This window comes from Nonomuraea antri, assembly GCF_013283785.1.
Lineage (GTDB): Bacteria > Actinomycetota > Actinomycetes > Streptosporangiales > Streptosporangiaceae > Nonomuraea > Nonomuraea antri.
Genome location: NZ_JABCPZ010000022.1, coordinates 1 through 55,756, shown reverse-complemented (window position 1 = coordinate 55,756; position 55,756 = coordinate 1). Strand labels below are relative to the sequence as shown.

The 55,756-nt window shown below is 71.8% G+C and carries 51 protein-coding genes; 29 read left to right on the top strand and 22 right to left on the bottom strand.

Annotated features, from left to right (window positions below):
• The first annotated feature begins 48 nt into the window (after window positions 1-48).
• Complete coding sequence (locus HII36_RS10495) at window positions 49-1,134, top strand: D-alanyl-D-alanine carboxypeptidase family protein (RefSeq protein ID WP_328807675.1); 1,086 nt, start codon at window positions 49-51, stop codon at window positions 1,132-1,134.
• Here the strand turns inward: HII36_RS10495 and HII36_RS10490 are convergent.
• Window positions 1,123-2,115, bottom strand: coding sequence for a YihY/virulence factor BrkB family protein (locus tag HII36_RS10490; RefSeq protein WP_173522910.1), 993 nt, complete (start codon window positions 2,113-2,115; stop codon window positions 1,123-1,125). The genes HII36_RS10495 and HII36_RS10490 overlap by 12 nt on opposite strands.
• A gap of 144 nt (window positions 2,116-2,259) precedes the next feature.
• Between HII36_RS10490 and HII36_RS10485 the strand changes: the two genes are divergently transcribed.
• The 3 genes from HII36_RS10485 to HII36_RS10475 are packed head-to-tail and all read left to right on the top strand — an operon-like array spanning window position 2,260 to window position 4,582.
• Window positions 2,260-3,585 carry an FAD-binding oxidoreductase gene (locus HII36_RS10485; protein ID WP_173522909.1) on the top strand — a complete coding sequence of 442 codons (1,326 nt, stop codon included), beginning with the start codon at window positions 2,260-2,262 and terminating at the stop codon, window positions 3,583-3,585.
• Window positions 3,586-3,587: 2 nt separating this feature from the next.
• Window positions 3,588-3,980 (top strand): VOC family protein, encoded by a 393-nt coding sequence (locus tag HII36_RS10480; protein ID WP_173522908.1) that lies wholly within the window; start codon window positions 3,588-3,590, stop codon window positions 3,978-3,980.
• Window positions 3,981-4,018: 38 nt separating this feature from the next.
• Entirely contained in the window at window positions 4,019-4,582 is a 564-nt protein-coding gene (locus tag HII36_RS10475) for a DUF1707 SHOCT-like domain-containing protein (protein ID WP_173522907.1), read from the top strand.
• Between the two features lie 75 nt (window positions 4,583-4,657).
• Here the strand turns inward: HII36_RS10475 and trpS are convergent, their stop codons facing one another.
• Together trpS and HII36_RS10465 are read right to left on the bottom strand one after the other, a co-directional pair.
• A complete protein-coding gene (trpS, locus tag HII36_RS10470) occupies window positions 4,658-5,662 on the bottom strand; it encodes a tryptophan--tRNA ligase (RefSeq protein ID WP_173522906.1) in 1,005 nt (334 codons plus the stop codon).
• A 14-nt stretch (window positions 5,663-5,676) separates the two neighbouring features.
• Complete coding sequence (locus HII36_RS10465) at window positions 5,677-6,990, bottom strand: hemolysin family protein (RefSeq protein ID WP_173522905.1); 1,314 nt, start codon at window positions 6,988-6,990, stop codon at window positions 5,677-5,679.
• A gap of 86 nt (window positions 6,991-7,076) precedes the next feature.
• Between HII36_RS10465 and galE the strand changes: the two genes are divergently transcribed.
• Together galE and HII36_RS57805 are read left to right on the top strand one after the other, a co-directional pair.
• Window positions 7,077-8,027: a UDP-glucose 4-epimerase GalE gene (gene galE / locus HII36_RS10460; RefSeq protein WP_173522904.1), complete on the top strand. Its 951-nt coding sequence runs from the start codon at window positions 7,077-7,079 to the stop codon at window positions 8,025-8,027.
• Window positions 8,028-8,091: 64 nt separating this feature from the next.
• Window positions 8,092-8,214: a hypothetical protein gene (locus HII36_RS57805; protein WP_268959484.1), complete on the top strand. Its 123-nt coding sequence runs from the start codon at window positions 8,092-8,094 to the stop codon at window positions 8,212-8,214.
• A gap of 59 nt (window positions 8,215-8,273) precedes the next feature.
• Here the strand turns inward: HII36_RS57805 and HII36_RS10455 are convergent, their stop codons facing one another.
• The 3 genes from HII36_RS10455 to HII36_RS10445 form a co-directional block, all read right to left on the bottom strand.
• A complete protein-coding gene (locus HII36_RS10455; protein WP_173522903.1) occupies window positions 8,274-9,260 on the bottom strand; it encodes a malate dehydrogenase in 987 nt (328 codons plus the stop codon).
• 54 nt (window positions 9,261-9,314) lie between these two features.
• On the bottom strand, window positions 9,315-11,291 hold the full coding sequence (locus HII36_RS10450) for a protein kinase domain-containing protein (protein WP_173522902.1): 1,977 nt from the start codon (window positions 11,289-11,291) through the stop codon (window positions 9,315-9,317).
• 146 nt (window positions 11,292-11,437) lie between these two features.
• Complete coding sequence (locus tag HII36_RS10445; protein WP_173522901.1) at window positions 11,438-11,902, bottom strand: hypothetical protein; 465 nt, start codon at window positions 11,900-11,902, stop codon at window positions 11,438-11,440.
• Between the two features lie 85 nt (window positions 11,903-11,987).
• On the opposite strand from HII36_RS10445, the gene HII36_RS10440 reads away from it, so the two are divergent.
• Genes HII36_RS10440 through HII36_RS10430 form a run of 3 tightly spaced genes read left to right on the top strand, consistent with a single transcriptional unit; the run spans window position 11,988 to window position 15,703 of the window.
• Window positions 11,988-13,622, top strand: a complete 1,635-nt coding sequence (locus HII36_RS10440) for a hypothetical protein (protein ID WP_173522900.1) — start codon at window positions 11,988-11,990, stop codon at window positions 13,620-13,622.
• On the top strand, window positions 13,619-14,560 hold the full coding sequence (locus tag HII36_RS10435) for a hypothetical protein (RefSeq protein ID WP_173522899.1): 942 nt from the start codon (window positions 13,619-13,621) through the stop codon (window positions 14,558-14,560). Before HII36_RS10440 ends, HII36_RS10435 begins: the two co-directional genes overlap by 4 nt.
• 9 nt (window positions 14,561-14,569) lie before the next feature.
• Window positions 14,570-15,703 (top strand): saccharopine dehydrogenase family protein, encoded by a 1,134-nt coding sequence (locus HII36_RS10430; RefSeq protein ID WP_173522898.1) that lies wholly within the window; start codon window positions 14,570-14,572, stop codon window positions 15,701-15,703.
• A gap of 2 nt (window positions 15,704-15,705) precedes the next feature.
• Here the strand turns inward: HII36_RS10430 and HII36_RS10425 are convergent, their stop codons facing one another.
• Window positions 15,706-16,161 carry a hypothetical protein gene (locus tag HII36_RS10425; RefSeq protein WP_173522897.1) on the bottom strand — a complete coding sequence of 152 codons (456 nt, stop codon included), beginning with the start codon at window positions 16,159-16,161 and terminating at the stop codon, window positions 15,706-15,708.
• A gap of 223 nt (window positions 16,162-16,384) precedes the next feature.
• On the opposite strand from HII36_RS10425, the gene HII36_RS10420 reads away from it, so the two are divergent.
• Complete coding sequence (locus HII36_RS10420; protein ID WP_173522896.1) at window positions 16,385-18,004, top strand: lactonase family protein; 1,620 nt, start codon at window positions 16,385-16,387, stop codon at window positions 18,002-18,004.
• Complete coding sequence (locus tag HII36_RS10415) at window positions 18,001-19,086, top strand: hypothetical protein (RefSeq protein ID WP_173522895.1); 1,086 nt, start codon at window positions 18,001-18,003, stop codon at window positions 19,084-19,086. The genes HII36_RS10420 and HII36_RS10415 overlap by 4 nt, the downstream gene beginning before the upstream one ends.
• On the opposite strand, the gene HII36_RS10410 is transcribed toward HII36_RS10415, so the two are convergent.
• The 5 genes from HII36_RS10410 to HII36_RS10390 form a co-directional block, all read right to left on the bottom strand.
• On the bottom strand, window positions 19,087-20,094 hold the full coding sequence (locus tag HII36_RS10410) for a polysaccharide deacetylase family protein (RefSeq protein WP_328807674.1): 1,008 nt from the start codon (window positions 20,092-20,094) through the stop codon (window positions 19,087-19,089). It abuts the gene before it with no gap.
• A gap of 204 nt (window positions 20,095-20,298) precedes the next feature.
• The gene (locus HII36_RS10405) at window positions 20,299-21,762 is read right to left on the bottom strand and encodes a tetratricopeptide repeat protein (protein ID WP_173522893.1); all 1,464 of its coding nucleotides are present in this window, start codon (window positions 21,760-21,762) and stop codon (window positions 20,299-20,301) included.
• Between the two features lie 103 nt (window positions 21,763-21,865).
• Complete coding sequence (locus tag HII36_RS10400) at window positions 21,866-23,083, bottom strand: NADP-dependent isocitrate dehydrogenase (protein WP_173522892.1); 1,218 nt, start codon at window positions 23,081-23,083, stop codon at window positions 21,866-21,868.
• A gap of 53 nt (window positions 23,084-23,136) precedes the next feature.
• The gene (locus HII36_RS10395; protein ID WP_173522891.1) at window positions 23,137-23,439 is read right to left on the bottom strand and encodes a DUF3017 domain-containing protein; all 303 of its coding nucleotides are present in this window, start codon (window positions 23,437-23,439) and stop codon (window positions 23,137-23,139) included.
• Complete coding sequence (locus tag HII36_RS10390) at window positions 23,436-24,557, bottom strand: citrate/2-methylcitrate synthase (RefSeq protein ID WP_173522890.1); 1,122 nt, start codon at window positions 24,555-24,557, stop codon at window positions 23,436-23,438. The genes HII36_RS10395 and HII36_RS10390 overlap by 4 nt, the downstream gene beginning before the upstream one ends.
• A 181-nt stretch (window positions 24,558-24,738) precedes the next feature.
• On the opposite strand from HII36_RS10390, the gene HII36_RS10385 reads away from it, so the two are divergent.
• Window positions 24,739-25,383 carry an FHA domain-containing protein gene (locus tag HII36_RS10385; protein WP_173522889.1) on the top strand — a complete coding sequence of 215 codons (645 nt, stop codon included), beginning with the start codon at window positions 24,739-24,741 and terminating at the stop codon, window positions 25,381-25,383.
• Here the strand turns inward: HII36_RS10385 and HII36_RS10380 are convergent.
• Window positions 25,378-26,478: an anhydro-N-acetylmuramic acid kinase gene (locus HII36_RS10380; RefSeq protein WP_173522888.1), complete on the bottom strand. Its 1,101-nt coding sequence runs from the start codon at window positions 26,476-26,478 to the stop codon at window positions 25,378-25,380. The genes HII36_RS10385 and HII36_RS10380 overlap by 6 nt on opposite strands.
• 8 nt (window positions 26,479-26,486) lie before the next feature.
• Window positions 26,487-28,019 carry a glycoside hydrolase family 10 protein gene (locus HII36_RS10375; RefSeq protein ID WP_173522887.1) on the bottom strand — a complete coding sequence of 511 codons (1,533 nt, stop codon included), beginning with the start codon at window positions 28,017-28,019 and terminating at the stop codon, window positions 26,487-26,489.
• A gap of 88 nt (window positions 28,020-28,107) precedes the next feature.
• On the opposite strand from HII36_RS10375, the gene HII36_RS10370 reads away from it, so the two are divergent.
• Both HII36_RS10370 and HII36_RS10365 read left to right on the top strand, forming a co-directional pair.
• The gene (locus HII36_RS10370) at window positions 28,108-29,550 is read left to right on the top strand and encodes a glycoside hydrolase family 3 protein (protein ID WP_173522886.1); all 1,443 of its coding nucleotides are present in this window, start codon (window positions 28,108-28,110) and stop codon (window positions 29,548-29,550) included.
• On the top strand, window positions 29,547-30,464 hold the full coding sequence (locus HII36_RS10365; RefSeq protein ID WP_236003362.1) for a MurR/RpiR family transcriptional regulator: 918 nt from the start codon (window positions 29,547-29,549) through the stop codon (window positions 30,462-30,464). The genes HII36_RS10370 and HII36_RS10365 overlap by 4 nt, the downstream gene beginning before the upstream one ends.
• Window positions 30,465-30,468: 4 nt before the next feature.
• Here the strand turns inward: HII36_RS10365 and HII36_RS10360 are convergent, their stop codons facing one another.
• Window positions 30,469-31,239, bottom strand: coding sequence for an IclR family transcriptional regulator domain-containing protein (locus HII36_RS10360; protein WP_173522885.1), 771 nt, complete (start codon window positions 31,237-31,239; stop codon window positions 30,469-30,471).
• Window positions 31,240-31,337: 98 nt separating this feature from the next.
• Here HII36_RS10360 and HII36_RS10355 point away from each other — a divergent pair, with 98 nt between their 5' ends.
• Genes HII36_RS10355 through HII36_RS10330 form a run of 6 tightly spaced genes read left to right on the top strand, consistent with a single transcriptional unit; the run spans window position 31,338 to window position 37,701 of the window.
• Window positions 31,338-32,276: an ABC transporter substrate-binding protein gene (locus tag HII36_RS10355; RefSeq protein ID WP_217369364.1), complete on the top strand. Its 939-nt coding sequence runs from the start codon at window positions 31,338-31,340 to the stop codon at window positions 32,274-32,276.
• On the top strand, window positions 32,273-33,064 hold the full coding sequence (locus tag HII36_RS10350; RefSeq protein WP_328807673.1) for an ABC transporter permease: 792 nt from the start codon (window positions 32,273-32,275) through the stop codon (window positions 33,062-33,064). Before HII36_RS10355 ends, HII36_RS10350 begins: the two co-directional genes overlap by 4 nt.
• Window positions 33,061-33,846 carry an ABC transporter permease gene (locus HII36_RS10345; RefSeq protein ID WP_173522884.1) on the top strand — a complete coding sequence of 262 codons (786 nt, stop codon included), beginning with the start codon at window positions 33,061-33,063 and terminating at the stop codon, window positions 33,844-33,846. The genes HII36_RS10350 and HII36_RS10345 overlap by 4 nt, the downstream gene beginning before the upstream one ends.
• Complete coding sequence (locus HII36_RS10340; RefSeq protein ID WP_173522883.1) at window positions 33,839-34,609, top strand: ABC transporter ATP-binding protein; 771 nt, start codon at window positions 33,839-33,841, stop codon at window positions 34,607-34,609. The genes HII36_RS10345 and HII36_RS10340 overlap by 8 nt, the downstream gene beginning before the upstream one ends.
• On the top strand, window positions 34,606-36,219 hold the full coding sequence (locus HII36_RS10335; RefSeq protein ID WP_173522882.1) for a thiamine pyrophosphate-dependent enzyme: 1,614 nt from the start codon (window positions 34,606-34,608) through the stop codon (window positions 36,217-36,219). Before HII36_RS10340 ends, HII36_RS10335 begins: the two co-directional genes overlap by 4 nt.
• A 21-nt stretch (window positions 36,220-36,240) precedes the next feature.
• On the top strand, window positions 36,241-37,701 hold the full coding sequence (locus tag HII36_RS10330) for a benzaldehyde dehydrogenase (protein ID WP_173522881.1): 1,461 nt from the start codon (window positions 36,241-36,243) through the stop codon (window positions 37,699-37,701).
• On the opposite strand, the gene HII36_RS10325 is transcribed toward HII36_RS10330, so the two are convergent.
• The 4 genes from HII36_RS10325 to HII36_RS10310 all read right to left on the bottom strand — a co-directional run bounded on the left by HII36_RS10325 (window position 37,689) and on the right by HII36_RS10310 (window position 42,420).
• A complete protein-coding gene (locus tag HII36_RS10325) occupies window positions 37,689-38,927 on the bottom strand; it encodes an ROK family transcriptional regulator (protein WP_173522880.1) in 1,239 nt (412 codons plus the stop codon). The two genes, HII36_RS10330 and HII36_RS10325, sit on opposite strands and share 13 nt — an antisense overlap.
• Window positions 38,928-38,993: 66 nt before the next feature.
• A complete protein-coding gene (locus HII36_RS10320; protein ID WP_173522879.1) occupies window positions 38,994-40,460 on the bottom strand; it encodes a glycoside hydrolase family 3 protein in 1,467 nt (488 codons plus the stop codon).
• Window positions 40,457-41,392 (bottom strand): BadF/BadG/BcrA/BcrD ATPase family protein, encoded by a 936-nt coding sequence (locus HII36_RS10315; protein ID WP_173522878.1) that lies wholly within the window; start codon window positions 41,390-41,392, stop codon window positions 40,457-40,459. The genes HII36_RS10320 and HII36_RS10315 overlap by 4 nt, the downstream gene beginning before the upstream one ends.
• Window positions 41,389-42,420: an SIS domain-containing protein gene (locus HII36_RS10310; RefSeq protein WP_173522877.1), complete on the bottom strand. Its 1,032-nt coding sequence runs from the start codon at window positions 42,418-42,420 to the stop codon at window positions 41,389-41,391. The genes HII36_RS10315 and HII36_RS10310 overlap by 4 nt, the downstream gene beginning before the upstream one ends.
• A gap of 64 nt (window positions 42,421-42,484) precedes the next feature.
• Here HII36_RS10310 and ngcE point away from each other — a divergent pair, with 64 nt between their 5' ends.
• The 5 genes from ngcE (at window position 42,485) to HII36_RS55610 (ending at window position 46,673) form a co-directional block, all read left to right on the top strand.
• A complete protein-coding gene (ngcE, locus tag HII36_RS10305) occupies window positions 42,485-43,873 on the top strand; it encodes an N-acetylglucosamine/diacetylchitobiose ABC transporter substrate-binding protein (RefSeq protein WP_173522876.1) in 1,389 nt (462 codons plus the stop codon).
• Window positions 43,874-43,887: 14 nt separating this feature from the next.
• The gene (locus HII36_RS10300; protein ID WP_173522875.1) at window positions 43,888-44,799 is read left to right on the top strand and encodes a carbohydrate ABC transporter permease; all 912 of its coding nucleotides are present in this window, start codon (window positions 43,888-43,890) and stop codon (window positions 44,797-44,799) included.
• On the top strand, window positions 44,799-45,704 hold the full coding sequence (locus HII36_RS10295; RefSeq protein ID WP_173522874.1) for a carbohydrate ABC transporter permease: 906 nt from the start codon (window positions 44,799-44,801) through the stop codon (window positions 45,702-45,704). The genes HII36_RS10300 and HII36_RS10295 overlap by 1 nt, the downstream gene beginning before the upstream one ends.
• Window positions 45,705-45,835: 131 nt before the next feature.
• On the top strand, window positions 45,836-46,114 hold the full coding sequence (locus HII36_RS55615; RefSeq protein WP_217369363.1) for a hypothetical protein: 279 nt from the start codon (window positions 45,836-45,838) through the stop codon (window positions 46,112-46,114).
• A gap of 136 nt (window positions 46,115-46,250) precedes the next feature.
• Window positions 46,251-46,673: an alpha/beta hydrolase gene (locus HII36_RS55610; RefSeq protein WP_217369362.1), complete on the top strand. Its 423-nt coding sequence runs from the start codon at window positions 46,251-46,253 to the stop codon at window positions 46,671-46,673.
• A gap of 3 nt (window positions 46,674-46,676) precedes the next feature.
• On the opposite strand, the gene HII36_RS10285 is transcribed toward HII36_RS55610, so the two are convergent.
• The 3 genes from HII36_RS10285 to HII36_RS10275 are packed head-to-tail and all read right to left on the bottom strand — an operon-like array spanning window position 46,677 to window position 50,637.
• Window positions 46,677-47,624, bottom strand: coding sequence for an N-acetylglucosamine kinase (locus tag HII36_RS10285; RefSeq protein ID WP_328807672.1), 948 nt, complete (start codon window positions 47,622-47,624; stop codon window positions 46,677-46,679).
• Window positions 47,625-47,629: 5 nt separating this feature from the next.
• Window positions 47,630-48,523, bottom strand: a complete 894-nt coding sequence (locus HII36_RS10280) for an N-acetylmuramic acid 6-phosphate etherase (protein ID WP_173522872.1) — start codon at window positions 48,521-48,523, stop codon at window positions 47,630-47,632.
• On the bottom strand, window positions 48,520-50,637 hold the full coding sequence (locus tag HII36_RS10275; RefSeq protein ID WP_236003361.1) for an alpha-N-acetylglucosaminidase: 2,118 nt from the start codon (window positions 50,635-50,637) through the stop codon (window positions 48,520-48,522). Before HII36_RS10275 ends, HII36_RS10280 begins: the two co-directional genes overlap by 4 nt.
• Before the next feature lie 121 nt (window positions 50,638-50,758).
• On the opposite strand from HII36_RS10275, the gene HII36_RS10270 reads away from it, so the two are divergent.
• Genes HII36_RS10270 through HII36_RS10255 form a run of 4 tightly spaced genes read left to right on the top strand, consistent with a single transcriptional unit; the run spans window position 50,759 to window position 55,056 of the window.
• Window positions 50,759-52,024 (top strand): ROK family transcriptional regulator, encoded by a 1,266-nt coding sequence (locus tag HII36_RS10270; protein ID WP_173522870.1) that lies wholly within the window; start codon window positions 50,759-50,761, stop codon window positions 52,022-52,024.
• A gap of 50 nt (window positions 52,025-52,074) precedes the next feature.
• Window positions 52,075-53,379, top strand: a complete 1,305-nt coding sequence (locus HII36_RS10265; protein ID WP_173522869.1) for an ABC transporter substrate-binding protein — start codon at window positions 52,075-52,077, stop codon at window positions 53,377-53,379.
• Window positions 53,369-54,250: a carbohydrate ABC transporter permease gene (locus HII36_RS10260; RefSeq protein ID WP_173522868.1), complete on the top strand. Its 882-nt coding sequence runs from the start codon at window positions 53,369-53,371 to the stop codon at window positions 54,248-54,250. The genes HII36_RS10265 and HII36_RS10260 overlap by 11 nt, the downstream gene beginning before the upstream one ends.
• Before the next feature lie 2 nt (window positions 54,251-54,252).
• The gene (locus HII36_RS10255) at window positions 54,253-55,056 is read left to right on the top strand and encodes a carbohydrate ABC transporter permease (protein WP_173522867.1); all 804 of its coding nucleotides are present in this window, start codon (window positions 54,253-54,255) and stop codon (window positions 55,054-55,056) included.
• The last annotated feature ends 700 nt before the right edge of the window (window positions 55,057-55,756 follow it).

The window sequence follows — 55,756 nt, the reverse complement described above, 5'->3', positions numbered from 1 at the left end:
TGGGCATTCACACAGAGCTACGCTGAGACCGCCATGTGGACCAAAATCGTGCCAATCACGGCACTTCTCGCGGCGGTCACGCTCACCACCGGGACCGCATCCGCCGCACCGGCCACGCCGGTCGGCGGAGAGGCGCTGGGCAGCCGTGGCCTGGTGCTCCCCCAGGGCGTCAAGGCGCCGCCCAAGACCAAGGCTACGTCGTTCGTGATCGCCGACGCCGACACGGGTCAGGTGCTCGCGGCGAAGGACCCGCACGGCAAGTACCTGCCGGCCAGCACGATCAAGTCACTCACCGCGCTCACGCTGATCCCCAAGCTCGACAAGAACCGCAAGATCCGGCCCAGCCACAACGCCTGCAACCAGGAGGGCACCGCCGTCGGCCTGGTGCCCAAGGTCACCTACAAGGTGGACGACCTGTTCAAGGGCCTGATGATGTCGTCGGGCAACGACGCCGCGATGGCGCTGGCCGAGGCGAACGGCGGCGTCGCCAAGACCATGCGTGACATGAACGCCGAGGCCAAGCGGCTGCAGGCGAACGACACCGTGGCCAAGACGCCCAGCGGCCTGGACCAGCCGGGGCAGAGCAGTTCGGCCTACGACCTGGCGCTCATCGCCCGGGCCGGCCTCGCCAACCCCGATTTCCGGCGATATATCAGCACAAAGACGGCCAACTTCCCGGCGCCCAAGAACACCTACCAGATCAGCAACCACAACAAGCTGCTGTTCCGGTACAAGGGCATGATCGGCGTCAAGAACGGCTGGACGTCCAAGGCCCACGGCAGCTTCGTCGGCGCGGCCACCCGCGGCGGCCACACGATCATCGTCTCGATCATGCGGCACGAGGGCTACTTCTGGGACGAGGTGGCCTCGCTGCTCGACTGGGGCTTCGCCGCCCGCGGCCGGGCCCAGCCGGTCGGCACGCTGGTCGACCCGCTGCCCGACCAGACCGACGTGCGTGCCGCGCCGCCGGTCACCAAGGTCACGCCGGCCCAGCAGCCGCCGCCGCTGCTCGACACGGCCGCCTCCAAGCAGACCGACTCGACCCGCACGGTGGGCGCCATCGTGATCGGCGGCGGGCTGCTGTTCGGGCTGCTGTGGCTGGGCTACGGCATCCGCCGCCGCTCACGCCGCTGAGCTCGGGCTCCCGCCGGTCGAGTGGCCGTTCGAGTGGCCGTCGGCGTGGCCGTTCGAGTCGCCGTTGGACGGGATGGGTGACGGCGCCGGCGGCGGCCCGAACCCGGCCGTCGCCGTCCAGGCCGCCGACAGGAGCACCAGCCGGGCCGAGAAGTTGATCCAGATCAGCAGCCCGACGATGACGGCGAACGTGCCGTACAGGCCGTTGTTGCTGAGCGTGTGCCCGAGCAGCAGCGTGGCGGCCTGCTTGAGCACGCCGAACCCGACGGCCCCGAGCAGGGCGCCCTTGGCCAGCACCCAGAACGGCTGCCCGATCCTGGCCACCCAGGCCAGCATGATCACGAACAGCAGCCAGTCCGCCGACACGCTCGCCACGATGCCGGTCACCCGCAGCACGAAGTTGACCACCGGCGTGCTGTCGAACATGAAGTTCATGACCGCGTTGGTGGCCGTGGTGGCGAACCCGGCGACCGCCACCGACGAGATCAGCGTCACCCCGAACAGGACGAGCGCGGCCAGGTCGCGCAGCTTGCCGAGGACGAAGTTGAGCGGCGGGTTCGAGGTCATCGAGATCTCACGCAGCGCGCCGCGCAACGCGTCGATCGAGCCGAGACCGGCGTAGAGCAGGCCGAGCAGACCGATGAGCCCGGCGACCTCCTTGTCGCTGCCGATGGCCGCTATGTCGAGCGTGCTGGAGATGCCCGGCAACCGCTCCTCGATGGCCCGCTCCAGCGCCTTCGTCATCGCGGCGTCGTTGGCCATCACGAACCCGAGCACCGCGTACGACAGCGCGATCAGCGGGAAGAACGACAGGAACGCGAAGTAGGTGACCGCGCCGGCCAGCCGGTCGCCCGACTGGACCTGGTAGCGCTGCAGGGCCCTGATCCAGTGGTCGACGAACGGCCTGCGGACCCGCCAGTGTTCGACCCGCCGGCGTCCCCAGGATTTCGCCGACTCGATCCGCTCGGCCCATCGCGCCATCGCACCCACTCCCGTCGTACCCCTACCCGGGGTGAGGGAAGTCTGGCATCACCGCACCGGCATGTCCCGTATAGACCGGTTCGGCTCGGCGCCCGCCGCTCCCCCGCACGACTGGCCGGATTCCTCCTGGGTACCTGGACCACCATGAACGCGACTCCTGTGCAGTTCATCCTGCCCGGACGGCCGGGGTACGACGATCGGCTGGGCATCAACAGGGCGGTCGAGTCCCAGCCCGCGTACGTGGTGGGCGCGTCCGACGAGGACGACGTGGTCGCCGCGGTCTGCCTGGCCTGGGAGCAGGACCGGGCGATCGGCGTGCTGGCCACCGGTCACGGCCCCTCGGTCCGTCCCGACCAGGCGGTGCTGGTCAACACCTCCAGGATGAACGGGGTCAAGGTCGTCCCCTGCGACAGGAGCGCGTGGATCGAGGCCGGGGCGCGCTGGCGTCAGGTGCTGCTGCAGACCACCCCGCACGGGCTGGCCCCGCTCAACGGCTCCAGCCCGAACGTGGGCGCCGTGGGTTACACCACGGGCGGCGGCGCCGGGCTGCTCGGCCGCCGGCACGGGTTCGCCGCCGACCACGTGCGCAGGCTCCGCGTGGTCACCGCCGACGGCCGGATCCGCGACGTGAGCGCCGACAGCGACCCCGACCTGTTCTGGGCGGTACGCGGCGGCAAGGACAACTTCGGCATCGTCGTCGGCATGGAGGTGGAGCTCTTCCCGGTGGCCCGGCTCTACGGCGGCGGCCTGTACTTCCCCGCCGAGGCCACCGCCGACGTGCTGCGTGCCTACGCCGAGTGGACGGGCGCGGTGCCCGAGGAGATGTCCTCGTCGGTGCTGCTGAGCACGTACCCCGACGCGCCCGGGGTGCCTGAACCGCTACGCGGCAGGTACGTCACCCACGTGCGGATCGCGTACAGCGGCGAGGAGGGCGGGGCGGACCTGGTCGAGCCGCTGCGCGCGATCGGCGACCGGCTGGTGGACAGCGTCCGCGACCTGCCGTACGGCGAGGTGGGCAGCATTCACCACGAGCCGGTGGACGCCCCGTACCAGGCGTTCGACCGTAACCTGCTGCTGCGCGAACTAGACGCGGCGGCCGTCGACACGCTGCTCGCGCACGCGGGGCCCGCGGCCGCGCCGCCGTTCGTCACCGAGCTGCGCCACTTCGGCGGCGCGTACGCCAGGCCGCCCGCGACGCCCAACTGCGTCGGCGGCAGGGACGCCGCGTTCTCCCTGTACACCGGCTCGACGCAGGGCGATTTCGGCGCGCGCGACCGTCTGCTGGCCGCCATGCGGCCGTGGAGCACCGGGGGCATCAGCCTGAACTTCGCCGGCGTCGAGGACGCCCGCCCCGAGCTGGTCCGCGCCGCCTACGACCCCGGCGACTACGAACGGCTGATCAGGCTGAAGGCCGTCTACGACCCGGAGAACCTGTTCCGCGTCAACTTCAACATCCCACCCAAGGAGTGATCATGACTGCTCGTCTGAACATGTTCGGCCTGGTCGTCCAGGACATGGCCGCCTCGCTGGCCTTCTACCGGCTGCTCGGCCTGGACCTGCCCGCCGAGGACGACCACAAGCCGCACGCTGAGGTGGACCTAGGCGGCGGGATCCGGCTGGCCTGGGACACCGTCGAGACGGTTCGCACGTTCGACCCCGACTGGCGCCCGCCGGGCGGCGGGCACCGGGTGGCGCTGGCGTTCCTGCTCGACTCGCCCGGCCAGGTGGACGCCACCTACGACAAGCTGGTCTCGCTCGGCCACACCGGCCACAAGGAGCCGTGGGACGCGGTCTGGGGCCAGCGCTACGCCATCGTGACCGACCCCGACGGCAACGCCGTGGACCTGTACTGCCCACTCGCCTGACCGTCTCGTCCGGGGTCCGGCCTTCTAGGGTGGACGCCATGATGGATCATCGACAGGTGCGGGCGAGCGACCAGGACCGCGAGCGGGTGGCCGAGACACTCCGGGTGGCGCTCACCGAGGGGCGCATCACGCTGGAGGAGTTGAACGAGCGGGTGGCCGGCGCCTACACCGCACGCACGCTGGGCGACCTGGACGACATGATCGCCGACCTGCCGCGCCAGGAGACGCCGCCGCCGCTCGTCCGCTTACCCGAGCCCGACCTGCGGTTGCACACCGGCAGCGGCCGGGTCGAGCAGGTAGGCCGCTGGCAGGTCCCCGAGCGCATCAGCGCCGCGGCAGGGCGGTGGGGCAAGGTGCGCATCGACTTCACCCGGGCGGACTGCGCGCACCGGGAGGTCCTGCTCGACGTCGAGATCACGTCCTGGTTCGGCGACATCGTGGTGCTGGTCCCGCGCGGCTGGCGGGTGCGCGACGAGGACGTCGTACGCCGGTGGCTGGGCGCGGTGCACAACCACCCGCCGAAGCCGCCGGCGCCCGACGGCGTCACCGTCCGCCTGACCGGTTACGTGCAGACCGGCGACGTCTGGGTGCGCTACCGGTGACCTCCGGCGGCCGACCGGGTGTTCCTGATCGGCACCGGGACACGGGGAAGCCCGTGGCGGGCTTCCCCGCGGGGTTCAGAGCTGGGGCAGGAAGCCGACGCGGTCGCGGACCTCGGCCATCGTCTGGCGGGCCACCGTGGCGGCGCGCTCGGCGCCGATGGCGAGCAGGCGGTCGAGCTCGGTCTCGTCCGACAGCAGCTTCTCGGTGCGCTCCCTGATCGGCGTGAACGCCTCGACCACGGCCTCGGCCACGTCCTTCTTGAACGTGCCGTAGCCCTGGCCCTCGTAGCGGGCGACCAGCTCGGGGATCGGCGTGGCGGTCAGCGCGGACAGGATGCGCAGCAGGTTGGAGATGCCCGGCTTGTTCTCCTCGTCGAAGAGGACCTCGGAGCCGGTGTCGGTGACGGCGCGCATGACCTTCTTGCGCAGCGGGCCCGGCTGCTCCAGCACGTCGAGGATGCCGGCCGGGCTGGACGACGACTTGGACATCTTGGCCGTCGGGTCCTGGAGGTCGGTGATCTTCTCGACCTCCTTGAGGATGTACGGCTCGGGCAGCGTGAACGTGTCGCCGAAGCGGTGGTTGAAGCGCTGGCCCAGGTCGCGGGTGAGCTCCAGGTGCTGCTTCTGGTCGGCGCCGACCGGGACCTGGTTGGCCTGGTAGAGCAGGATGTCGGCGGCCTGCAGGATCGGGTAGGTGAACAACCCGACGCTGGCCGCGTTCTCGCCGAACTTGGCCGACTTGTCCTTGAACTGGGTCATCCTGGCCGCCTCGCCCATGCCGGTGAGGCAGATCAGCACCCAGGCGAGCTCGGTGTGCTCGCGCACGTGCGACTGGACGAACACCGTGGAACGCTCCGGGTCGAGGCCGGAGGCGAACAGCTGCGCGGCGGCCACGCGACTGCGCCTGCGCAGGTCCGCGGCCTCGGTGGGCACGGTGATGGCGTGGAGGTCGACCACGCAGTAGAACGCGTCGTGGGTCTCCTGCAACGTGACCCACTGACGGACCGCACCCAGGTAGTTGCCCAGGTGGAAGGAGTCCGCGGTGGGCTGGATGCCGGAGAGAACACGAGGTCTGGCCATAGCAGGCAATTGTGTCAGGAATCCTGCTCGGGCGGCGACTCGGCCACCGGTCGGCGTTTCACGCGGACGCGGGCGATGCGGCGGCCGTCGAGTTCGGTGACCGTCAGCTCGAAGCCGTGGATCTCCACCTGCTCACCGGCGACGGGGACGTGGCCGAGCATGGCCATCACGAACCCGGCCAGCGTCTCGTAGGGGCCGTCCGGCAGCCTGATCCCGGTCTCGCCGGCGAAGTCGTTCAGGTTCGTCAGGCCGTCGATCTCGATCTCGCCGGCGGGCAGGACGACCGTGTCGTCCTCGATGTCGTACTCGTCCCTGATGTCGCCGATCAACTCTTCGACCAGGTCCTCCATGGTGACGATGCCGGCCGTGCCGCCGTACTCGTCGACCACGATGGCCAGGTGCTGGCCCTCGTCGCGCATCTCCGACAGCGTGGTCAGCAGCCGTTTCGAGGCCGGCACGAACTTGGCCGCCCTGATCGGCACGAGCTGGCTGAGCGGCTCGGTCCGGCCGGTGAGCGTGGGGTCGAGCAGGTCCCTGACGTGCACGAAGCCGATGATCTCGTCGTAGGACTGCCGGTAGACGGGAAAGCGCGAGTGCGGCAGCCCGGCGGCGAGCACGGCGGCCTCGGCCAGCGGCAGGTCGGCCTCCATGAACTCGACCTCGGTGCGCGGCAGCATGACCTCGCGCAGCTGGCGCTTGCCGGCGGCGAACACCTCGGCGATCAGCTTGCGCTCGTCGGCGGTCAGGTCGGTGTGCCCGACGACCATGTCACGCAGTTCCTCGGTGGTGACCTCTTCCCTGTCGGCCGCCGGGTTGCCGCCGAGCAGCCTGACCACCACGTCGGTGGACTTGGACAACATCCAGATGATCGGGCGCGACAGCCGGGCGATCCAGTCCAGGAAGGGCGCCACGAACAGCGACAGGCCCTCGGCGCGCTGCAGGGCCAGGCGCTTGGGCGCCAGCTCGCCGAGCACCAGCGACACGTACGAGATGGCCAGCGTCACCAGCACCAGCGCGAGCACCGGGGCGACGGCCGGGGGCACGCCCCAGCCCTCCAGCACCGGACGCAGCTGCTGGCCGAGCCGGTCGGCGCCGAACGCGGCCGACAACATGGTGGCCACGGTCACGCCGATCTGCACCGCCGACAGGAACCTGTTCGGGTCGCGGGCCAGCTTGGCCACCCGATCGCCGCGGCGGCCGCGTCCGGCCAGTTTGCGGATCTGGCTTTCGCGCAGCGAGACCATCGCCATCTCGGCGGCGGCGAAGAAGCCGCCGACCAGAATGAAGAGCAGAACCAGGGCGACGTTGGCCGCGACGGTGTCAAACATGGTGGTTGGCAGCGTACTCGGGGGCTTTCCGTCGTATGCTGAACGGCGAGCCGTACAAAATCAAACATGTTTGAACAGGAGTACACATGAGGCTGCTGGTCACCGGAGGTGCCGGATATATCGGCAGTGTCGTCGCGGCGCAGCTCGTCGAGGCGGGGCACGAGGTGACCGTGCTCGACGACCTGTCCACGGGGCACGCCGACGCGGTGCCGGACGGCGCGCGGTTCGTCCAGGGCTCGATCACCGAGGCCGGTGACGTGCTCGACGGGCAGGACGCGGTGCTGCACTTCGCGGCCAGGTCGCTGGTGGGCGAGTCGGTCGAGAAGCCGGGTCTCTACTGGTCGCACAACCTGGGCGGCACGCTGGCCCTGCTCGACGCGATGCACGCGCGGGGCGTCCGGAGGATCGTGTTCTCCTCCACCGCCGCCACCTACGGCGAGCCGGAGCGCTCCCCGATCCAGGAGAGCGACCCCACGCGCCCGACCAACCCGTACGGCGCCTCGAAGCTGGCCGTCGACACTGCGCTGACCGCCTACGCCGGGCTGCGCGGCCTGGGCGCGGTGAGCCTGCGCTACTTCAACGTGGCCGGCGCCTACGGCCGCTACCGCGAGCGGCACGCCGTCGAGACCCACCTCATCCCGAACGTGCTGAAGGTGGCCACCGGCGAGCGCGAGTCGGTGAGCGTGTTCGGCACCGACTACCCGACCGACGACGGCACCTGCATCCGCGACTACGTGCACGTCTCCGACCTGGCCAGGGCCCACCTGCTGGCGCTCGGCGCGGCCGCGGAGGGCGAGCACAAGATCTACAACCTGGGCAGCGGCACCGGGTTCTCGGTCCAGCAGGTGATCTCGGTCTGCCGCGAGGTGACCGGTCACGAGATCCCCGCGGTGGTCGGGCCGCGGCGGGCGGGCGATCCCGCGGTGCTGGTGGCGTCGTCCGCGAAGATCGAGCATGAGCTGGGCTGGAAGGCCGAGCGGCCAGCGCTGCGCGACATCGTCGCGGACGCGTGGGCGGCGCTTTCGCCAAATCAGTGATGCGGCGCCGAGATATGTGCTGTGATACCGAAATGTGAGGAGATTTTCACCAAGGGTCACGAAGGTGCTCTTGTGCGTCCTCATCGTGCTGGGCAGCGTCATGGCGGGGGCCGGGGTGATCTTCGCGACGTCCTCGCCCGCGCCGGCCGTGTCACCGGACCCCTGCCCCGAGGGTGACAGGAAGTAGGGCCGGCACGGAAAAGGCGCGCGTCCCGGCAGGACGCGCGCCTTTCGATCGCGGGACGCCTAGATGAGGCCCAGGGCCTTCACCGCGTCGCGCTCCTCGACGAGCTCGTTGACGCTGGCGTCGATGCGGTCACGCGAGAACGCGTCGATCTCCAGCCCCTGGATGATCTCGTAGCGGCCGCCGACGGAGCGGACCGGGAAGGAGGAGATGAGCCCCTCGGGCACGCCGTAGGAGCCGTCGGAGACGACCGCGGCGGAGGTCCAGTCGGTGCCGTTGACCCAGTCGTGGACGTGGTCGATGGCGGCGTTCGCGGCCGAGGCCGCCGAGGAGGCGCCGCGGGCGTCGATGATGGCGGCGCCGCGCTTGGCCACGGTCGGGATGAACGTGTCGCGCAGCCACTCGCCGTCGACCTGCTCGGCCGCGACCTTGCCGCCGACCTCGGCGTGGTAGAGGTCGGGGTACTGGGTGGCGGAGTGGTTGCCCCAGATGGTCATCTTCTTGATCTCGGTGACCGGCACGCCGAGCTTGGCCGCGAGCTGGGAGAGCGCGCGGTTGTGGTCGAGACGGGTCATCGCGGTGAACCGCTCGGCCGGGACGTCCGGCGCGTGCTGCTGGGCGATGAGCGCGTTGGTGTTGGCCGGGTTGCCCACGACCAGGACCCTGATGTCGTCGGCGGCGTGGTCGTTGATCGCCTTGCCCTGCGGGCCGAAGATGCCGCCGTTGGCCTCGAGCAGGTCGCCGCGCTCCATGCCGGCCTTCCGCGGCATGGCGCCGACCAGCAGCGCGACGTTGGCGCCCGCGAACGCGACGTTCGGGTCGTCGGTGATCTCGATGCCGGACAGCAGCGGGAACGCGCAGTCGTCGAGCTCCATGGCGGTGCCCTCGGCGGCCTTCACGGCCTGCGGGATCTCCAGCAGGCTCAGCTTGACCGGGACATCGGCGCCGAGCAGCTGACCCGACGCGATGCGGAACAGCAGTGCGTAGCCGATCTGTCCGGCGGCGCCGGTGACGGTCACCTTGACGGGCCCAGTGGCTGACAACGCCATGGCCTTCCCCTAACTCGCGGGCTGAATCATTGACTTTCGGATGTTACCCGCTCGTCATTCGCAGGGTTCCATCGCGGGCACCTCTAGCTCCGGCTCGAAGTCGACCTTGGCGAAATGCTTGGTCACGAGTTGCTTGATGTAGCCCGTGCGGTAGAGGTCGGCGATGACGGACTTGACCGCCTTGCAGGTCTTGGCGTCGCCGTTGCGGATGCCGACCGCGTACGGCTGGTCGCTCAGCTTGGCGCCGAGCACCCGGTACCGCAGGTTCTCGCGGTTGGCGAACCCGGCCAGGATGAGATCGTCGCCGGGGACCGCGTCGACGGCGCCGCTCCTGAGCAGGTTCATGCATTCGGCGTAGTCGCCCGCGGTGACCGGCTCGACCTTGGCCCGGTCCTGCACCGCGCCGACGGCCGTGCTGTTGAGCGCGCAGACGCGCTTGCCGTTGAGATCCTTGATCGTCTTGATCGGCGCGCCCTGGTGCACGAGGACGTCGTGATGCGCCAGATAGTACGGCCCGGCGAAGCGCACCTCGCTCTTGTCGACCGAGTACGTCGCCAGCACCAGGTCGACGGCCCCGTCGGCGAGCCGCTGCGCCCGGTTGCCGACGGTGACCCTGGCGAACTCGACCTGCTTGGCCCCGAGCTCGGTGGCGATCCGCTTGCCCAGGTCGACCTCGAACCCGTCGAAGCCGTCGCCGCGCTCCAGCCCGATGCCCGGCAGGTCGCCCTTCACGCCGATCACGATCTTCCCGGTGCCCGCCACCTTCTCCACGACCGAGGCGAACGTGCCGGGCGAGACGGGGTCGCGGCCCTTGCTGCCGCCCTGCGTGGGCGTCGGCTGGTCGCCGAAGGCCAGGGGCGGCCAGCCGTTCGAGACGGCCACCGCCGCGGCGGCCACCAGCGCGACGGTGGCGGCGCCCAGCCCAAGCAGCCACGACCTGCGCCGCCGCGCCGGCCCACCGGTCTCGGCGGCATCACCGGGAACGATCGGCCCGGTCGGGCCGGCCGGCTGCTGGCCCGGTGACGGGGTCTGTGCCTGGGTCGGCGGGAGCGTGGCCGACGTCACGGCGGGGAACAGCGTCGGCGCCGGCGACTGCGTGGACGTGGGCGCCGGTTCGCCCTGGGTGTGGGTCTGCGGCGGGAGGCCGTCGGTCTGCTGGAGCCCGGTGTGCGTGCCGGTCGGCGGCCGGTCGGTGACCGACACGCGCGCGAACGGCGCGGTGTCGTCGCTGGCCACCTGCACACCCCGGTTGAGCACCGCCGTGGAGGCCCCGGCGGTCTCCGGCTGGCCGAGCAGCCGCAGCAGGATCTGGTCCGCGGACGGGCGGTCGGCCGGCGACTTGGCCAGCGCCCCCCGCACCACGCCGCGCAGCGGCTCCTGCATCATGTCCACGTCGACCTCGTGGTTCAGGATGCGGTTGAGCACGACCGCGATCGAGTTGCCCTCGAAGACGGTCGTGCCGGTGGCCGCGAACGCGATGGTCGCCCCCCAGGCGAACACGTCGGTGTAGGGCCCGATGTCGTCGCCGGCGATCTGCTCAGGCGCCATGTAGGCCGGGGTGCCGATGGCCCTGCTGGTGATCGTCCCGGTGGAGTCGATGATCCTGGCGATGCCGAAGTCGACCACGCGCGGCCCGTCGGCGGCGATCAGCACGTTGTCGGGCTTGAGGTCGCGGTGCACGATCGAGGCGTGGTGGATGGCGACCAGCGCGGTGGCCGTGCCGATGGCCAGCCGGTCGAGCAGGGTGCCGCTGAGCGGCCCGTCGGTGTCGACCAGCTCGCGCAGCGGCCGCCCGTCGATGTACTCGCTGGCGATGTACGGCGTGTTCCCGTCGAGGTCGGCCTCCATCACCCGGGCCGTGCAGAACGAGGCCACCCGCTGGGCCGCCTTCAGCTCCCTGGCGAAACGCGACCTGGCGATGGTGTCACCGGAGAACTTCACGTGCAGCAGCTTGATCGCCGCCCGCTCGCCCTGCTCGTTGACTCCCAGGTAGACGATGCCCTGACCGCCCTCGCCGATCCTGCCGGTCAACCGGAAGGACCCTAGCTGGGCGGGATCGCCGGCTACCAGCGGCGAAATCTGCGGCATTCGTCTTCCCCACGTCTGTACTGGACCCCGTTGACGGAAACTTTACGACGCTCAGCAACCCCTCAGGGAACTGTTAACCGTTCGTGACGTCACGGTTTGTCCTCGCAGTAGCCGTCGAGTACGGTCTCTTCCCAACTCTGCGAACCGTCGAAGTCATCGGCGGCGTCAACCGTCACACTCCCCCACCAGCGGCTCACCCGTACCGGCACGACCAGGCTCGATCTCCGCACCGCGGCGCAGTCCGTGATCTGGTAGGCGAGCGAGATCTTCCGCCGTTCTCCGGCGGCGAGCACGCCGGGGGCGTAGGTCACGCTCTTGAGGTGCAGGCCGGGGACGCTCCGGCCCACCGCCTCGACCCGTTCGGGGAACCAGCCCCGGTTCTCGATCTCGACGGTGACGTCCATCACCAGCGGGTGCCCCTTGCCGTGGGTGGCTCCCGCGCTCGCCCCGCCGCCGTGGGAGAACCGGGGGATCACCAGGCCGCTCCACAGGACGCCGGCCAGCGCCAGGCCGCCGACGAGAAGCAGGATCACCGCCGTCCGCCGCTTTCTCATTCCCTGAAAAATCATCATTCGCCCCGTGATAGATCAACTGAAGGCGATTCTGTTAGTTTGGCGACCCCTGAGGAAAGGGATCGGCTTGAATCTGGTCGTCGTCCTGGTGGCCGCGATCGTGGGTCTGGCACTCTGGGCCGCTTTTCAGTCCACGCCGGTTTCGCACCGGAGCATCGCGGGTTTCACCAATCGTGAACGCCTCGGCCCGACCACCTGGAATGCCGGCCCGGCCATCGATTATTTCCGTGAGACCAGGTCCTGGCGCGCCGTGGGATTGACGGCCGGGCTGCTGCTCCCGATGACCGGCGGCCATCTCACCATCAGCGCCATGGCGATACTCGTGTGCTGGTTCGCCGGGGTGCTGATGTCCGAGTTCCGGCTGATGGCCGGACGTGAGAAAGGGCGTCCGCACGGACTGCCGATCCTCGACCCGGCCGCCTCGGCATTCCACGCCATGACGGACGCGGGCGTGCTCGTGCTGGCCGGGGCGACGGTCGTCAGAAGCCTCGGCGAAACCGTTCCCACGGCGGACAAGGTCTGGGCCGTCGCCGCGGTGTTCATCGTGGCCGCTGTTCGATTGCTGATTCACGAGTTGAAAGCGCGTCCGCTGGCACAGGGGCCGGCCGATCTGATCGCCGTGGCGGCGGCGATCCGCACCCGGTCGGCGCGCGTGCTGGCCACCGGCGGCGGCAGCGCCGCGCTGGCCTGCGCGTTGTCCACGCACACGCTCTCCGATCAGGTCTCCATACTGACCGGTGTGTCGGCCGCGATCGTGGCGCTGATCGTCTGCGTGCGCCCGGCGGCGCCCCGGCCGCTGCGCCGGTGGCCCGGCCCGGCGCTCGCCACGCTCGCCGCGGCGGTGACAGCTTGCGCGGCCTGGTGGACGGCGACCACCCCGGTCACACCGTTGTACGACCAGGAAGGACGGCTCGCCGAGCCCGCGCTCTACCTCCAGTCCAACAACTGCGCACGGCCCGACCGGGGCACGCTGCTCGACTGCGCGACCTGGTTCGCGATCTCCGCCAACGACTCCGCCGCGCTCCCCCGGGCCGCCGGGCGTCCGCTGGCGGTCAACTGGCGAGGCACCCACGTCGTCTACCGCGACCGCGCCGACCGGCGGCTCGTCGTCCACGCCCTGGCCACGGGCGCGCGCCGGGCGATCACCGGAACCTCGCCGGCGTTGTCGCAGGACGGCACGCACGTGGCGACGCTGACCGGCGGCGGCGCCCAAATCGTGCACATCGGCAGCGGCCGCGCGGTGACGGTCCCCGGCATCGCCCGGATACTCGGCTTCGGCCCCGGCGGGCTCGTCGCGACCACCGGCCCGGCGGCCCGTGGCCCGGCGCCGGACGTCGAACTGGTCACCGCCGGGCTCGACGGCCGGGTGCTGACCCGGGTGCCCTTCGACCCGACGCTCAACGCGTCGCTCACGCCCGGAGGAGAACGGCTGCTGATCATCACCGACGACCTGAAGCTGGTGCTCATGGATCCGTCCACCGGCCGGGTGCTGCAGCGCACGACGATCGAGGCGTCCGGCGACACTCCGCACCAGGGCCTCGACGTGGTGGCCTGGAAGAACGACGGGCACGTCGTCGTGACCTCGCCGCCCAGCCTGTTCGACCCCGTCACCTGGGAGATCGACATCAAGACCGGCCGGGCGGAGGAGGCCAGACCGGCCGCCGACACGGTCTACGCGCGCGTCCCCGAGGACGGCTCATGAGGACGTGGCGCGCGCTCGCCCTCGCCCTGACCGTGCTGGCCGGCGCGTACTGGCTGGCGCTGCCCGACCTGCCCGCGGCACCGCTCGGCACCCCGCTGCCCGCCGCGGCCCGGCTGAACGCGGGGCAGGCGACGGGCCCGATCGCCCACGCCTACCGCGGCCGCTGCCTCGAAGGCGGGACAGGCACACGGTGCCGCGCCTGGCATCTCGTCGCCGCCGACGGGCGGCGCTGGTGGCTGCCGGACGGATCGGACCGGGGCGACGCGCTCGCGCTCGGCCGGCAGCTGGTGGCCCATCTCCTGACCGACCGTGACCAGGTGACCGTCATGGACGTGCGCACCGGCGCCACGCGCTCCTTCCCCTGCCGAGGCGCGTGCTCGTCGATCTCCATGTCGCGCGACGACCGCCACGTGGCCGTCGAGGTCGAGAAGGGCCTGGTCATCCACGAGACCGCCACCGGCCGCGTGACCGGGACCGCCACCGAGGGCACACCCGCGGGCTGGACGGACGCCGGCCTCGCCCTCACCAGGACGCGGCCGAGCGACACGGCTCCCGGCCACCTGAGCTCGGCCGAACTCGTCGAGATCAGCCCGGCGGGCACGACGCTCACCCGGCGGCCGATCCCCGCGAACCTGGCGAACGGGCCCGCCGTGTCCCCCGACGGGCGGACGCTGGCGGTGGCGTCGCCGTCCGGGGTGTCGCTGGTCGACGCGGCGACGGGCGAGGTGACGCGGACGCTGGCCGTGCCGGCCGCCGAGCGGGTGCTGGGCTGGCGCGACGGCGGCCACGTCCTGGTCGCCACGGCCAGGCCGCCGGGCGGCTTCGGCTCGCTCACCGCCTACCACGTGCTCGACGTGGCCGGCGGCGGATTGCGCCCGCTGACGGCCGACGACCGCGACGCCGACGAGGGGACTTTCGTTCTCGGCGTCAGTGACTAGTCTCGGATCATGGACCGCCCTTACGACATCGTGCTCTTCGGAGCCAGCGGTTTCACCGGCGCGCTCACCGCCGCCTACCTCGCCAGGGCCGCGGGTCCGGGCGTGCGCTGGGCGGTGGCCGGCCGCAACCGCGCCAAGCTGGAGTCTCTCGGCCTGGACGTGCCGATCCTGCACGCCGACGCGGCCGATCCCGGCTCGCTGGCCGAACTCGTCCGGCAGACCCGCGTGCTCGTCACGACCGTCGGCCCGTACGTGCTCCACGGCGAGCCGCTGGTGGCCGCCTGCGCCGAGGCCGGCACGCACTACCTGGACCTGACCGGCGAGAGCGAGTTCGTGGACCTGGTCTACGTCCGCCACCACGACCGGGCGGTCAGGAGCGGCGCGAAGCTGCTGCACGCCTGCGGCTTCGACTCCATCCCCTACGACCTGGGCGTGCTGCACACCGTCGAGCAGCTGCCCACCGGCGTGCCGCTCACGGTCAGCGGGTTCCTGCGGGTGAACGGGCGGGTGTCGGGCGGCACGCTGGCCTCCGTGCTGACCATCATGTCCCGCGCCCGTCAGACGATGGAGCAGGCCACGCAGCGCCGCTCCGCCGAGCCCCGGCCGGCGGACCGCGAGATCAGCTCAGGCCCCGGCGGCCTGCGGTACGTCGGCGGCTGGGCGCTGCCGATGCCCACGATCGACCCGCGCATCGTCGGCCACTCGGCCCGCCTGCTCGACCGCTACGGCCCGGACTTCACCTACCGGCAGCACTACGCGGTCAGGCGGCTGCCCCAGGCGCTGGCCGTGGTGGCGGGCTCGGGCGCGCTGGCGGCGCTGGCCCAGATCCCGCGGGCCCGCGCGTGGATCTCCGACCAGGTCAAACCCGGCGAGGGACCGTCGCCGGAGCGGCGGGCCAGGAACTGGTTCAAGGTGACCTTCCTCGGCCAGGGCGGCGGGCGGCGCGTGGTCACCGAGGTGGCCGGCGGCGACCCCGGCTACGACGAGACGGCCAAGATGCTCGCCGAGTCCGCGCTCTGCCTGGCCTTCGACGACGTGCCCGACCGGGCGGGGCAGCTCACCACGGCCTCGGCCATGGGCCGGCCGCTCATCGACCGGCTGCGCAGGGCGGGCATCTCGTTCACCACCCGCCCGGCGAAATGACGTCACGGCCCGCAGGGCGCCGAGATGCTGTCGGCGTCGGCGCTCGCGGGCGGGGCGGCGACGCTCGTCCTGCCCCACCAGTGGTCGACCTCGAAGGTGAACACGAACGAGTCGTCGGGGCCGGTCAGGCAGTCGGTGAAGACCAGGCCGAGCTGGAGCCGCACGTCCTCGCCCGGGGCGAGCGTGCGGGGGAAGCCGCGTCCGTCCTCGAACCGCACCGTGCGCATCGTGTATCCGGTGTCGGCGGCCACGCCGGTGATCGTGACCGGCAGCCAGCCGTCGTTGGCGAAGCGCGCGTACACCTCGACGCTCTCGCCGCGCCGGCGGCCGGCCTCGTCCTGCTCCGGACGTCCGAACATGCCGGTGGCCGACTGCTGCGACAGATGAGGCACGAAGACTCCGCTCTGCCACAGCCCGCCGGCGAACCACAACGCGAGCAGGCACAGGCCGATCGTCACGCGTAAGCGGCGAAGGTCGTCTCGGGAAAGAGGACGCTCTTCAACCGGGATTTGCGCCCATTCCACACCGGAATTCACTCGTGTCCCCCTGTCACACGTTTGAGCATTCTGCTACTTTTCCCAGCGTGAAGAAAGCGGCTTGCTGTTGTCGGTCGTGATTCTGGCGCTCTCCGTGGCGCTTGTTCCGCTGATTAGCGCAGCGGTACGGGGTTCCGTCGACCGGATGAGCGTGCGCCGTTTCACGCGGCAGCACCGGATCGTCCTCACCGCGTTCAACGGGGCGAAGATCCTGCGGCAGCTGCTGATCACGCGGCAATTCCGGGTCGTGGGCGCGGCGACGGGCGTGGCGATCGCGCTGGCCGCCGCCGTCCGTGACACCTGGACCATCGGCCCGGTCGCGCCGCTGGCCGGCTGGCTCGCCGGCGTGGTCCTGGCCGAAATCGTCTTTCCCCGCGCCGACCGCGTTCGTTTCCGCCGGCCGCTCGCGGTGAATCTCGTGCCGGTACCGCTGACCTGGTTGTGGCGGTTGTCCGCCATTGTTTCTTGCGCCGTCGCGTTGCGCGCGGTCGTGCGTTCCTTCCATACCGAGGTGCCGGTCGCCGAGCGGATGTGGGCGGTCGCCACGCTCGTGACGCTGCTGATCGTCATGGCGCTGCTCAACGGGTTGCGCACGCGGCCGCTCGCGGCGGGTCCCGCCGACCTGGTGGACGCGGAGCTGGCCATGCGCTCGCGATCCGCCCGCGCGCTGATGGGCGCCGGCGCGGTGCTCGCCCTGTGGATCGCGCCGCTGAGCGGCCTGCCCACGCCGCCCACCGTGGTCACGCTGCTCTTCGCCTACGTCCTGCCTCTGGTGATCTGGTTCGCCGCGCTCCAGCCGGTGCTGACCGAGCGGCCGCCCTGGCGGGCGCCGTTCGTCCTCGCGCCGGCACTGGCGTTGGCCCTGGCGCTGGCGCTGTCGGTCTGGCAGCCGGCTCCGGACGTCGTCACGAAGGCGCAGAGCGACGCCGCCCGCCTGCGGAGCGTCGTCCCCGCCGACGCGTCGCTGCGGCTGGCCGACCTGAACCCGGCCGCGCGCACCTGGGACGTCTACCTGTCGGCGGAGTCGCCGATCCCGCTGCCCGGGGCCAGGATGCACCTGCCGGGCGAGGCGGGCATGGGCCGGCCGGCGCCGCTGGCCGTCAGCGGCGACGGCCGCCGCCTCGCCTACCTCGACGCCGCCACCGGCCGTCTCGTGCTGACCGACCCGGTCGGCAGGTGGGTGCGCGACCTGACCGGGCCGCTGGCCGACGCGGACGTGCCCGAGCCCGTGCTCTCCCACGACGGGAGATACGCGGCGCTGGTCTCCCCGTCCGGGGCCGAGCTGATCGACACGGCGGCCGGAGTCCGCACCCGCCTGCCCGGTGTCGTGCGGGTGTTCGGCGTCGGACCCGACGGCGTCGTGGGCGCCACCGGGCACCTGGCCCTGACCGGCGCGCCGGACGTCGAACTGCTCACGCTCGACCACCGCGGCGCCGTGCGCACCCGGGTGCCGTTCGACCCCACGCTGCACGTGCGCGCCACGCCGGACGGCCGGTCGCTGGCCGTCGTCACCGGGGACGAGGTGATGACCATGGACGCGCGCACCGGCAGGATCGGCGGCCGGGTGCCGCTCAAGGCGCCCAGGCACTACGACGTACCTCGGCCCCTGGGCTGGGCCGCGGACGGGCGACTCCTGATCGAGATCGAACCGGACGACGACGACCGGGGCGTCTACCACCTCGTCGACCTGGAGACCGGCCGGTCGAGCCGGGTCGAGGGCCTGCCCGACGACCTCCAGCAGCCGGTGTTCGGCAGGATCACATGAGACGGTCACGCCTCTGGCTCCCCGGGATCGCACTGGCCGCACTGGCGGCGGCCTGGGTCGTGCAACCGCTCTTCGAGCCGCCGCCACCGCCGCGCTTCGTCACCACCGCGACGACCGCACCGACGCAGGCCCCCGCCCTGACGGCGCCACTGGTCACGACCACCCGGGCGGACGGCCCGCTGCCTCCCGTCCGCTACGCCTACGTGCCCTCATGTCAGGGCGACGCCGATCCGTGCACGCACTGGATCGTGGTCTCGTCCGACGGCCGGCACTCCTGGCTGCCGCACGGCGCGCAGGACACCCCGCTCGCGCTCAGCCACGACGGCACCAGGGCCGCCTACCCGCGCAAGGCGGACGGCCGGTTCGTGCTGCACGACCTGGCCGCGAACACCGTCAAGCCGCTCCCGGTCACGGCGGGCGAATCGGTCGGCGAGCTGTTCGGCGCCCAGCCGCCGCTGTTCTCCCGCGACGGCCGCCACCTGCTCATCCGCCTCGACGACCTGGACGAGGAGGTCGAGGTCGTCCTGCGGGACCCGGTCATCGTGGACGTCGAGCGCGGCGTCGTCCGCCGCCTGCCCGCGGCGGACCGGGTGGTCGGCTGGACCGCGAAGGGCCTCGTCCTGATGACGGAGCGGCGTACCGACGATCGCCCCGGGCACACCACCACGGCCGAGTTCACCGTCTACTCGCCGCAAGGCGCGGTCGTCGGCCGGTACGCGCTGCCGGGCAACCTGGCCTGGCGTTCCGTGCCGTCACCGGCGGGCGCCACCCTGGCCACGATCGCGGACGACCTCACCCCCACCGCCGTGACCGGCCGCGGCATCGTCCTCGTCGACCCGGACACCGGACGCACGCGCCGCACCGTGCCGCTGCCCGGCGGCTGGCGGGCCAGGCAGATCGTGCGCTGGACGGACGAGAACACGCTCCTGCTCCGCACCAGCGACCGCGCCGACGAGCCGGGGCACCACCTGCTGAACCTGGCCACCGGCCAGGCCACCCTGCTGGACCTGAACCTCAGCGGCGCGGTCGACCTGCCGCTGCAGCCGGTCGAGCAGTCGGTGATCCTCGGCGCCGTCCGCTAGTCAGTACTGCAGGTTCCACTTGGCGAAGGCCGGGCGCAGGTACGGGTTCTTGAACTTCGGGTACGCGACCGTCGACAGGTCGCCGTCCGAGGTGTACCGCATGTCCGGGTTGGCCTTCAGCCAGTCCAGCCAGGCGATGGAGCAGAACTGGGCGCAGTCGCCCTTCTTCTCCATGGCCTTGATGCGCGGGATGCCCAGCGGGTCGAAGGCCTTGCTGAACGGCGACGGCGCGGGCGTGTAGCCGGCCAGGAACACCCCGGCGTGGTGGTAGTTCTTGCCCTCGGCGGCCAGTCGCTTCTTGCGCGGCTGGTTGCCGTACGGCAGCGCGATGGAGTCGGGCTTGATCTTGCTGAGGTCGTCGATCTGCTTGGCGATCGAGCCGATCTGCTCGCTGACCTCCTTCTCCGAGCGCGTACGCAGGTCGTGGTGGTCCCGCGTGTGGTTGCCGATGTCGAAGCCGTTGTTCTTCAGCCAGAGCAGCATCTGCGCCTGCTCCTCAGGCACGCTCTTGCCGAACATGTCCCTGGTCACGTAGAACGTCGCGACCGGGCGGAAGCCGGGATTCTTCGCGGCCACCTCACGCAGGATCGCCACCGCGGTGTCCGGCGCGGGCTCGCCGGTGCCGGTCAGCGTGAGCTGCGACGGCGACGAGTCGTCGAAGGTCAGGACCACCGGGTGCTTGCCCGCCGGGATGCCGATCTTGCCGGTCACCAGCTCGGACGCGGTGATCGGCACGTACCCGTCCTTGACCAGCCGCTCCAGGTCGGCGCGGAACTGCTGCGGCGTCCTGTCGTCGTTGGTGCCCGGATTCGGGATGATCCGGTGGAACATCAGCACCGGGATCTGGCCGAGCTCGTTGGCCTTGACCTTCGCCGCGGCCGCTACCTTGGCCGCCCTGGCCTGCTTGAGCTTGAGCGCGGCGTTGGCCTTGGCGGTGGCCGCCTGCTTGGCGGTGTCGGCCTGCGACCCGCACCCCGCGACGATCGCAGCGACCGCGACCAACCCCACCCCACTCGCAATACGCAGTCGCATCCGAACCCCCCGAGACGCTACGACTGTTCGAACGGCCCGCGTTCGGCGGGCCGCGGCAGATAGCGCACTTTGCGTACCTACGTGGGGCTCCTACCCAGCAGATCAACTCCGCCACGCCGCCTGACAAGGCAAGAGATGGTCTGGAGAAGCGAAAAGGGCCACCCGCGGGCGACCCTGATGTCACCTCGTGGTGAGGCGGCGGCGGAACTCGGCGGTGGCGCTCTGGATCACCCGGTTCAGCTGGTCGAGTTCGTCCTCGGTGGGCTCGCGCCGCAGTTCGACGCTGACCGCGAAGTCGCCGTCCTCGATGTCCACGCCGAGATCGGCGAGCAGATCCTGAGGCAGCCTGCTCAGGACGAACTCCTTGAACGCCTCGGCGACCACCGCGGGCAGGTCGCCGCAGCCGCACGAGCGGCCTTCCATGATCGCGCCCAGGTGGCTGCGTCCCACGAGCGCGTCGGGGTGCGCCGCGTCGAGTGCGCCCAGCCCGGCCTCCACGACCTGGCGGGCTTCTGCCAGCCGGTTCTGGTGCTGCAGGAACAGGCCGAGCGCGATGCGTACGCGGCCGAGCAATTCCTGGTCGCCGCTGCGTTCGGCATCGGACAGCGCCTCGCGCAGGCGCTGCTCCGCCTCGGCCGGCCGATCCGCCTCCGACAGCGCCAGCCCCCAGTTGCGCAGCACCTGGGCGACCAGGTCGGCCCTGCCCAGGCTGCGCGCCCAGTCCAGGGCCTCGGCGTACGTCCGGAGCGCGCCGTCGAGGTCACCGGTGTCGCACTGGGCCATGGCCAGGCCGAGCCCGGCCATGAGCGCTTCCTCCGCCCTGCCTTGCCTGCGGTAGGAGGCGAGCACCTTCCTGATCGCCGCGACGCGGTCGGCCCCGTCGCCGTTCCCGCCGACGTTGGCCAGCATGGAGAGCGCGTTGAGCGTCGTCTGGTGGTCGGGGCCCAGCCGGGCTTCCATGGCCTCGGCCAGCAGGGACAACACGGCGCCGTCCGTCTCCGGGTGCTCGCCGGCCCTGCTGAGCACGGCGAGGGCCACCCCTTCGACGATCTCGTCAGGCAACTGCTCCAGCGCGACGAAGGCGGGTTCACCGCCGCCGGCGGCCGTCACGATCCTGGCCCGCAGCGCCAGCGCGGCGGCGATCCGCTCGTGCCCGTTGTGCCAGAAGTTCTGGATCGCCTCCTCGACGCTCTCGCGGGCCGCGCGCAGGTCGCCGCGCCTGAGCAGCACCTCGGCCAGCGGCTCCAGGCCGAACGCGTAACCGGCGTGCTCGCGACCGTAGAAGGCGAGCCGTTCACCCACGTTGGCACGCAGTTCCGATTCCGCCTCGTCCAGCCGCCCGATCGAGGCCAGCACCATGCCGAGGTTCATCTGGTACGTCAGGCGGTCCTTGCGCGCCTCGGGGTCCTGGGGCGCCGGGCCGGAGCAGGCGGCACGGTAACACTCGACCGCCCTGGCCGGCTGGTCCGCGTTGAGCAGGACGTTACCGAGGTCGCACTGCACCGACGCCCACTCGGGGCTGCCTGAGCCGTACTTCTCCTCGACGGTCTGGAGTTCCCGCATCATGACCTGCTCGGCGTCGACCAGCCGGCCCTCACGCAGCAGGGCGAGGGCCATGTCGAGCGACGTGGGTGACGTTGACATGTCGCCGGAGCATATAGGTCACGGCCGACATGCGAAACGGCCCCTACCGTTCGGTGCGACCGGAGGTGTCGGTGCGACCGGAGGTAGAGGCCGTCAGCGTCGATCAGACGGACATCTTCTTCTTCAGGTTCTCGTCGATCGCCGCCAGGAAGTCCTGGGTGGTGAGCCACTTGGCGTCGCCGCCGACCAGGAGCGCGAGGTCCTTGGTCATCTGGCCGCTCTCGACGGTCTCGACGCAGACCTGCTCCAGCGTGTTCGCGAACTCCGTCACCGCCGGGGTGTTGTCGAGCTTGCCGCGGTGGGCCAGGCCACGCGTCCACGCGAAGATCGAGGCGATCGGGTTCGTGGAGGTGGGGTTGCCCTTCTGGTGCTCGCGGTAGTGGCGGGTGACCGTGCCGTGCGCGGCCTCGGCCTCGACGGTGCGGCCGTCGGGGGTCATGAGCACGGAGGTCATCAGGCCGAGCGAGCCGAAGCCCTGCGCGACGGTGTCGGACTGCACGTCGCCGTCGTAGTTCTTGCAGGCCCAGACGTAGCCGCCCTCCCACTTGAGCGCGGCGGCGACCATGTCGTCGATGAGGCGGTGCTCGTAGGAGATGCCGGCGGCCTCGAACTCGGCCTTGAACTCGCTCTCGTAGACCTCGGCGAAGATGTCCTTGAAGCGGCCGTCGTAGGCCTTGAGGATCGTGTTCTTCGTGGAGAGGTAGACCGGGTAGTTGCGGGCCAGGCCGTAACGCATGGAGGCGCGGGCGAAGTCGCGGATCGACTCGTCCAGGTTGTACATCGCCATCGCGACGCCGCCGCCGGGGAAGTCGTACACGTCGAGCTCGATCGGCTCGGAGCCGTCCTTCGGCGTGTAGGTGAGGGTCAGCGTGCCCTCGCCGGGGACCTTGAGGTCGGTGGCGCGGTACTGGTCGCCGAAGGCGTGACGGCCGACGACGATCGGCTTGGTCCAGCCGGGTACGAGCCGCGGCACGTTCGACATGATGATCGGCTCGCGGAAGATGACGCCGCCGAGGATGTTGCGGATGGTCCCGTTCGGGGACTTCCACATCTTCTTGAGACCGAACTCCTCGACCCGCGCCTCGTCCGGGGTGATGGTGGCGCACTTCACACCGACGCCGTACTTCTTGATGGCGTTCGCGGAGTCGATGGTGACCTGGTCGTCCGTGGCGTCGCGGTGCTCGATGCCGAGGTCGTAGTACTTCAGGTCGACGTCGAGATAGGGAAGGATCAGCTGGTCCTTGATGAACTGCCAGATGATCCGGGTCATCTCGTCGCCGTCAAGCTCGACGACGGGATTCTCCACCTTGATCTTGGGCATGCGAATGGTTCCCCTTCAATGAATTGATGGCTTGAGGCTATCGGACGCCCATGTCAACGGGCGAAAAGGGACATGATCAGCTGCTTGAGCCCGGCGTTGCCGAGCAGGAGCGAGGTCAGGACCAGGATGAACCCGAACAAGCCGAGCGTGATCACGTCGGTCTTCTTGCTCCGTACGACAAGCTGGCCGGTGAATCCGGAGAACCGGAGCGCGGCCGCGATCATGACGAGACCGCCGAGCACGAACCCGCCCCACCGCGGGTCCAGCAGGATCATGACGAGCACGCCGATGACCGCACCCGCCAGTATCAGCGGGTACGGTCCCCAGCGTTCGCCTTTGGAGTGCTCCTGGCTCATCTCTCGTCTATGGGCTTCCACTTCTGGTCGCGCTCGCCGATGTACTCGCTGTCCGGGCGGATCAGCCGGTTGTCGGCGTGCTGCTCGATCACATGAGCGGTCCAGCCGGACATGCGGCTGATCGAGAAGACCGGGGTGAACAGGTCGGTCGGGATGCCGAGGTAGTGGTAAACCGACGCGGCGAAGAAGTCTACGTTCGGGTAGAGGCCCTTCGTCTCCAGGACGACCTCTTCCATTTCCTTGGACATCCGATAGTAGGTGTCATCGCCGGTGGACTCGGCCAGTTCGGCGGACATCCTGCGCAGGTGTGTGGCGCGCGGGTCCTCGGTCTTGTACACGCGGTGGCCGAAGCCCATGATCTTCTCGCCGGCCGCGAGCTTGTCCCTGACCGCCTGGGCCACGCCGCTCGGGGAGATCGACTCCAGCGTCTTCATGACCTGCTCGTTCGCGCCGCCGTGCAGGGGGCCCTTGAGCGTGCCGATGGCGGCGACGATGGCCGAGTGCATGTCGGACAGGGTCGCGGCGCAGACGCGGGCGGCGAACGTGGAGGCGTTCATCGTGTGGTCGGCGTGCAGCACCAGGCACTCGTCGAAGATCTCGATCTCCCGCTTGGCCGGGACGCGGCCGGTGACCTGCAGGAGGAAGTTGCCCGCGATGCTGAGCCCGGGGTCGGGGGCAGGGACGCTGCCGCCGGTGCGCGCGGCGTGGTAGAGGGCGACGAGCACGGGCTGCTGCGCGACCAGGCGCGCGGCCTTGCGCAGGTTGGCGTCGGGGGCGATGGAGTCCTTGTCCGGGTCGTCGGCGCCGGACAGCGAGACCAGCGAGCGCAACGCCTCCATCGGTTTCTGCTTCTCGGCGATCTCCGCCACGTTCTGCGCGACGAGGGCCCCCAGCTCGCGGCCGCGGGCCAGGTCGGCGCCGTACGCGGCCAGCTCCTCGCGGTTCGGCAGCTTGCCGTGCTGCAGCAGGTACGCGGTCTCTTCGAACGTCGCTCGGCCGGCCAGATCGTGGATGTCGTATCCGCGATAGAAGAGGCGACCGGCCTTGCCGTCAATGTCGCTCAGCGCTGTGGACGCGGCTACGACATCGGCGAGGCCTTTCGTGGGCTTGTCCGCCATGAGTGATTCCTCCGCTTATCTTCGTCCGAAGTCTACCCGTGAGCAGGCAAAACCGTCCGCAAAGGTCCAGACCAATTTCACGCGGGATTCTCCTTATGGCAAAGGCGATTCCGCATCCCCTCGTTTGGGTAAGCCGGAGCTGTAGTAATAGTTACGGCGGGCTACCTGGGGAGGAACTGCCGTGGAGGGGCCGTTCATACGCATCGAGGACACCGGCGAGGTGGTCCCGTTGCGCCCCGAGATCACGACGGTCGGCAGAGGCCGGGGTGTTGACATCCGGCTCACCGACCCGAGCGTGTCTCGACTCCATGCCGAGTTCGTCAGACGAGGACCCTACCTGTACGTCGTTGACTTGGGCCTGTCCCGCAACGGCACACGGGTGAACGGCAGGCCGATCGCCCGGAGGGTCCTTGACGACGGCGACGTCGTTTCCTTCGGCGCGGCGCGGGGTCGCATCGGTGGAGTCCCCCGAGAGGACTTCACCCCTGAGGTCGAACTGCGCCGGGCCGCCGCGCCCGAGCTGACCAGGCGCGAGGTCGACGTGCTGACCTCGCTCTGCCGGCCGGCGCTGTCCGACGAGGCGTTCGTCGCACCGGCGACCGCCCGCGAGATCGCCGATGACCTGGTCGTGACCGAGGCCGCGGTCAAGCAACACCTGCTGCGGCTCTATCAGAAGTTCCGCATTCCTGAGGGCACCAACCGGCGCACCCGACTGGCCAACGAGGTCGTCGCGCTCGGTCTGGTGCGTCCGACCCCGGTGGTTCCACCACAGCGGTCGGGCACTTCGGCCGAGGCGCCGTCGGCGGCCGGCCGCAGGGCCTCATAGGAAGCGGATCGCGACCGGGGCTTCGGCGAGGGGTTCCGGCAGCGTCAACGGCCCGGAGCCCGGTGTCACCGTGCCCAGCACCCGCGCGCCAGAAGCGCCGGTGCAGGCGGGCACGGTCGCGGGAAGTCCGTGCGCGGTGAGCCAGCCGAACAGCGAGAAGGCGATCGCCTCCTTGGCGTCCGACGGCACACCGAGCTCGTCGCTGGTTCTGAAGTGAGCCTGCGACGCACGCGCGCGCAGCATGCCCATCAACGTGGGGTTCCTGCTGCCGCCGCCGGAGACGATCACCGTGTCGAGCCCGTGTCCGCGCACCTCGGCGGCCACGGTCTCGGCGGTCAGCGCGGTCAGCGTGGCCACGAGGTCGGCCTGGGGCAGGTCCGCGGTCACGTAGCCGGGGGTGAACAGCTCTTTCCCGGTGCTCTTCGGCGGCTTCATCGCGTAGTAGGGCTCGGCCAGCAGTTCGCGCAGCAGGCTCTCGTTCACCGTGCCCGCCGCGCCGAGCGCGCCGTCCTCGTCGTACGGCGGCGCGGCGGCGTCGATGAGCGCGCACGCGGGCCCGGTGTCGTAGGCGAGCGCGGGCTCGCGCACGGTCAGGTTGGCGATGCCGCCCAGGTTCAGCGCGCCGGTGCGGCCCGGCAGCCCGGCCATGAGCAGCAGGTCCAGGTACGACACCAGGGGCGCGCCCTGCCCGCCGGCCGCCACGTCGCGGGCCCGGACGTCCGAGACGACCGGCACGCCGGTGCGCTCGGCGATCCAGGCCGGCTGCCCGAGCTGCAGCGTGCCCCTGACCTGCCCGTCCTCGACCCAGTGGAACAGCGTCTGCCCGTGCGAGCAGATCAGGTCCGCTTCCGGTGCGGCCAGCGCGGCCTCGGCGAACGCCTGGCCGATGAGCGTGTCCAGGGCGCACACCTCGCCCAGGTCCACCCGTCCTGGCGGCAGCGCCGCCGCGATGCGGGCCCGCAGCCCCGGCTCGTACGGCCGCTCGCCGGCATGTTCCAGCCTGCCGGTGAGCACGCCGCCGTCGAGCGACCAGTCGACGACGGCGCTGTCGATGCCGTCGTGCGAGGTGCCGGAGATCAGGCCGAGAACCCGCATCACACTCCTCAGATCACGCGGAAGCCGTTGCTGGGACGGCTGGTGCGGTTGGCCCGGTCGACCGCCACCACGTAGTAGTGGTCGCCGCGCTTGCCCTCGGGGTCGACCCAGGTCACGTGCCGGTCGCCGGGCACGACCGCGACCAGGTTACGCGCGTCGTCGAAGGCGCCGGGGCGGGCGTGGTCGGCCAGGCGGAAGATCGCGAACTGGAACGGCTCGTCCCTGCCGGTGGCCACCGCGCGCACGTGCACGCCGTCGCCGCGGCGCAGCGCGTAGGCCAGCACCGGACGCCTGGGCGGCTCCCCGCCGGCGAGCCTGGGCAGCACGGGCGCGAGCGCCGGCCGCTGGTAGTGGTCGTTGACGGCGGTGGTGATCGAGGTGATCCTGTCGACCTTGACGTCGTTGGCGTTGTACCAGATGTCGCCGCTGATCTCCGGGTGGTTCCGGTTGAGGAACAGGTGCTTGGACAGCTCCGCCGGGTCGTGCCACTGCGGTACGGTCTGCGCCGGGTCGCCCGCCTTGTAGGCGGCCTGGCCGATCCACAGCAGCGTGTTCGTGCCCTTGGCCACGTCCGACCACCACGGCACGAGCTTGGAGTAGTCGGCCGGGGGCTGGCCGATGTACCAGTAGAGCTGCGGCGCGATGTAGTCGAGCCAGCCCTTCTTGACCCAGCCGCGGGTGTCGGCGTGCAGGTTGTCGTACGACTGGCCGCCGTTGGTCTCGGAGCCGATCGGGTCGGTGCCCTTGTTGCGCCAGATGCCGGACGGGCTGATGCCCCAGGCGATCTCCGGCTTCTCGGCCAGCACGCGCTGCTGCATCTCCTGGACCATCAGGTCCACGTTGTTGCGCCGCCAGGCGGCCAGGTCGGGGAAGCCGGCGCCGTACTTGGCGAACTCCTCGGCGTCGTCGAAGGCCGTGGTGTTGGTCGGGTAGAAGTAGTCGTCGAAGTGCAGGCCGTCGATGTCGTAGCGGGTGACCGCGTCCATCATGGCGTCCTGGCAGAACTTGCGTACCTCGGGCATGCCCGGGTTGTAGTAGAGCTTGCCGCCGAACGGCAGGATCCAGTCGGGGTTCTTGCGCCCGGGGTGGTCGGGGTGCAGCTTGGCCGGGTCGGCCTGCATCGACACCCGGTACGGGTTGAACCAGGCGTGGAAGGCCAGGCCGCGCTTGTGCGTCTCCTCGACGGCGAATCCGAGCGGGTCGTAGCCGGGGTCCTGGCCCTGGGTGCCGGTCAGGTACTGCGACCACGGCTCGAACGGCGACGGCCAGAACGCGTCCGCGGTCGGCCTGATCTGCACGAACACCGAGTTCAGCTTGCGCGCGACCGCCACGTCGAGCCACGCCAGGTATTCGGCCTTCTGCTGCTCGGCGGTGAGCCCGGGCTTCGACGGCCAGTTGATGTTGACCACCGACGCGATCCACATGCCGCGCATCTGGCGCAGCGGCGGGATGTAGCCGTCGGCCGCGAAGGCGGGCAGCGGGACGGCGGTAGCGGCGGCGGCGAGGGCGAGACCCTTCAGGAGAGTCCTTCTGCTCGGCATGGGGGGTGGCCTCTCGGAAGTGGTTGTGTCGAGGGCGACGATGGCAGAAAATTACCTTCAGATCAACAACTGTGAAGGAAAATGCCGAATGTCGCCTGACCTGTACCAACTCGCCATGGCGGTGCTTCAGCCTGGCTTCGAGGGAACCACCGCCCCCGACTGGCTGCGCCGAGCCCTTGGCGAGGGGCTCGGCGGCGCCGTGCTGTTCGCACGCAACTTCCCGAACGACCAGCTCATCGCCCAGATGCGGGCGGAAAGCCCGGACGTGGTGCTCGCCATCGACGAGGAAGGCGGCGCGGTCACCCGGCTGGAGGCGACCACCGGCAGCTCCTTCCCCGGCAACCGCGCGCTGGGCGTGGCCGACGACGTGAACCTCACCGAGCGGGTGGCCCGGCAGATCGCCAGAATGCTCGCCGAACACGACATCACGCTCAACTACGCGCCCGCCGTCGACGTGAACGCCAACCCCGCCAACCCCGTCATCGGCATCCGCTCGTTCGGGCCCGATCCCGAGCTGGTCTCCCGTCACACGGTCGCGTACGTGCGGGGCACGCAGGGCGCGGGCGTCGCCGCCTGCGCCAAGCACTTCCCCGGTCACGGCGACACGATCACCGACTCCCACCTGGCGCTGCCCACCGTGCACGCCTCACGCGAGGTGCTGGCCGAGCGCGACCTGCCGCCGTTCCGCGCCGCCGTCGCCGCCGGGGTGCGCGCCATCATGTGCGGCCACCTGCTGGTGCCCGCGCTCGACCCCGAGCTGCCCGCGACACTGAGCGGCGCCGTGCTGACCGGGTTGCTCAGGGACGAGCTCGGCTTCGACGGCATGCTCGTCACGGACGCGATCGAGATGCGCGCCGTGGCCGCCCAGTACCCGCCGGGCGAGATCGCGGTGCGCGCGCTCGCCGCCGGGGCCGACGCGATCTGCGCCGGGCTCGTCGACGAGCACGGCCTGCACGAGCTGCGCGACGCGATCGTGGCCGCGGTGCGCTCCGGGCGGCTGGCCGAGGAGCGGCTGGCGCAGGCCGCCGAGCGGGTTCGGGCGCTGGCCGGCTGGTACGCCGAGCACGCCACGCTGCGCGAGAAGGCCGTCGCGGACGCCGACCCCGGCGCCGGCCTGGAGGCGGCCAGGGCCGCGCTGACCGTCACCGGCGCGGCCACGCTGGCCGAGCCGCCGCTGGTGGTCGAGGTGAACACGCGGCTCAACCAGGCCATCGACCCGGCCACGCCGACCGGCATCACCGCCGCGCTGACCGCGCTGCTGCCCGGCACCACCCGGCTGCGCCTCGACGGCCAGGACCCCGCCGCCGGGCTCGACCTCGGCGCCGAGCCACGGCCGGTCGTGCTGGTGGTGCACGACGCGGCACGCCACGCGTGGGTGCGCGAGACGGTGGCGCGGGCGGTGCGGCAGCGGCCGGACGTGATCGTGGTCGACACCGGCGTCCCCGACACGCCCGCCGGCGCCGCCCACCTCGCCACGCACGGACTCTCCCGCACCTCGGCCCAGGCCGCGGCGGAACGGCTCACCCGATGACTCGGGCACGCGGCGGCGCTGGCGCCGACGGGCAGGCCGCGGAACCCGCCGCGCGGGCGACCGAGCCGGCGAACCCGGTCGCCACCGTGCGCGCGGTGCTGCCCTCGCTCACCCCCGCCGCCCAGGCCATCGCCCGGATCATCCTGGACGATCCCGGCCTGGTGGTCAGGAGCACGATCACCGAGTTCAGCGCGGTGTCCGGCACCAGCGAGGCGACGATCGTACGCACCGCCAGGGCGCTGGGCTTCGCCGGTTACTCACAGATGCGTTTCGCGCTGGCCGCGGCCGTGGCCAAGGAGCCGGAACGCCTGGTCCCCGGCGACCTGGCCCCGGACGACCCGCTGACCGACGTGATCGCCAAGGTGGCCAGGGCCGAGTCCGAGGCCCTGGCCGACACCGCCGCGCAGCTCGACCCGGACCGGCTGGGCGAGGTGGTGCGCGCCATCGCCGCCGCCCGCCGCGTGGACGTCTACGGCGTGGCCGCCTCGGGCCTGGTCGCCGCCGACATGTCGCAGAAGCTGCTGCGGATCGGCCTGTCCAGCCACCCGTTCAGCGACGCGCACCTGGCGCTCACCAGCGCGGCGCTGCTCAAGGACACCGACGTGGTGGTGGCGATCAGCTGCAGCGGCGAGACGCCGGACGTGCTGGTCCCGGCCCGCACCGCGGCCGAGGCCGGGGCGCTGCTGGTGGCGATCACCAACAACCCGCGTTCGTCGCTGGCCGAGCTGGCCGATCACACACTGGTGTCGGCCGGGCGGGAGACCGCGTTCCGTCCCGGGGCGCTGGCCAGCAGGATCAGCCAGTTACTGATCGTCGACTGCATCTTCGTCGGGCTGGCGCAGCGCACGTACGACACGGCCGACGCGGCGATCCGGGCCACCAGGGACGCCACCGACCGCTACCGCAACCGCTGACCGATCAGGCGCGGGCCACCGACAGGGCCGCCAGGTCGGCTTCGATCCTGGCGGCCGTGGCCAGCAGCGGCGGCAGCAGGTCGCGCCTGACCTGCTGCAGGCTGGTCCTGCTGGCATGCGTGGAGACGTTCACCGCGGCGACCGTGCGTCCCGACCGGTCGCGGACGGGGGCCGCGATCGAGCGCAGCCCCTCCTCCAGCTCCTGGTCCACCATGGCCCAGCCCTGGGCGCGCACCCGGGCCACCTCGGCCCGCAGCGCGGCGGGCAGCACGATGGTCCTGGAGGTGAGCCTGCGCGGCTCGGCCCGTTCCAGGTAGTCGTCGAACTCCCCGGCGGACAGCGCGGCCAGCAGCACCCGGCCCATCGAGGTGCAGTAGGCGGGGAACCGGGTGCCGATGCTGATCGAGACGCGCATGATGCGGGCGGTGGCGACGCGGGCCACGTAGACGACGTCCGCGCCGTCGAGCACCGCGACCGAGGCCGACTCACGCACCTCGGCGGCCAGCCGTTCCAGGTGCGGGTCGGCCACCTCGGGCAGCGACAGGCTGGACAGGTAGGCGTAGCCGAGCTCCAGCACCCGCGGCGTGAGCGCGAACAGCCGGCCGTCGCTGCGCACGTAGCCGAGGTCGGCCAGCGTGAGCAGGAACCGCCGGGCCGCCGCCCTGGTCAGGCCGGTGATGCGGGCGACCTGGCTGAGCGTGAGCTCGGGCTCGGCGGCGCTGAACGCCCGGATCACGGCGAGGCCCCGGGCCAGCGACTGGACGTGATCAACCATGGAGATCCCTTGACATAGGCCACCAGAGGCGTAGTTTCCGCCATACGGGGCTGTTCGTCCAGAGAATATCTGTGCGCATCGCGAACAAATTGGAGTGGATGATGCGTCGCACTCTCGTGATCACCGCCGCGCTCCTGCTCGTCGCCGCCTGCGGGTCCGGGCAGCAAGGACAAGGGCAGGCGGGCAAGGACAAGGTGAACGCCGGCGTGATCGCGATCGTCGACACCGCTCCGATCCACCTGGGCAAGGCCAAGGGCTTCTTCGCCGAGCAGGGCATCGACCTGACGATCACCCCCGTGGCGGGCGGCGCGGCCAGCATCTCCGGCGCGGTCAGCGGGCAGTTCCAGTTCGCCTTCGCCAACACCACCTCACTGCTGACCGCCAAGCAGCAGGGGCTCGACGTGAAGGTGGTCTCCAACGGCGTCTCCTCGACCGGGCAGCAGGGCAAGGACTTCAGCGCGGTGCTGGTGAAACCGGACAGCCCGATCAAGACGGCCAAGGACCTGGCGGGCAGGAAGATCTCGGTCAACCAGCTCAAGAACATCGGCGACACCACCGTGCGCGCCTCGGTACGCAACGCCGGCGGCGATCCGACCCGCATCGACTTCGTCGAACTGCCCTTCCCCGACGCGCCCGCCGCCCTGCAGAACGGCCGGGTCGACGCGATCTGGGTGGTCGAGCCGTTCGTCAGCCAGGCGATCAGCCAGGGGGCGCGCCCGGTGGCCTGGAACTTCGCCGACGCCGCGCCCGACCTGACCGTGGCCATGTACTTCACCACCGGCAAGACCGACGAGGGCCTGACCAAGCGGTTCACCGCCGCCATGCGCAAGTCGCTGGAGTACGCCGACACGCATCCCGACGAGGTCAGGGAGATTCTCAAGACGTACACGAAGATCGCGCCCGAGGTGATCGCGAAGATCAACCTGCCCAAGTGGCCGGCCGCGGTGAACAAGGCCTCCGTGCAGACCGTGGCCGACCTGGCGCTGGCCGACGGGGTGCTGAAGGAGAAGATCGACGTCTCGGCGCTGGTGCCGTGAGACCACGGCGGCCGATCGCGCCCGGACGGGTGCTGTACGGGCTGGGCGGCCTGGCCGGGCTGCTGGCGGTGCTCGAAGTGGTGCCGCGTGCCGGGCTGGTGGACGAGCGGTTCCTGCCGCCCGCCTCGGCCGTGCTCGGCCGCCTCGCCGCCGACCTGGGCACGGCCGACCTGTGGATCGCGCTCGGCGAGACCATGCTCGGCTGGGCCGTGGGGCTGGCGCTGGCGTTCTGCCTGGCCGTGGTGGCCGGGGTGATCATCGGGATCGTCCCCGGGCTGCGCGCGGCCACGCGCTCCACGATCGAGTTCCTGCGGCCCATCCCGTCGGTGGCGCTGGTGCCGCTGGCCACGCTGCTGTACGGGCCGTCGATCGGCTCGACGCTGCTGCTGGTGGTCTACGCCGCGTTCTGGCAGGTGCTCATCCAGGTCCTGTACGGCGTGGCCGCCGTGGACGCGGTGGCCGACGACACCGCCCGGGCCTACGGGCTGTCCGCCTGGTCACGGGTACGGCACCTGGTGTGGCCGAGCGCGCTGCCGTACGTGATGACCGGGCTGCGGCTGGCGGCCGCGGTGGCGTTCATCCTGGCGGTCACGGCCGAGCTGGTGATCGGCAGCCCGGGGATCGGCGCGGAGATCCAGGTGGCGCAGAACAGCGGGTCCATCGACGCCGTCTACGCGCTGGTCGTACTGGCCGGGGTGGTGGGCATCGTGGTGAACGCGGCCGTGCGGCTGCTGGAGCGGCGGGTGCTGGCCTGGCATCCGGCGGTGCGCTCCGAGGCGGCGAGATGAGGGTGACCCGCGGAAGGCCGCGCCTGTCGTGGCGGGCCGTGCTCGCCGCCGCCGGGCTGCCCGTGCTGCTGGTGCTGCTGTGGTGGCTGGTCGGCGGCCTGTCGTTCTACCTGCCCGGGCCCGACCGGGTGGCGCGGGCGTTCGCCGGCACCTGGTTCTCCCGGCGGCTGCTCGACGACGTGCTGCCGAGCCTGCTGCGGCTGCTGGCCGGGTACGCGGTGGCCGGGCTGGTCGGCGTCGGGCTCGGGGTGCCGATCGGGTTGTCACCGCGGCTGCGGGCGACGCTGGAGCCGGTGCTGGAGTTCTTCCGCGCGATACCGCCGCCGGTGCTGGTTCCGTTGATCATGCTGCTGGCGGGCATCGACACGCCGATGAAGGTGCTGGTCATCGTGTCGGGCTGCGTGTGGCCGATCCTGCTCAACACCGTCGAGGGCGTGCGCGCGCTGGACGAGGTGCTGTCCGACACCTGCCGCATGTACGGCGTGCGCGGAGCGTCCAGGCTGCGCAGGTTCGTGTTGCGCGGGGCCAGCCCGCAGATCATGGCCGGGCTGCGGCAGGCGCTGTCGATCGGGATCATCCTCATGGTCATCAGCGAGATGTTCGCCAGCTCCAGCGGGCTCGGGTTCACGATCGTGCTGTTCCAGCGGCAGTTCGAGATCGCCGAGATGTGGAGCGGCATCCTGCTGCTCGGGCTGCTCGGCCTGGGGTTGTCGCTGCTCTTCCGCCGCGTCGAGCGGCGGGTCCTGTCCTGGTATCACGGCAGTGGAGCCGCCCGTGCTTGAGATCTCCGCGCTGGGCAAGGTGTACGAGAGCCCGGGCCGCCGCGTCGAGGCCCTGCGCTCGCTCACGTTCGACGTCGGCGCGGGCGAGCTGGTGTGCGTGGTGGGGCCGTCCGGGTGCGGCAAGACCACGCTGCTGCGGTGCGTGGCCGGGCTGCTGCCGGCCAGTGGCGGCCAGGTGCGGCTGGCCGGCGAGCCGGTCACCGGGCCGCCGCCGCGCATGGCGGTGGTCTTCCAGGAGTACGGCAGGAGCCTGTTCCCGTGGATGACCGTGCGGCAGAACGTGGAGCTGCCGCTGAAGGAGAAGCGTGAGCCGGCGGCGCGCCGGGCGCGGCTGGTGACGGAGTCGCTGGCCGCGGTCGGGCTGGCCGAGGCCGCCGACGCCCATCCGTGGCAGTTGTCCGGCGGCATGCAGCAGCGGGTGGCGATCGCCCGCGCCATCGCCTACGAGCCGCAGGTGCTGCTCATGGACGAGCCGTTCGCCGCCGTCGACGCCCAGACCAGGGCCGACCTGGAGGACCTGATCCTGCGGCTCTGGCGGGAGCTGAACGTGACCACGCTGTTCGTCACCCACGACATCGACGAGGCCGTCTACCTGGGGCAACGGGTGATCGTGTTGTCGTCGTCCCCGACCGTGGTGATGAAGGACCTCACCATCGACCTGCCGGGCGAGCGCGACCAGCTCACCACGCGGTCGCTGCCGGCCTTCGGCGAGCTGCGCGGGCAGATCTACCGGCTCATCCAGCAGGCCAGGGAGGCGCGGTGACCACGGTCAGGGACGCGACGTTCGAGGTGCTGCGGCGCACCGGGCTGACCACGATCTTCTGCAACCCGGGCTCGACCGAGATCCCGCTGCTCGTCGGGCTGCCCGACGACCTGCGGTTCGTGCTGGCCCTGCACGAGGGTTCCGTGGTGGGGATGGCCACCGGGTGGGCGATCGGGCGGGGCGCGCCCGCGCTGGCCGTCCTGCACACCACGGCCGGGCTGGGCAACGCGGTCGGCGCCATCGCCACCGCCCGGGTGAACCGGGTGCCCCTGGTGGTACTGGCCGGGCAGCAGGACCGGCGGCACCTGGCGCTGGAGCCGTTCCTGGCCGGGCGGCTCGACGGGCTGGCCGGCGACTACCCGGTCCGGGTGGACCTGCCGGTGCGGGCCCAGGACGTGCCGGGCGCGGTGGCCCGCGCCTGCCACGAGGCACGCACGTCACGCGGCCCGGCACTGGTGGTGGTCCCCATGGACGACTGGGCCGCGCCCTTCGACGGCGAGACCCCGGCCGCGCCCGCCCGGCTGGTACGGCCCGCCGCCGTCACCGACGACGACCTCGCCCCGCTGGCGGACCTGCTGGCCGGCGCCCGGTCGCCGGTGATCGTGGCCGGGGCCGGGGTGGTCGGCTGCGCGGCGGCGGCGTCAGGCAGCTGGGCACCGCTGGTGTCGCTGGCCGAACGGCTCGGGTGCCCGGTGTGGCAGGAGTCGTTCGGCGCGCTGGCCGGGTTCCCGCAGGACCACCCCCAGTACGTGGGCGAGCTCCCGGCCGACCGGCCCGGGCTGCGGACGGCGCTGGCCGGGCACGACGTGGTGCTCGCGGTGGGCGCGCCGGTGTTCCGGCAGTATTCGTACCTGCCCGGGCCGCTGGTGGCGCCCGGCACCGAGATCGCGCTGATCACCGACGACCCGGCCGAGGCGCATCGCAGCCCCGCCGGGCTGGCCCTGCTCGCGCCGCCGATGGCGGTCTGCGCCCGCCTGGCCGCGCTGGTGCCGCCGCGCCCGCGAGGGCCCGGTCGCGCTGGTGCCCCGGACCCGCCCGCGCCGCCCGGGCCAGGGGAACCGTTGCGTCCCGCCCACGTGCTGCACGAGCTGGCGTTGCGGCTGCCGTCCGACGTGGTGCTGGTCGAGGAGACGCCGTCCTCGCGGCCCGACCTGAACCGGCTCGTCCCGGCGCGCAGCCCGCTGGGCTTCCTGTCCGCGGCGATGGGCGGGCTCGGGTTCGCCGTGCCCGCCGCGGTCGGGCTGCGCATGGCGCTGGCCGGGCGTCCCGTGGTGGCGGTCGTCGGCGACGGCTCCACCCTGTACGGCCTGCACGCGCTCTGGAGCGCCGCCCACTACCGCGTGGGCGCGCTGTTCGTGGTGCTGGCCAACGGCAGGTACGCCGTCATGGACCGGCTGGCCGACCGGCACGGCGGCAAGGCCCCGTGGCCGCCGTTCACCGAGGTGGACGTGGGCGCGCTGGCCAGATCCCTGGGCTGCCCCGGCCGGCGGGTGAGCGGGCACGAGGAGCTGACGTCCGTGCTGGACGAGGTCGTGCCCACGCTCGCCACCCGCACCGAGCCGCTGCTGCTCGACGTCACCGTGACCGCGGACCCCGACCTCCATTCCTGACCCCCCTGAGGAGAGACCCCCATGACGTTCCTCGACCCCAAGATCTGGGCCGGCTCGGTCTTCGACGGCTCCTGGACGACCCCGCGGGCCGGCGACGCGCCCGTCGTCGAACCGGCCACCGGCCACGAGCTGGGCCGGGCCGGCACCGCGGGCGCCGAGGACGTGGCCGGCGCCGCCGCCGTGGCCAGGCGTGCGCAGCGGGCGTGGGCCGCGACGTCGTACGAGGAGCGGGCGGCCGTGCTGCGCCGGGCCGGGCGGCTGTTCGAGGAGCACGCCCAGGAGATCCAGGACTGGATCGTGCGCGAGGCCGGATCCGTGCCGGGCAAGGCCGGTTTCGAGACGCACGTCGCCGCGCAGGAGTGCTACGAGGCGGCGGCGCTGGCCTCGCAGCCGCTCGGCGAGGTGCTGCCCACGGCGCGCAAGCGGCTCAGCTTCGCCCGTCGGGTGCCGGTGGGCGTGGTCGGCGTGATCGCGCCGTTCAACTTCCCGCTCATCCTGGGCATCAGGTCGGTCGCGCCGGCGCTGGCGCTGGGCAACGCGGTGGTGTTCAAGCCCGACCAGCGCACCGCCGTGTGCGGCGGGTTCGCCATCGCGCGCGTCTTCGAGGCGGCCGGGCTGCCCGAAGGCCTGCTGCACGTGCTGCCCGGCGGCGCCGAGGCCGGTCAGGCGCTGGTGGCCGACCCGAACGTCCCGGTCATCTCGTTCACCGGCTCCACCGCGGCCGGCCGCCGGGTCGGCGAGGCGGCGGCCCGGCTGCTCAAGCGGGTGCACCTGGAGCTGGGCGGCAACTCGGCGCTGATCGTGCTGGACGACGCCGACCTCGAACCCGCCGTGTCCTGCGGGGCGTGGGCGTCGTTCTTCCACCAGGGCCAGATCTGCATGACCTCGGGCCGGCACCTGGTGCACGAGGCGGTGGCCAGCGAGTACGTGGCACGCCTGGCGGCCAAGGCCGACCACCTGCCGGTCGGCGACCCGGCCACCGGGCAGGTCGCGCTCGGCCCGCTCATCGACGCCGACCAGCGCGACCGGGTGCACCGGCTGGTGACCGACTCGGTGGCGGCGGGCGCCCGGCTGGCCGCCGGCGGGACGTACGAGGAGCTGTTCTACCGACCCACCGTGCTGGCCGACGTGCCCGTCGCGGCGCCGGCGTACGCGCAGGAGGTGTTCGGGCCTGTCGCGCCCGTGACGACCTTCTCGTCGCTGGAGGAGGCCGCGTCGCTGGCCGCCGACTCCGAGTACGGGCTGTCGCTGGGCATCCTGACCAGGGACGTCATGAAGGGCCTGACCCTGGCCGACCTGGTGCCGACCGGGATCGTGCACATCAACGACCAGACGGTGGACGACGAGGCGGTCGCCCCGTTCGGCGGCGTGGCCGCGTCGGGCACGGGCACCCGGTTCGGCGGGGCCAAGGCGAACATCGAGGCGTTCACCGAGACGCAGTGGGTCACCATGCAGGGCGACGTGGCGACCTACCCGTTCTGACCCGGTTCGGCGGGGTTGAGGCGGTCGATGGCGGGGCCGGCGTGCGGGGCGTATTCGCCGAGCAGCTCGGTGTGCGCCTGTTCGAGGCTGAGTATGGCCGCGCCGAGCACGGTGGCCAGCGCCCCGATGACGCTCCCGGACACCGCCACGAACTCGTGCAACGGCCGGGCCGCGGCCTGGATCGCCGCGACGACCTCGGGGACGTCGCCGATCTCCCCGCCGATCACCACGAGGTCGGGATCGATGACGGCCGCCAGGGCGACGCAGGCCCTGGCGACGTCCAGCACGTACGCGTCGAGCACGGCCTTGGCCTCGGCGGACCCGGCCGCGATGCCGGCCAGGATCGCCCGAACCGCCTCGCCGGCCGTGACGCCGGAAACGTCGGGGGCGTGCGAGCGGTAGGAGTCGACCAGCCTGGAGATCGCCAGGCGGTCCTCCATAGCGTGGCGCGAGACCTGCTCGGCGCCGTCGGCCCAGGGGAACGGCAACCGCGACAGCTCGCCCGCCGCGCCGTGCGCGCCCCGGACCAGGCGTCCCTCGTTGATGAGCCCGGCGCCGACGCCGACGCCGAGCTGCAGGTAGGCCAGGCTCGGCACCTCGGCGCCGGCCCCGATCCGCATCTCGGCCACCGCCGAGCAGTTCACGTTGTTCTCCAGCCGCACCGGGCCGTCGTAGTGCGCGGCGAGCGCGTCGAGCAGCACGGCGACCGCGCCCTGTTCCAGGTACGCGTCCGCGGCGCGCACCTGGCGGCGGCCGGCCTGGACGATCTGCGGCACGGCGATCGTCGTCGCCCGCAGCCGGTCCCTGCGCTGGTGTTGCTCGCACCACTCGGCGAGCTGCCCGGCCGCCCGTTCCATGACCTCGGCCGACGGCTCGCGCCGCCGGGTCTCGCCGGGCCCGCCGGGCTCGGCGATCGACACGTGCGTGGCCGCGCCCCCGGCCAGGTCGACGGCCATCAGCTCGACGTGGGAGCTGCCCAGATCGATGCCGAGCGCCCAGCCGACCTCGTCGGCCGCCTCGAACAGCACGGCGGGCTTGCCGGTCGCCGGGACGTGCCTGCCGTTGCGCCGCAGGTAGCCGGCCCCCTCCAGCGCGCTGACAGCGTCGTTGACGCTCGGCTTCGACAGGCCGGTCGCGGTGAGCAGCCGGGGCCGGGTGGTCGATCCGTGGCCGAGCGTGTGGCTCAGGACGTGTCGTTGAGTAGGGGGTAGTTCCGGCGAACGCATGGTGTCATCCAATCGGAGTCACGCCGGACTTGTCAGCGCGGGTCCGGCCGGCGCGCACCGCCGTCGTCACGGGCGGCTCGTCAGCGCGCGGACGGCGGCCGCGGCGCTCGCCCGCGACGCGCCGAAGGTGCGGACCACGCCGGTGGCGTGCGGATACTCGGTGCCCGGGTAACCCATGTCGACGACGACGAGCCGGTCAGCCTTCAGCCGCGCGAACACCTCGGCGCTGGCCGGGTGCAGCGGCAGGTCCCTGACCACCGCCACCACGACGTCCGACGGGCCGGCCTGCGACAGGTCGGGCAGCTCGCCGATCGGCGGGGTGAGCACGTGGTCGGCGAACGTGACGCCGGCCGCGCGCAGCTCGGGTCCGATGCCCCAGGGGACCGGCCCGGCCGCGATGGAGGTCCGGTCGTCGAACGTGACGACGTGGACCCCGGCGCCGGAGATCGACGCCTCGCCTTCCACCCGGGTCGCGCCCCAGGCCGCGGCGAGGCCGGCGGCCCGCTCCGCGCCGGTGTCGGTCGATCCGGGCACGCCGGACACGCCGGGGAAGTCGCGGGCCATCGCGGCGATGCGCCGGTTGGCCTCCTCCAGCCGCTCGATCGGCAGCTCGCCGGAGCGCACCGCGGCCACGATCGCGTCGGCCACTGCCTCGGTCGCCTCCTCGAACTGCACGGCGCCCAGGCACAACGCGTCGACCCCGGCCTTCAGCGCGCCGACCGCGGCGGCGGGCAGCGACGAGGCGTGGTTCAGCACGCCGCGCATCTCCAGCGCGTCGGAGATGACGACGCCGTCGTAGCCCAGCTCGTCACGCAGCAGGCGGCTGATCACGGCCGGGCTCAGCGTCGTGGGCACTTCGGGGTCGAGGCAGTCGACCACCACGTGGGCGGTCATCATGCTGGCCGTCCCGGCCACCACGGCCCTGGCGAAGGTACGCAGGTGCCGCGACTCGAACTCGGCGCGCCCGGCCACGACCCGGCCGAGCGACAGGTGCGAGTCGAGCAGCGAACCGCCGAGCCCCGGGTAGTGCTTCAGGCACGCGGCCACGCCCGACTGCTGCAGCCCCTCGATCCAGGCGGCGGCGTGCTCGGCGTTGTCGCCCGGGGTGCGGCCGTAGGAGCGGGTGGTGAGCGGGCTGAGCGGATCGGTCACGTAGTCGCCGATCGGCGCCAGGTTGTAGTTGATGCCGAGGTCGCGCAGCTCGGCGCCGATGCCGCGGCCGACCGCGCGGGTGGCGTCCAGGTCGCCGTTCTCGCTCAGCACCCGGTTGCCCGGGTAGGGGCTGCCCTCGTCGTGGTGGATCCTGGTGACGTCGCCGCCTTCCTCGTCGATGCCGACGACGGCGTCCTGGCGTACCTCGCGGATCTGCCCGACCAGCGCGGCCACCTGCTCGGGCGAGACGATGTTGCGGCCGAACAGGATGACGCCGCCCAGCCCTTCGCGCAGCCGGTCGAGCAGCCAGGCGGGGGCGGTGGTCCCCTCGAACGCGGGCAGCACGGTGCCCAGGGCGAGGCGGCGCAGGTGCGAGGTCATACGAGGTGCTCCTCATCGTTCGGCAGTGCCAGGTGGGCGAGCCGGACGGCTCCGTGGACCGGCTCGGTGTCGAGGACGGACAGCGGCAGCGTGACGCCGTGGTCGCGCAGCCCCTCGGCGAACGCGGCCTGGAACAGCGGCTGGTTGACCAGGACCGCGCCGGCGCCGACGACGGCGTCGGCCAGGACGCCGTGGCCCAGCGCCGCCGCGACGCTGCCGGCCAGCCGCCGGGCGTTGTCACCGATCGCCCGACCGGCGCTGGGCGAGCCGGCCAGCGCGCACGCGAAGACGCCCGGCGCGTGGTCGCCCAGCGCCTCGCGCGCGCCTTCCAGCGCGGCGGGCAGTGCCCGATCCTCGGTGAGTGCGAACGCGTCCGCGACGAAGGCGCGGAACACCGGGTCGCTCCCGCCCCGGTCCACGCTCGCCGCGTAGTGCCGCAGCGCGTCGATGACGATGCGCGGCGCGCTGCCGTGGTCGCCGAGCAGCCAGCCCCAGCCGTCGGTGAGCACGGTCGCGCCGTCACCGGTCCGCCCGGCGACGACGGCGCCGGTTCCGGCGATCACCGACAGGGCGTGCTCCCATCCGCCGGCCAGCCCGACGAGCAGCGCGTCGTTGCAGACCCTGACGATCACGCGCGGGTCGAGCTCGGCCGACACGGCGGACTCCAGCTCGCGGGTCAGCGCGTCGGAGTCGCAACCGCGCGCCCCCACGCCCACGGCGGCCAGTTCGTGGCCGGCGGGCGTGAGCTCGTCCAGGACGGTGCGGATCAGCCGGGCGCGGCCGGCCGCCCGCAGGTCGTTCCAGTCGGCGTTGGGCCTGGTCGCGTTGACGACTTCGGCGCCGGTTTCCGCGTCCTCGATGCGGACGCGCAGGTACGAGCCGCCGATGTCGAGGCCGGCGACGCCGCGGCGCGGCGGCTGGACCAGGCTCACGCGGCGGTCTCCACCTTCGTGTCGATGCGGGTGAACACCGAGTCCTCGGGACGGCGGCCGGTGGCCGCGCACGCCTCCTGGACGATCATCTGGCAGATCACGCTGGCGGCGATGGACAGCTCGGCGTCCGTCATCGCGGGCAGCAGGATCTGGTGCAGCGGGCCGGTGCCGGCGTAGGGGATCGGCTCGGTGCCGATGACGTGCACGGTGGCGCCGTGGTCGGCGAGCTGCCTGGCCAGCAGCGCCTCGTCGCCCCGGTCGACGATCAGGTGCACGCTGCCCGGCTTGGCGCTGTCCATGAATCCGTGCAGGTAGGAGCGGGTGTCGTAGCTCGCGGCCGGCACCACGGCGCCTTCGCGGAACAGCAGGGCGGCGCCTTCCGCGGCGGCCAGCCCGGCGCGCGAGGAGACCACGTCGATGTGGCCGGCGCGCAGCAGGTCGGCCGCGATGACGGCGGCGGCCTCGCGGCGCCGCTCGATCACGGTGGCGACCAGCTCGCCGAACGCCTGCCAGCGCGCCAGGTCCGCGCCGCCGGTGAGGTGCTCGGCCAGCATGGCCAGGGCCAGCGCCGTGGCGGTGTAGCCGACGGTCGACACCCGGGAGTCGGCGACGCCGCCCAGCGTGAGCGGGTCCGGCGTCAGCTCGGCCACCGGCGAGGGCACCCGGTTGACCACGCTCATGCGTGATTCCGGGGGAACCTGCGACAGCGCACGCACGATCTCGACGCTCCGCCCCGACTGGGAGATCCCCAGGTAGGTCGTGCCCGGCCGGGCCTGGGCGGCGGTGAAATCGGCCCCGGTCTGCAGCTCGCACGGGATCCCGTGGGCGGTCAGGTGCGCCACCAGCACGTGGGCCGCGGCGTGGCTGGCCCCGATCGCGAACACGACCAGCCGGGACATGCCGTGGTGACGGTCGAGCTGCGCCGGCAGCGCCGCCACGAGGTCCGCCAGCGCCCCGGGCTGGCTGCCGAACGCCTGATCAAAGGAGTTCCACGGAAAAGCCGGTGCATCGCCTGTTGCTGTAGCCATATTAGTAAGGTAGCTTACCTTACTCAGGATCGCAAAAGTGTGGTTCCTGTGGAGGTGTACCCAAATGACCCGTTCGTCCCAGTCGCGCCCGACCCGCCGTTCGGTCCTGGCGTTCATGACCATGGCCCCCGTCGCCGGCGCGCTGGCCGCCTGCGCCACCCCGGGCGGCGGCCGTCCGTCCCCCGCCGCCGCCCCGACCGGCCGCGCCGTCGCGGGCAACCCCTTCGGCGTCGCGTCCGACGCGCCCGTCGAGATCGTCGTCTTCGACGGCGGCTACGGCCAGACCTACATCAAGCTGCCCATCGAGCTGTACCGGGGCAAGCACGCCAAGGCGGAGATCAAGCAGTCGGCGACCCAGCAGATCCAGCAGACCCTGCAGCCGCGTTTCGTCGCCAAGAACCCGCCGGACGTGGTGAACAACTCCGGCTCCAACGCCATCGACTACGGCGCGCTCGTCGGCGACAAGGCGCTCCTGCCGCTGGCGCCCCTGCTGCAGGCGCCGTCCTGGAACGATCCCGCGCGCACCGTGGGCGACACCCTGCGCCCAGGAGTGGTCGAGGTGGGCACGCACGGCGGCGAGTTCCTGGTGCTCAACATCTCCTACGGCGCGTACGGCGCCTGGCACAGCTCCTCGCTGTTCGCGGAGAAGGGCTGGACCTACCCGCAGACCTGGGAGGCCTACCTCGACCTGTGCGAGAAGATGGCCACCGCGGGCGTCACCCCCTGGGTCTATCCCGGCCAGTTCCCGTACTACATGTTCTGGTGGCTCGCTTCGATGATCTACAAGGTGGCCGGCAAGGAGGTCATCGACAAGATCAACAACATGGAGAAGGACGCCTGGACCGACGACCGGGCCGTCGCCGCGCTGAAGGCGTTCGAGGCGATCCCGGCCAACGGCTGGGTGCTCAAGGGCAGCTCCGGGCTGAACCACACCGACGCCCAGCTGCAGTTCCTCCAGGGCAAGGCCGGATTCGTGCCCGGCGGGTCGTGGCTGGAGAAGGAGATGGGCGACAGCGTCCCGGCCGGCTTCGACATGTCGATCTGCCGGGTGCCGTCGATCACCGACGCCGACGACCGGCCGTTCGGCGCCCTGTGCGCCAAGGCGGGCGAGCCGTACGTGCTGCCCCGCGACGCCGCCAACACCGCCGGCGGCCTGGAGTTCCTGCGCGCGCTGGTCTCCGACGAGAGCGCCGCGAACTTCATCGCCCAGGCCGGCGCGCTGTCGTCGAACCGCAACGCCAAGCTGCCCGCCGACGCCAAGCACGGCCTCGTGTCGATCAACAAGGCGCTGGCCGAGGCCGGCGACCACATCTTCGGTCTCACCCTCGACACCCGCAACAGCCGGCTGTGGAACGACATCGCCAAGGTGATGGGCCGGTTCATGAACGGCGACGTCAAGGCCGACCAGCTCGCCACGGAAGCGCAGCGCCTGACCGACGCGGCCAGGAAGTAGAGGCGGGCGGGTCCATGCGCAACCGGCACCAGGGCCGACTCGCCCTCGGCTTCCTCGCCGCGCCGCTCGTCCTCTACACGGTGTTCGTGGCCTCGCCGTACGTCCAGGCGTTCTACATCGCGATCACCGACTGGCGCGGCCTGTCCGCCGAGTTCAACGTCATCGGCCTGGCCAACTTCACCGAGCTGTTCGGCGACCCGGTGTTCTGGCGGGCGCTCGGCAACAACCTGCTCCTCCTGGTGACCCTGCCGCTGATCACCATCGGGCTGGCGCTCTTCCTGGCCTTCATGCTCAACGCGGCCGGCGGCCCGCGCGGCGGCGAGAGCCGCGGGGTGCGGGGGGCGGCCTTCTACCGGGTCGTGTTCTTCTTCCCGTACGTGTTGTCGATCGCGATCATCGGCGTGCTCTGGATGAACATCTACAACCCGATCAACGGGCTGCTCAACGGCGCGCTGAAAGCCGTCGGCCTGGACGGGGTCCAGCCGTCGTGGCTGGGTGACGAGAGCCTGGCCTTCTGGGCGGTGCTCGCCGTGCTCGTCTGGAACGGCGTCGGCTTCTACGTCGTGCTCTTCACCGCCGGCATCAAGGCGATCCCCGCGTCGCTGCTGGAGGCGGCGGTGCTCGACGGCGCGTCCAGAAGCCAGGTCTTCTTCCGCGTCACGATCCCGCTGATCTGGGAGAACGTCCGGACGGCCGCCGTGTACCTGGGGATCGCGGCACTCGACGCGTTCGCCGTCGTGCAGATCATGACCGGCGGCGGGCCGAACGACTCCACCCAGGTCGGCTCCTTCTACCTCTACCAGAACGCGTTCTCCTACGGCCGCTTCGGCTACGCCTCCGCCATGGGCGTCGTGCTCTTCGTCGTCACCCTGGCGCTGTCCGCGTTCACGCTGCGCGCGACCCGCAGAGAGAGGATCGAGCTGTGATGGCCACCGCCACGCGCGACCTGGTACGCAAGGCCCCGGCCGAGACCCGTCCGGCCGGGGCGCGGTCCGGGCGGCGCGGATCGTCCGGCCCGACGATCGCGGTCGCCCAGGCGCTGCTCATCCTGTGGGCCGTCGTGTCGACCCTGCCGCTGATCTGGGCCGTCGTCAGCTCGTTCAAGAGCGACCCGGAGATCGTGGCCGACCCGTGGGCGCTGCCGCGGGCGCTGCGCTGGGAGAACTTCGTCCGCGCCTGGGACTCGGCGTCGATCGGCACCTACTTCGGCAACACCGTGGTCGTGGTCGGCGGCGGCGTGACGCTGACGCTCCTGCTGTCGGCCATGGGCGCCTACGCGTTCGCCCGCTTCGAGTTCCGCGCCAAGGGGGTGCTGTACTACTTCTTCGTCGCGGGCATGACCTTCCCCGTCTTCATGGCGCTCGTCCCGTTGTTCTTCGTGGTGCAGAACCTGGGGCTGGGCAACTCGCTGCCCGGGCTCATCCTCGTCTACACCGCGTACTCGCTGCCGTTCTCCATGTTCTTCCTGGTCGCCTTCTTCCGTACGCTGCCCGCGGAGGTCGGCGAGGCCGCCAGGCTCGACGGCTGCGGCGAGGTGGCGACGTTCTTCAGGGTGATGCTCCCGATGGCCAGGCCCGGGCTCATCAGCGTCGGCATCTTCAACTTCATCGGCCAGTGGAACCAGTACCTGATCCCGCTCGTCCTGGTCAGCGACGACGACCAGTTCGTACTCTCGCAGGGCCTGGCCAACCTCGCGGTGGAGCAGGGTTACGCCGGTGACCGGTCGGGGCTGTTCGCCGGGCTCACCATCGCGATGGCGCCGATCCTGATCGTCTACGTCGTCCTGCAGCGGCGTATTCAGGCGGGCATGACGGCGGGCGCGCTCAAGTAGGCCCTCTCGGGGCGCGGGACGCTTCCTGGCTCGGGTGCGACTTTGGTGGCAGGGCCTGCGCCCAAGTCGCACATGAAGGCCGCTCGTTCGGCCGATGCGCGGGCGCGGGCCGGGTCGGGAGCATGAGTGGCATGCCAATCAAGATCATCGGCGTGGCGGGCGGCCTGGTCGCAAGCCTGCTCGCCCCGCTCACCGCGTCCGCCACCCCTGGCCATGGTGTGGGCTCCGGCGCGGCGCCTTCGCTGCCGCGGCCCACCGGCGCGCACCCCGTGGGGACGGTCACCCTGCACCTCGTGGACCACAGCCGCCCCGACCCATGGGTGCCGGCCGAGAAGACGAGACAGCTCATGCTCTCAGGCTGCCGCTGGTCGTGCTGTCACCGGGATTCACCTTCTCCCGCGCGACCCTGACCAGCCTGGCCGAGGAACTGGCCAGCCGCGGCTACGTGGTGGCCGGCATCGACCACGTGCACGAGTCGTACGGCACCAGCCTCCCCGGCGGCCGGCCTGGAAGGACGCGCGCCTCATCGACCGCGACCGCATCGGCATGGCCGGCCACTCGCTCGGTGGCGCCACCACCACCTGGACGATGTCCCAGGACCCGCGCGTCCGCGCCGCCGTCAACATGGACGGCACCTTCTTCGTCCCCGTCCCCGAGCAGGGCCTGGAACGGCCGTTCATGCTGATGGGCGCGGGCGAGGTGCACGAGCCCGGCGGCCCGGACTTCACCTGGCCCCGCGACTGGTCCAGGATGCCGGGCTGGAAGCGGTGGCTCACGCTGGACGGCGGCGACCACGACTCCTTCACCGACTTCCCCCTGTGGACCAGGGGATCGGCCAGGGAGGTGGAGGTCACGCGGGCCTACGTGGCCGCGTTCATGGACCGCCACCTGCGCGGACGCCCCCGCCCCCTGCTGGACGGCACCTCCCCGGCCTTCCCCGAAGTGAAGTTCTGGAACCCGGGCACCTGACCGTCACAGGACGGCCGGCCCGCTGAAGACGTACAGGTAGGGGTGGCGCGGGCGGATCTCCCCCGCGACGGCGGCTCTGGCCAGGGCCAGCGCGCCGTCGGCCGAGGTGCCGTGCGGCGGCACGAACCTCGCGCCCGGCGCCAGCGCCCGCACGGCGTCCTGGAACTCGGCCATCAGCAGGTCCGAGGCTTCGAACAGGCGGCCGCCCCAGGAGAAGACCGGGTCGAGCCCCTTCGCGGCGGCCACGGCGGTGTGGGCGAGCTGCCGGCCGGCCTCCGCCCAGATCTGCCTGGCGACCGGGTCTCCGGCGCGGGCGGCGTCACCGACGGCCGGCGCGAACGACGCCAGCTGGTGGGCTGCCACGCCCGGCTCGTACATGAGCGCCACCAGGTCGAAGGGGTCGCCGAAGCGGGCGGTCATGCGTTCCAGCAGGGCCGCCGAGCCGCCGACCCGGCCGTCGTGGGCGCGCAGGGCGGCGTGCAGGCCCTGCGCGCCGACCCAGGCGCCGCCACCGTGGTCGCCGAGCAGGTGGCCCCAGCCGTCGGACTGGTTCCAAACGCCGGCCAGGTCGGTGCCCAGCGCGATGACACCCGTTCCCGCGGCGACCACGGCTCCCGGACGGAAGCCGAGCGCGCCGACGTGCGTCGTGACCAGGTCGCCCGCCACGACCAGCGTGTCCAGCCCGAGAGGCGCCCGCAGGGCCCGCCACAACCGCTCCGGGTCGTCCACCAGCCCGGGCAGCCCGGTCAGGCCGACCGCCATGGCCGTGAGCGGGTGCTCCGGTTCCGCGGTCGCGCGCTCGACCACCGCGATGATCCGGGCGGCCAGCCGGTCGAGGTCGACGCGGCCGTTCACCCGCGGTACCGGCGCCGCCTCCTCGCCGTACCGTCGCGTTCCGTCGCGCTCGATGCGCACCCTGATACCGCCGCCGCCGACGTCCACGCCGGCCACGGCGGTCAAGTGTGCCCGCCCAGCGCGGCGACGGCCGCCCGCACGCCCTGGTGCCTGCGTAGCGCGTCCTTCGCCTGCTCGGCCGTGCCTCCGGTGAGCAGCCGCACCAGCGCCTCGGGGATGCGCCCGGCCGACTCGGCCAGGATCGCGCGGCAGACGTCCGCGTCCTCGCCGGTCGCCTCGACGAGCAGGCTCACAGCCCGTTCGCCGAGCTTGGCGTTGGTGGCCACCAGCCCGACCATGAGGTTCCCGTACGTACGCCCCGCCTTGATCATGAGTGCGGTGGAGAACGCGTTGAGCAAGACCTTGGTGGCCGTGCCGGCCTTCAGCCGGGTGGAGCCGGTGAGAGCCTCCGGCCCGGTGTCCGCGACGACGTGGATATCGGCCAGCTCGCGCAGCGGAGCGTCCGGGTTGCAGGTGACCAGCACGGTGAGCGCGCCGGCGGCCCGTGCCGCGCGGAGTGCGCCCGCCACGTACCTGGTGGACCCTGACGCGGTGATCCCGATCGCGACGCTGGTCGCGTCGAGCGCCCCGGCGTCGGCGGCGCCCAGCGCGTCGGCGTCCTCGCGGTCGATGGCGGGATCGGTGAGCGCGGCGGGCCCGCCGGCGAAGTGCGCGGTGAACAGGTCCATCCCGAACGTCGGCCTGATCTCGGTGGCGTCGAGCACGGCGAGCCGGCCCGACGCGCCCGCGCCGAAGTAGTGCACGTGGCCGCCCTCGGCGATCCTGGCGTGCGCCGCGTCCACGGCCCGCGCGAGCTGGTCACCGGCCGCCGCCGCGGCCTGGACCCCGGCCGCGTCCTCGGCCAGCAGGAGTCGCAGGACGTCCGAGGATTCCAGGGTGTCGATGTCGGTGGTGCGCGGGTTCCTGCGCTCGGTCGGTGGTGCGGTGGGGGTCATCGTGCTCCTCGTCGATCGGCTCCGGTCTCCAGCGAGCCGGCGTAGGTGGTGAACAGCCTGCGTGACTCGGCGGCCAGGTCGCCGGGGACGACCGGGGCCGCGCCGTCGCGCAGGAAGCGTTCGGCGTGCTCGTCCAGCCGCGCCCGCAGCTCGGACTCGGCGGAGCCGGGCCGCCCGGCCAGCGCGTCATCGAGGCCGTCGGCCCAGGTCCGCCAGCGGTCGCGGTAGTAGCCGCCGACGAGCCCGGCCCAGTGGCGGCCGGCGTAGTCGTCCAGCGACGGGCCGCCCCAGACGGTGATGATGCGGCGGGCGTTGTCCAGCAGGACGGCCCGGTCCTCGGGGCCGGTCGCCCAGGTCAGCGCCTTGGCCTCCCAGTGCTGGAAGGTGTACTCGGGCCGGCAGGCCAGCATGCGGTCCAGGTCGTCGAACACGCGCAGGAATCGGTCGAGGTGGGGGCGGCTGGCCGCGCCGAGACGCACGGACTCCGCCACCGCCTCCAGGTGGCGGCGGTCGGCCACCCTGGCCAGGTAGGCGATGCCGGCCTCGGCGAGGTCGTGCCCGAGCGGCCCGGCGGCCAGTTCGGGGTCACGCTCGGCGACGTCGATCAGGCGTTCCCAGGCGCGTTCGAGCACGGCGGGCCGGTACCAGAGGGTCCTGGCCACGTCGGCGCGCAGGTCGTCGAGGCCGCCGTCGATCGCCGCGTAGGTGGGCGCGGCGGTGATGACGCCGTTGAACTGCTCGGGGAAGATCCGCACGCCCCTTGCGTCGTAGACGCTGTCCAGCAGGCCGTGCCAGGCCGCGCGCAGCTCGCTCTCGTGCCGGCCGCCGTAGCGCTGGGTGACGAACGCGTCGATCCAGGCGCCGAGGTCGGGCACCGGCCGCCACAACTGGTCGGACACCAGCTCGAAGAAGACCGGGTTGTTCCTGGTCGCCTCCATGGACAGGCCGAGCCCCGCGGGCGGATTCGCGCCGGCCAGTGCGGCCTCGACGGCCGCCGGCAGCCCGGGCAGGTCCGCGACAGGGTCGGTACGCCCGCCGAAGTTGAGCAGCGCGCACCAGAGCCACTGCTTGCCGGGGAAGGCGTCGAACCGCTCCCACTGCGGGTCGTGCTCCGCCCACAGGTCGGCCACCAGCAGCCGGTCGTCGGGTATCGCACCGAGGAACGCGTCGACCCGCTCCCCGGTCCAGAATTCCCGCTGGTAGGAGAACGGCCACGCCTGCATGAGCCACACCGCGTCCGGGTCGGCGGCACGCAGCCCGGCCAGGGTGGCCGCCGCCACGGCGCCGGGGAAGGCCGGGTCGGCGTCGACCGGGATCATCTCGATGAACGGGTCGGCGGCGTAGTGGTGGTCGGTGCCGTACAGCTCGATCTGCGCCCGGGTGATCTCGGCGCCGAGGCGCGCGTACAGGGGGTCGGCCGGGTCGAGCACCCACGTCTCGAACCCCTGCCAGTCGCGGCGGCTCGCCCGCGCTCCGGCAGCGACTTCGCGTGGGACGTGCCCGGTGAAGGCGGGCAGCACGGGCGTCATGCCGAAGGCGCGCTCGCGTTCGACGATGCGGGCGCCGAGCGCGCGGCGGCGGTCGAGCCACGATGCGGGCAGCGGCCCGGCGAAGCCGTCCAGGCAGCCCATGAACTGGAACGGCAGGTAGCCCGGCCCGCCCAGGAAGTCGCGTATCGCCGTGTCGGACAGGCCGAGCCTGGAGTAGGCGGCGTGCAACGTGGCCTCGTGGCCGGTGACGGCCAGCGGCATGGTGATGCCGTGCAGGGCCATCCAGTCGATCTCGCGTTCCCAGTCGGCCCAGTCCCAGTAGGGCGTGGTGTAGCTGAAGGTGCAGAAGTTGAGGTAGTAGCCCTCACGGACGCGGGCCGAGCCGGAGGTGGGCGGGCTGTCGGGCAGTGATTCCAGCGCCAGCGGCAACACGGTGTCCCAGCCCACCGACAGCCCGCAACGCTCGCGCAGGTAGTGGTGGAGCCCGACGGACGCGCTCACGCCGTCGGTCGCGGCGATGGTCAGCGTGCCGCCACCGGCCTCGTACGTGTAGCGGCGCTCCGGGCCGTCGAGGGCGGCGAACCCGATGGGCAGGGCCGCCTCGCCCAAGACCCGGTGGGCCAACCCGCGGACGGTGTCTACCCACAACGGTTGAGACATCCCAGGTCACAGCCCTTTCCAAATTAATTCCGTACGGCACATAATTATTATGCTAGCGTCCCGGTCACACGCCAGAGGGAGGGTCATGGAGCAGTTGGTCGCAGCCGGCACCCATTTCATGCGGGAGGTCAACGCCGCCGCCATCCTGGGCCGGTTGCGCGCGGAGCCGAGCATGAGCGTCTCCGCGCTCGCCAAGGCGGTCGGCCTGTCCAGGCAGGCGGTCAGCCGCGCGCTCAACGCGCTTGCCGAGGAGGGCCTGGTCGAGTTCGGTTCGCTCGACCGCGACTCCAGCCGGGCCGGGCGGCCCGCGCAGCTGGTGCGGTTCAGGGCCGAGGCGGGCCAGGTGCTCGGGATCTCCATCAGCCCACAGGACCTGCGGGTGGCGGTGGCCGACCTGGCAGGCACGGTCACCGCGCGGGACGTGGTCAAGCTCGGCGCCCACCCGGACGGCGAGGAGATCGTCGAGACGCTGGTGGCCATGGTCAGGCGCACCGCCGCGGCCACCGACGCGCTCTGGTTCGCCTCCGTCGGCGTGTCGGGCATCGTCGATCCGGCGACCGGGGTGATCAAGCTGATCCCGAGCCTGCCCGGGCTGGCGGGCGACCTCCTCGTCCGCCGGCTGGGCGCGGCCCTGGGCTGCCCGGTCTACCTGGACAACGACGTCAAGCTGGCCACCCAGAGCGAGCGGTGGCGCGGGGCGGAGCAGCGCGAGGACTCCCTGGTGATGCTGCACTGGGGCGAGCGCATCGGCGCCGGCATCGTGCTGAACGGCGAGCTCTACCGGGGCGCCTCCAACGACGCCGGCGACGTGGGCTTCCTCGACGTGTTCGCCGCCGGACAGGCCGAGCACGACCCCGGCGCGTTCGCCGGCGGGCAGGCCGGGCACGACCCCGACGCGTTCGCCGACGGGCAGGCCGAGCACGGCCTCGGCCCGTTCGAGAGCCGGGTGGGCGGGGCCGAGATCGTCCGGCTGGCCAGGTCCTTCGCCGAACGCGACGGCGACGCCGCGCTCGCCGCCACGCTGGCGGCCGGGCTCGACGCGGTGCTCGACGCCGTCGTCGACGGCGTGCCGGCGGCCCTGGAGGCGATCGACGTGGTCGCGGGCCGCTTCGCCAAGGGCGTGGCGGCGATCAGGGCGATCCTCGACCCGCGGCTCGTGGTCATCGGCGGGCCGCTGGCCAGATGCGGCCAGCCGCTGCTCGACGCCATCAACAGGCACCTCGCCGGTCAGCTCCTGGAGCCCCCCGCCCTGGAGATCTCGACACTGCGCGAGGACGCCGTGGTGCAAGGCGCGCTGCGGCATTCGCTGGACGAGGTCGAGCTGACCAGATTCGGACCGGTGCGCAGGTGAGAGAGCCGGCGCGTCAGGTGAGAGCAAGAAACTCGGTAAGGAGAACGGTCATGGGCACGACGACACCCGCTCGGCTTCTCGTGGCGGTCGGCAGCCTCATCGCGCTGACGGCCTGCGCGGGCACCACCGGTTCGACAGGCGGCGCGGAGAGACAGATCGCGGTCTCGACGGACGTCCCCAAGGAACCCGTGACGCTCACCCTCGCCTACACCGACGACCCGCCCACCAAGTCGCTCATCGACGGCTTCACCAAGCTGCACCCGAATGTCACGATCAAGCCCCAGCAGACGCCGTTCAACGACTACATCAAGTCGATCAAGCTGGCGATGTCGTCCGACCAGCCGCCGGACCTCGCCCAGTACAACCCCGGCGCCATGAGCTCCCTGGTGCCGGCCGGGCTCGTGCTCGACCTGGGCCCCTGGGCCAAGGCGTACGGCTGGAACGACCGTTTCCCGCCGGCCAGCCTCAAGGTCCTCACCTCGGACAAGACGGCCAAGCAGTTCGGCACCGGCGCGCTCTACGCCGCGCCCGGCGCGCTGTCCGTGCTCGGCGTGTTCTACAACAAGTCGCTCGTCAAGCAGCCGCCGAAGTCGCTGGCCGACTTCGAGACCGCGATGCGGCAGGCCAAGGACGCCGGTCACACCCCGCTGAGCGTCGGCGCGCTCCAGGTCGGCGGTTTCCAGGTGTGGAACGCGCTGCTCAACGTGCTCGGCGACGTCGAGCAGTACCGCGCGTGGGGCTACGGACAGCCGAACGCGTCGATCAAGACGGACGCCGCGCGCAAGGCCACCGAGACGCTGACCGACTGGGTGGGCAAGGGCTACATCCCGGCCGCCGCGAACGCCACGGCCGACACCGACGCCCAGGCCGACTTCGCCAACGGCAAGAGCGCGTTCCTGATCACCGGCAACTGGGCCGCCGCGGCCCTGGAGAAGAAGCTCGGCGACGACGTCGGCTTCTTCCTCATGCCCTCCGCGACGGGCGAGCCGGCGAAGGTCGCCTCCGGGGCGAGCGTCGCGTACGCCATCTCGGCCAAGACCGAGCACCCGAACGTGGCCGCCGCGTTCCTCGACTACCTGAGCTCTCCCGAGGCGGCCCAGCTGCAGTTCGACACCGGCTTCATGCCCGTCAACACCAAGGTGGACCTGACCGGCGACGGCCTGTCACGGGAGATCGCGACCGCCTTCACGCCGGTGGCGCAGGCCGACGGCATCGTCCCGTTCCCCGACTTCGCCTCCCCCGGCATGATCGACAAGCTGACGCCCGGCGTGCAAGGCCTGATCAGCGGCAAGACGACGACCGACGACTTCCTGAACACACTGCAGCAGGCCTGGGACGCCCACCATGGCTCATGACCTGGCCGGCCGCGGGCGGCGCGCCCGCGGCTGGCTGTACGTCCTGCCCGCGCTGGCCGTCTACCTGGGGTTCGCGATCTGGCCGGCGCTGAGCACGCTGCGGCTGTCGTTCCTCCACTGGGACGGCATCCTGCCCGCGACCTGGGCCGGCCTGGACAACTACGTCAAGATCTTCCAGGACAGCGCGCTGTACGAGGCCGTACTGCACAGCCTGGTGCTGATCGTCTTCTTCTCGGTCATCCCGATCGCCGCCGGGCTGCTCATGACGGCCCTGCTGATGGGCAAGGTCCGCAGGGGGATGACGTTCTTCCGCATCGTCTTCTTCCTGCCCCAGGTGCTGCCGCTGGTCGCCGTCGGCATCACCTGGCGCTGGCTCTACAGCGAGTCCGGCGTCGTCAACCAGTTGCTCGGCCTGGTGGGGCTGGACGGGCTGACCCGGCCCTGGCTGGGCGACTACGACCTGGCCCTGATCGCGCTCGGCCTCATCGGCACCTGGGTGATGAGCGGGTTGTGCATGATGCTCTTCCTGTCCGGCGCGCAGAAGATCGACCCCGCCCTGTACGAGGCGGCCACGCTCGACGGCGCCGGCGCCTACCAGCGTTTCCGCAACGTCACCCTGCCCGGGGTGCGCAAGGAGATCACGATCGCCGGGGTGATCACCACGATCGCCGCGCTGGCCAGCTTCGACCTCGTCTTCGTCACCACGAACGGCGGCCCGGCCGGGCAGACCAACGTGCCCGCCCTGCTGGTCTACCGGCTGGCGTTCAACGAGGGCGACATCGGCGGCGCCAGCGCGCTGGCCGTCGTGCTGACCGCGCTCGTGGTGGTCGTGGTCAGCGCCATCCGCTTCGCCACGAGGGACAGAGGTTGAGCATGCGGATCCGTTACGGCGTACTCACGCTGCTGGCGATCATGGTGCTGCTGCCGTTCGCCGGCATCGTCCTGGCCTCGCTGCACTCCCCCGGCTCGCAGCTCAGCGGCCTGAGCCTGCCCGACCAGTGGTCATGGGAGAACTTCGCGCTGGCCTGGGAACGAGGCAACTTCTCCAACCTCATGCTGTCGAGCGTGCTGATCGCGGTCTGCGTGGTCCCGCTCACGGTGGTGCTGGCCACGCTGGCGGCGTACGGGTTGAGCGTGCTCAAGGTCTGGGGCCACCGGACCCTGTCGGCCGGGTTCGTGCTGGGACTGACGCTGCCGGTGGAACTCGTCGTGGTGGCGCTCTACTTCAACCTGCGCGAGGTCGGCCTCACCGACTCCTACGTGGGCATCGTGCTGGCCGAGGCGGCGCTGTTCCTGCCGTTCGGCGTCTACTGGATGCAGACCCACTTCTCCGGCGTGCCGAACGCACTGGTGGAGGCGGCCCGCATCGACGGCGCCCGCGACCTGGCCGTACTCGTCCGCGTGCTGCTGCCGATCTCCTGGCCGGCGATCACCACGCTGTCCGTGCTGTACTTCATGTGGTCGTGGAACCAGTTCCTGCTGGTGCTGGTCATGATGCAGAACCCGGACCGGCGCACCGCGCCCACGGGGCTGGGATTGTTCGTCGGCCAGTACTCGACGGACATCCCGCTGCTGGCGGCGGCGAGCCTGATCGTGGTGGCGCCGATCGTGCTGGTCTATCTGGCGTTCCAGCGCAGCTTCGTGGAGGGCATCACGCAGGGCGCGGTCAAGGGCTGAACGCCGCCCCCGCCCGGCTTCGCCGCCTGACTCCGTGGCTGCGCGAAAACCGCGCCGCAGCCTGACGTCGCGAGCCATCGGGAGGCGCGGGCCCGATGTACGACGAGACGTTCTCGGTTCTCGGCTCTCGGCGACGGGCGCTCCGACGGTGGCGGGGCCTGAGCCTGGTCGCGCTCGCCGACGAGGCGCGGCGTGCGCCAGGTCGTTCGCCGCACCAGCGCGCAGGCCCTCGACCGGGCGCCGGCCGCGCAGTCCCCACGGCTGGGGGGACTGCGACCATGACCGCCACCGACTCACCGCCTCTGCCCGGGACCACACCGCTGCCCCGGGAGCACTCGCCGCGATCGTGAACCGGCCGACCTGGAAACTCCCGGAACCGGAGGTCGCCGGGTGAGCGGCGTGGGTAACGGGCGATGGTGTCTCTGCGGTATCTCTGCGGTCGTGTCTCCGGCCGTGCCATTCGGTGCCCGCATTCGGGATCCGCCGCGCCGCCATGCTCTCCGGCTGCTTGCTCTCCGGCCTCTCCGCGCTTGTGACCATGCGAAACTCGGACATCACCGCCGTGGAGGCAACCTCCGGCCTCCCCGCTCGCCGGCGGATAGGCCTGCTACGAAGGCCCAGCACGAAATCCGGCTCACCTTTGAAAGCCCAGATTCCGGCAGCCCCTCGACTGATCAGCGGAACCCGGCCGTTCCCCGGG

What these genes read in the sequence shown, in the direction of transcription:
- HII36_RS10490 (WP_173522910.1), bottom strand. Translation starts at nt 2,115, where the DNA reads ATGGCGCGATGGGCCGAGCGGATCGAGTCGGCGAAATCCTGGGGACGC.
- HII36_RS10485 (WP_173522909.1), top strand. Translation starts at nt 2,260, where the DNA reads ATGAACGCGACTCCTGTGCAGTTCATCCTGCCCGGACGGCCGGGGTAC.
- HII36_RS10480 (WP_173522908.1), top strand. Translation starts at nt 3,588, where the DNA reads ATGACTGCTCGTCTGAACATGTTCGGCCTGGTCGTCCAGGACATGGCC.
- HII36_RS10475 (WP_173522907.1), top strand. Translation starts at nt 4,019, where the DNA reads ATGATGGATCATCGACAGGTGCGGGCGAGCGACCAGGACCGCGAGCGG.
- trpS (WP_173522906.1), bottom strand. Translation starts at nt 5,662, where the DNA reads ATGGCCAGACCTCGTGTTCTCTCCGGCATCCAGCCCACCGCGGACTCC.
- HII36_RS10465 (WP_173522905.1), bottom strand. Translation starts at nt 6,990, where the DNA reads ATGTTTGACACCGTCGCGGCCAACGTCGCCCTGGTTCTGCTCTTCATT.
- galE (WP_173522904.1), top strand. Translation starts at nt 7,077, where the DNA reads ATGAGGCTGCTGGTCACCGGAGGTGCCGGATATATCGGCAGTGTCGTC.
- HII36_RS10455 (WP_173522903.1), bottom strand. Translation starts at nt 9,260, where the DNA reads ATGGCGTTGTCAGCCACTGGGCCCGTCAAGGTGACCGTCACCGGCGCC.
- HII36_RS10445 (WP_173522901.1), bottom strand. Translation starts at nt 11,902, where the DNA reads ATGAGAAAGCGGCGGACGGCGGTGATCCTGCTTCTCGTCGGCGGCCTG.
- HII36_RS10435 (WP_173522899.1), top strand. Translation starts at nt 13,619, where the DNA reads ATGAGGACGTGGCGCGCGCTCGCCCTCGCCCTGACCGTGCTGGCCGGC.
- HII36_RS10430 (WP_173522898.1), top strand. Translation starts at nt 14,570, where the DNA reads ATGGACCGCCCTTACGACATCGTGCTCTTCGGAGCCAGCGGTTTCACC.
- HII36_RS10420 (WP_173522896.1), top strand. Translation starts at nt 16,385, where the DNA reads ATGAGCGTGCGCCGTTTCACGCGGCAGCACCGGATCGTCCTCACCGCG.
- HII36_RS10415 (WP_173522895.1), top strand. Translation starts at nt 18,001, where the DNA reads ATGAGACGGTCACGCCTCTGGCTCCCCGGGATCGCACTGGCCGCACTG.
- HII36_RS10405 (WP_173522893.1), bottom strand. Translation starts at nt 21,762, where the DNA reads ATGTCAACGTCACCCACGTCGCTCGACATGGCCCTCGCCCTGCTGCGT.
- HII36_RS10400 (WP_173522892.1), bottom strand. Translation starts at nt 23,083, where the DNA reads ATGCCCAAGATCAAGGTGGAGAATCCCGTCGTCGAGCTTGACGGCGAC.
- HII36_RS10395 (WP_173522891.1), bottom strand. Translation starts at nt 23,439, where the DNA reads ATGAGCCAGGAGCACTCCAAAGGCGAACGCTGGGGACCGTACCCGCTG.
- HII36_RS10390 (WP_173522890.1), bottom strand. Translation starts at nt 24,557, where the DNA reads ATGGCGGACAAGCCCACGAAAGGCCTCGCCGATGTCGTAGCCGCGTCC.
- HII36_RS10380 (WP_173522888.1), bottom strand. Translation starts at nt 26,478, where the DNA reads ATGCGGGTTCTCGGCCTGATCTCCGGCACCTCGCACGACGGCATCGAC.
- HII36_RS10375 (WP_173522887.1), bottom strand. Translation starts at nt 28,019, where the DNA reads ATGCCGAGCAGAAGGACTCTCCTGAAGGGTCTCGCCCTCGCCGCCGCC.
- HII36_RS10370 (WP_173522886.1), top strand. Translation starts at nt 28,108, where the DNA reads ATGTCGCCTGACCTGTACCAACTCGCCATGGCGGTGCTTCAGCCTGGC.
- HII36_RS10365 (WP_236003362.1), top strand. Translation starts at nt 29,547, where the DNA reads ATGACTCGGGCACGCGGCGGCGCTGGCGCCGACGGGCAGGCCGCGGAA.
- HII36_RS10360 (WP_173522885.1), bottom strand. Translation starts at nt 31,239, where the DNA reads ATGGTTGATCACGTCCAGTCGCTGGCCCGGGGCCTCGCCGTGATCCGG.
- HII36_RS10355 (WP_217369364.1), top strand. Translation starts at nt 31,338, where the DNA reads ATGATGCGTCGCACTCTCGTGATCACCGCCGCGCTCCTGCTCGTCGCC.
- HII36_RS10345 (WP_173522884.1), top strand. Translation starts at nt 33,061, where the DNA reads ATGAGGGTGACCCGCGGAAGGCCGCGCCTGTCGTGGCGGGCCGTGCTC.
- HII36_RS10330 (WP_173522881.1), top strand. Translation starts at nt 36,241, where the DNA reads ATGACGTTCCTCGACCCCAAGATCTGGGCCGGCTCGGTCTTCGACGGC.
- HII36_RS10325 (WP_173522880.1), bottom strand. Translation starts at nt 38,927, where the DNA reads ATGCGTTCGCCGGAACTACCCCCTACTCAACGACACGTCCTGAGCCAC.
- HII36_RS10320 (WP_173522879.1), bottom strand. Translation starts at nt 40,460, where the DNA reads ATGACCTCGCACCTGCGCCGCCTCGCCCTGGGCACCGTGCTGCCCGCG.
- HII36_RS10310 (WP_173522877.1), bottom strand. Translation starts at nt 42,420, where the DNA reads ATGGCTACAGCAACAGGCGATGCACCGGCTTTTCCGTGGAACTCCTTT.
- ngcE (WP_173522876.1), top strand. Translation starts at nt 42,485, where the DNA reads ATGACCCGTTCGTCCCAGTCGCGCCCGACCCGCCGTTCGGTCCTGGCG.
- HII36_RS10300 (WP_173522875.1), top strand. Translation starts at nt 43,888, where the DNA reads ATGCGCAACCGGCACCAGGGCCGACTCGCCCTCGGCTTCCTCGCCGCG.
- HII36_RS10295 (WP_173522874.1), top strand. Translation starts at nt 44,799, where the DNA reads ATGGCCACCGCCACGCGCGACCTGGTACGCAAGGCCCCGGCCGAGACC.
- HII36_RS55615 (WP_217369363.1), top strand. Translation starts at nt 45,836, where the DNA reads ATGCCAATCAAGATCATCGGCGTGGCGGGCGGCCTGGTCGCAAGCCTG.
- HII36_RS55610 (WP_217369362.1), top strand. Translation starts at nt 46,251, where the DNA reads ATGGCCGGCCACTCGCTCGGTGGCGCCACCACCACCTGGACGATGTCC.
- HII36_RS10280 (WP_173522872.1), bottom strand. Translation starts at nt 48,523, where the DNA reads ATGACCCCCACCGCACCACCGACCGAGCGCAGGAACCCGCGCACCACC.
- HII36_RS10270 (WP_173522870.1), top strand. Translation starts at nt 50,759, where the DNA reads ATGGAGCAGTTGGTCGCAGCCGGCACCCATTTCATGCGGGAGGTCAAC.
- HII36_RS10265 (WP_173522869.1), top strand. Translation starts at nt 52,075, where the DNA reads ATGGGCACGACGACACCCGCTCGGCTTCTCGTGGCGGTCGGCAGCCTC.
- HII36_RS10260 (WP_173522868.1), top strand. Translation starts at nt 53,369, where the DNA reads ATGGCTCATGACCTGGCCGGCCGCGGGCGGCGCGCCCGCGGCTGGCTG.
- HII36_RS10255 (WP_173522867.1), top strand. Translation starts at nt 54,253, where the DNA reads ATGCGGATCCGTTACGGCGTACTCACGCTGCTGGCGATCATGGTGCTG.